This is a genomic window from Methylobacterium sp. J-048, from assembly GCF_022829515.1.
GTDB lineage: Bacteria > Pseudomonadota > Alphaproteobacteria > Rhizobiales > Beijerinckiaceae > Methylobacterium.
In genome coordinates, this window is record NZ_JAKSYL010000050.1 from 1 (window position 1) to 55466 (window position 55466).

Sequence of the window (55466 nt, forward strand, 5' to 3'; positions counted from 1 at the left end):
CCGTGCCCGGATCTTCAGGATCCCGTCTTTGACGATGAACGGCGCGTTCTTCTCAGGATCGGCGAAGATGTCGATCGGGTCGATGAATTGTGCATCGCCGAAATCACCGTTCCAGGGCGTGTGCGCTGACCACCGCGCCCGCTCGTTGTTGGACTTCGAAACGCTCAAGTCGTTGAAGTCGTCGGCGAAGACCTTCTTGAACCGACAGAGCTGCAGCGGCTCGCCCTGCGCCTTCAGCTCCCGACATCCCGCGACCGTGGCGAGGCCGACCAAGGCTGCAACGGTTGGGAATACCCATTTATTCCGCATCAAGCGCGCACCCATTCGGTTCACCGGCGTTTTCAGCGAGTTTTATGACTCAAGTTTTGCCTTATTAAAGGATTTATATAGTTTTGGTCCAGAGGGAAGGGCGGAGAACTGCCGAGGCCCAGACACGGCGCGGCGCGGTTTCGCGAGCCGTCGCGGACGCGCAGGCCTTGTGCGCCGCAGCACACAGGGGCCCGGGCCGCACTGCGTCGCTTGCTCCGGGCGTCACGGATTTTGGTGGAACACGACGCGCGCGTGTGGCGGCGGTCACACCAGCCGACGCGCCGACATCGCGAGTGCAGCGAACCCGACACCGACCGTGAGGCGGCCGGCTCGGATGATGTCGTCGACGGGCAGGACCCGTCCCGGAAGCTTAGAACGCGAAACCGACTTCGGCCGCGAAGGCATCGAGGAGCGGGAGCGAGGCGTCGAACAGCGGGCGCGCGCCAAAAGCGTCGCCGGCGCGCACGAATAGGGTCGCCTTGGCGTTGCGGTGCGGGCCGAACACGCAGGCGAGGCGGCCGTCGTCCTTGAGTTGGTCCAACAGGGCCTGCGGCCGGACCTCGACCCGGCCGTTAATCAGGATCACGTCGAAGGGCGCCTGCTTGGGGGCGCCCGCCTGCAGCGGCCCCTCGATCACCCGCGCCGAAGTGCCGAGCTTGGCGCGGGCCGTCTCGGCGAGGTCGGGAACCGATTCCAGGGCTGTCACGTCCGCGCCCAGATCCGCCATCACGGCGGCGGCGTAGCCGGTGCCGGTGCCGACATCTAGGGCTTTGGCGCTGGGCCGGATCTTCAGAGCCTGAATCAGCCGGGCGAGCACCATCGGGGCCGGCAGGCAGCGGCTCTCGCCGCCCGCGCCGTCGAGCCGCAGGGTCTGATCGATATAGGCGAACGGCTCGCGGCCCTTGGGCACGAAGGCCTCGCGGGGCACCGTGTCGAACGCGTCGAGCACCGCGTTGTCGTTCACGTCGAAGGTCCGCAACTGGCAGTCGACCATCATCCGCCGCGCCTGCGCGTAATCGATCATCGAACCGTGTCCTCGAACCGGATCGGAACGCCGCCCCCGCCGGGCCGCGGCGCGTGCCACGATCCCCGGCCAAGCTCAAGTGTTCCGGACGCGCGCGTTTTCGGAGATCACTCGCCAAAACGCAAGGTTTTCGCGGGGGAACCGGCCCTGCAGGGCAACGCTCGGCCCGGCCACCTCAACATTCGGGCCGTTCGGCGACGATGGCGCGCACAAGGTGGGTTACGGCCGCATCCCGCTGTCGCGCCTGGGTTGTCCAAGGGGTCGCGTTGCGCGGCCTGACGTTGAATAAAGAGTGCAGACCGGACCGGGCGATCCAAGACGCCGGCCATCTCGGGAGACATCATGACGCCAGTCAACAAGCCGATCCTCACCCGCGGGCTCGCCGCCGCGCTCGCCTGCCTGGGCTTCGGGACCGGAGCCCCGGACGCGGTGCGCGCGCAGGAGACGCAGGCCAGCTCAGCGCCTCCGGCGAGCGTGCAGATCGACCGCGGCTCGGCGCTCTTCGGACGTCCCGAGGGCGGCAACGCGGCCAAGCTCGCCCCGGTGGCTGGCCCGCCCCTGGCGACCGCCGCGGCCAAGCTGCCGCTCGACAAGCTCAAGGTGCCCGACGGCTTCAAGGTCGAAGTCTATGCCAGCGGTCTGGCGAACGCGCGCTCGATGACCCAGGCGCCCGACGGGACCCTGTTCGTCGGCACCCGCACGGTCGGCAAGGTTTACGCCGTGCTGCCGCAGGCGGGCCCGGACGGCAAGCGCGAGGTCAAGACCATCGCGTCGGGGTTGCACCGGCCGAACGGCGTCGCGTTCCACGACGGCGCGCTCTACGTGGCCGAGCTGTCGAAGATCTGGCGCTACGACGACATCGCCAAGCACCTCGACGACTCCGAGAAGCCGAGCCTCGTCTACGACGACCTGCCGAAGGACGAGGCCCATGGCTGGAAGTTCATCGCCATCGGGCCGGACAACAAGCTCTACGTGCCGGTCGGCGCGCCCGGCAACATCGTGATGCCCCCGGACACGCACGCGCAAATCCGGCGAATCGATCTCGACGGCAAGAACGCCGAGGTGATCGCCCGCGGCGTGCGCAACACGGTCGGCTTCGACTGGAACCCGAAGACCAAGCAGCTCTGGTTCACCGATAACGGTCGCGACTGGGTCTCGGAGGATATCCCGAACGACGAGCTGAACGTGCTGACCGAGCCTGGCAAGCAGCATTTCGGCTACCCGTTCTGCCATCAGGGCACGTTCACCGATCCGGAATACGGCTGGGGCCATTCCTGCGCGGAATTCACCGCCCCGGTGGGCCTGCTCGGGCCGCACACGGCCTCGCTCGGCATGCGGTTCTACACGGGCGCGCAGTTCCCGGAAGCCTACAAGGACGCGGTCTTCATCGCCCGGCACGGGTCCTGGAACCGCACGACCAAGCTCGGCGGCGACGTGGTGGTGGCAAGGCCCGGCCCGGACGGCAAGGTCGCGTCCGTGGAGCCGTTCCTGACCGGCTTCTTGCAGGACAACAAGTACGCCGGGCGCCCGGTGGACGTGCTGGTCGCCAAGGACGGGTCGCTGCTCGTCTCGGATGATTACAACGGCGCGATCTACCGCGTCAGCTACGGCCAGTGATGCGCGGCCTTGCGAGGATCGGGGTGATCCGGGGGCTCGCCCCGGCCCTCGGCGCCCTGCTGGCGGGTGCGGCTCTGGCCGCGCCCCAGTCCGCCGCGCCCCAGTCGGCCGTGCCGGAGCGCTTGGCGCCGTGCGTGGCCTGCCACGGGAGCGGCACCTCCGAGGCCGAGGGCGTGCCCTCGCTCGGCGGACAGCAGGCGGATTACGTCGTGACGCAGCTGTTCCAGTTCCGGGAGAAGCAGCGCGAGGCCTCGCCGATGAACGACATCGCCGCCGGCTTCTCCGACGACGACCTGCGCGCCTATGCCGATGCGGTCGCGACCCTGCCGCCGCCCGCGTGGTCGGGGCCTGCGGCGGACCCGGCCCTGGTCGCACGCGCCCAGGCGCTGGTCGCCAAGCACCAGTGCAATTCCTGTCACGGCGCCGACTTGGCCGGCCGGGACGCGATTCCCCGGATCCGGGCGCAGCGGGAGGAGTACCTCGCCCAGGCTCTCGCAGCCTACAAGTCGAACGCCCGGCCCGGCTACGACCCGGCGATGAACGAGGTCGCGCAGGATTTGAGCGACGCCGATATCAAGGATCTGGCAGCCTACGTGTCGCGGCTCTGAGGGCCGCGCCTACCCCACCACGCGCAGCGTATCGCCCACCGCGAGCGCCCCGCCTTCGATCACCTCGGCGTAGACCCCGAGGTCGCGGTGCCCGAGGCGCGCGTCGAGGGTCCAGGGGATGTCGTGGTCGCGCACGCCGCTCACCGGATCGACGTTGGTCGCGGCGCAGCGCACCGTACGCTTGGTGATCTTGAGCCGCAGCCCGCTCGGCGCCTCGATCACCTGGCCGACCATATCCAGTTCGGCGAACGGCGCCAGCCCCTCGACCAGCAGGTTGCCGCGGAAGCGCAGCGGATCGACCGGCGCACCGAGATAGTCTTCCACCGCGGCCACGCTCGCCCGGTTGATCAGCGAGACGTAGCCGGTGGGCGAATCGGTGAACCGGTATTGCGGCGGCGCCGCCAGCACCTTTGGCTCGCCCCGCAGGCTTTCCGGCAGGGTGCGCCGCATCAGGTCGGCGAGCCCATCCCGGCCGGCTTCGGTGTCGAGCCGGAAGGCCAGCGATTCCCCGGCATGCTCCACCGTGAGGGTGGCGGAGGCATCGTCGTAGCGGGTGCGCAGGCGGGCCAGGGCCTCGTCGCGCATCAGCATAAGGTACTTGGTCTTGGGCTGGTGCCGCGGCGCGACCGGGTTGAAGCCCGAAGGCCCGTTCTCGATGGCGTAGAGCCGGTCCCCCGGGAAGAACCCGCTGGTCTCCAGCTCCGCCCGGTCCAGCGGCTCGGGGCTCAGGCCCTTCACGGGGTAGCGATAGAGGCCGAGGAGGCCGATTTCGAGGGCGGCTTGCATGCGCGGAGGGTGGCTCGGAAAAGCTGTGCCACGCAAGGCCCGAGCCCCTTGTGGTGCGCAAATACAACACCACATCGGGTCTACCGGTGGCTTTCGGCGCCGGGGCCCCTCGCGGCAGAGTGCCGGGGGGCGACGTTTCGGCAGGGCCGCGCCATCTCGGGCGGCGGATGCCGGCACGGGAGGGTGAGACACGCATGAATTTCGAACTCTACACCGAGCGCGCCCGCGGCTTCGTCCAGGCGGCTCAGAACCTCGCGATGCGCGAGGGCCATCCGCAGCTTCAGCCGGGGCACCTGCTCAAGGTGCTGCTCGACGATCCCGAGGGCCTGTGCGCCGGTCTGATCGACCGCGCCGGCGGCCAGTCGCGGGTCGCTTTAGCGCAGACCGAGCAGTGGCTGGCCAAACAGCCGAAGGTGTCCGGCAACGCGTCCGCCCCGCAGGCGACGCGCGAGCTGATGCGCCTGTTCGACACCGCCGAGCAGGCGGCGAAGAAGGCCGGCGATTCCTACGTCACGGTGGAGCGCCTGCTCCTCGCCCTGGCGGTCGAGAAGGAGTCCGAGGCCGGCCGCGCCCTGCAGGCGGCGGGCGTGACGCCCGCGTCGCTGAACGGAGCGATCAACGCGCTCCGCAAGGGCCGCACCGCCGACAACGCCTCGGCCGAGAACGCCTACGACGCGCTGAAGAAATACGCCCGCGACCTCACCGAGGCCGCCCGGGACGGCAAGCTCGACCCGGTGATCGGCCGCGACGAGGAGATCCGGCGGACCATCCAGGTCCTGTCCCGGCGCACCAAGAACAACCCCGTCCTCATCGGCGAGCCCGGCGTCGGCAAGACCGCGATCGTCGAGGGTCTGGCGCTGCGCATCGTCAACGGCGACGTGCCGGAATCGCTCAAGGACAAGAGCTTGCTCGCCCTCGACATGGGCGCGCTGATCGCCGGCGCGAAGTATCGCGGCGAGTTCGAGGAGCGGCTCAAGGGCGTGCTCTCCGAGGTGACCGCGGCCGAGGGCGGCATCATCCTGTTCATCGACGAGATGCACACGCTGGTCGGCGCCGGGAAGGCGGACGGGGCGATGGACGCCTCGAACCTCCTGAAGCCCGCGCTCGCCCGTGGCGAGCTGCACTGCGTCGGCGCCACCACGCTGGACGAGTACCGCAAGCACGTCGAGAAAGACGCCGCGCTCGCCCGCCGGTTCCAGCCGGTCTTCGTGTCGGAGCCGACCGTGGAGGACACTGTCTCGATCCTGCGCGGCCTCAAGGAGAAGTACGAGCAGCATCACGGCGTGCGCATCCAGGATTCGGCCCTGGTGGCGGCGGCGACGCTGTCGAACCGCTACATCACCGACCGGTTCCTGCCCGACAAGGCGATCGACCTCATGGACGAGGCCGGCTCGCGCCTGCGCATGCAGGTCGATTCGAAGCCGGAGGAGCTCGATTCGGTCGATCGCGAGATCGTGCGGCTGAAGATCGAGGCCGAGGCGCTCAAGAAGGAGACCGATTCCGCCTCCCGCGACCGGCTGGTCCGGCTTGAGAAGGAACTGGCCGACCTGGAGGAGCGCTCCGCGTCGATCACCGCCCGGTGGAAGGCCGAGAAGGACAAGCTCGGCACGGCAGCCGGCCTCAAGAAGAAGCTCGACGAGGCGCGCAACGAGTTGGCCGCGGCGCAGCGCCAGGGCCAGTACCAGCGCGCGGGCGAACTCGCCTACGGGGTGATCCCGGGCCTGGAGAAGCAGCTCGCCGAGATTGAGGCCAAGTCGGACGGCAACGCGGAGAACGGCCGCGACGGGATGATGGAGGAGGCAGTCACGCCCGCCCATATCGCCGGCGTGGTCTCCCGCTGGACCGGCGTGCCGGTGGACAAGATGCTGGAGGGCGAGCGCGAGAAGCTGCTCGCCATGGAGGATGCGCTCGCCAAGCGCGTCGTAGGCCAGCGCGAGGCGGTGGAGGCGGTCTCGACCGCGGTCCGGCGCGCCCGGGCCGGGCTGCAGGACCCGAACCGGCCGATCGGCTCGTTCATGTTCCTCGGGCCCACGGGCGTCGGCAAGACCGAGCTGACCAAGGCGCTCGCCGGCTTTCTGTTCGACGACGACACGGCGCTCGTGCGCATCGACATGTCCGAGTACATGGAGAAGCACGCGGTCGCCCGGCTGATCGGCGCGCCTCCGGGCTATGTCGGCTACGAGGAGGGCGGCGCGCTCACGGAAGCCGTGCGGCGCCGGCCCTACCAGGTCGTGCTGTTCGACGAGGTCGAGAAGGCGCATCCGGACGTGTTCAACGTCCTGCTGCAGGTGCTCGATGACGGCCGGCTCACGGACGGGCAGGGGCGGACGGTCGATTTCCGCAACACGCTGCTGATCATGACCTCGAACCTCGGTGCCGAGTATCTGGTGAACCAGCCCGCGGGCGAGGACACCGATGCGGTCCGCGACGAGGTGATGAGCGTGGTGCGGAGCCACTTCCGGCCTGAATTCCTGAACCGGGTCGACGAGATCATCCTGTTCCACCGCCTGGCGCGGTCGGAGATGGGGGCGATCGTCGAGATCCAGCTCGGCCGCCTGGCGAAGCTCCTGGAGGATCGCAAGATCACCCTCGACCTCGACGAGGAGGCCAAGATCTGGCTCGCCGACAAGGGCTACGACCCGGCCTACGGGGCGCGGCCGCTCAAGCGGGTGATCCAGAAGAACGTGCAGGATCCCCTGGCCGAGCTGGTGCTCTCGGGCAAGATCCACGACGGCGAGACGGTGCCGGTTCGGCTGGGCCCGATGGGCCTGATGATCGGCGACGTCACGGTCGGCGCCGAGCGCCGGCCGGCCCATGTGGCCCTGAACTGAGCGTCTCGGTTTCGAGTGGGGCGGCGCGCCGGACGAGGGCGCGCCGCCCTTTTTGTATCTGCTGTGTGCCTCGGACCATCAGCTCGCTGCAACACGCCGAACCCGTGCCAGGATCGCCAGCTGCAGCGCGAGGCCCGCAGCCGTCACGGCGGCGGCGGTCATCGGCAGGGCGGAGACGCCCGCCAGCGTGACCACGCCGCCGCCGAGCGCTGCGCCGGCCGCGCCACCGAGATAGTTCGCCGAGCTGTTCAGCGCGACGGCGACGCTGCCGTGTTCGGGCCGGTGGTGGAGTAGGGCATGCTGCTGCGGCGCCTGTGACGCCCAGCCCATCGCGCCCCAGATCAGCATCGGCAGGTAGCCGAGAACCGAGGCGCCGAGCAGGCCGGGCAGCAATGCGAGCGCCAGCGTCAGCGCGGCCAGGATCACGGCCATCACCCGGCGCGGATCGCGCGTCCGGTCGATCAGCGGGCCGACGGAAAAACTGCCCACCATCCCGCCGATGCCCCAGGCCCAGAAATACGAGGCCGCCGCGTTGCCCAGCCCGGCCCGGTCGAGGAGCGGCGCAAGGTAGGTGTAGAGTCCGAGGCTGGCGATGGCGGTGAGGAAGGTGACCGCCACGGTCGCGCCCACCGACGCGTCGGTCAGCAGGGCGGCCCGGGCCCGCCAGGAGGGCGGCTCCGCGGCCTCGATGTCGGGCAGGCGTGCCAGGATCGCGACCGTGGCGACGGCGCCCAGGAGTGTCACCATCCACAGGGCGCCCTGCCAGCCGAACCGTTCGGCGATCCACAACCCGGCCGGCACGCCGATCACCGTCCCGGTGCTCATGCCGCCGAGCGTCAGCGCCAGGGCGCGTCCCTTCCGGCTCGGCTCTACCAAGGTCGCGGCCGACGCGATCGCCACCGGCGCGTACAGGCCGGCCGCGAGCCCGGCCAGCGCCCGGGCCAGGAGCAGCTCCCCCAACCCGGTCGCGAGCGCGCTCAGCGCGTTTGCCAGGGTGAAGACCGCCAGCGCCAGACCGAGGACCCGCCGCACCGGTTTTCCGGCCAGCAGGGTGGCGCAGACCGGGGCGGCCAGCGCGTAAGCTAGGGTGAAGACCGTGACCGCCTGGCCGGCCTCGCCGGGCTCGACCTGGAACGCGGCGCCGATCCCCGGCAGCAGCCCCGCGACCACATACGCATCCAAGCCCAGGGCGAACATCCCGAGCGCCAGAACCGCGATTCGTTTCATGTCTCGCCGCCTCTTTACGATGTACGACGAAAATCGTACATAAACGGCACCATGAGCCCCCGCAAGTTCTTCCACCCGGACGTCGCCGACCTGACGCTGCACCGCATCCTGTTCGCGCTTAGCGATCCGACCCGCCTCACCGTGGTGTCGGAGCTGATGAGGACCGGTGAATGCGCATCGGGCGATCTCCTGGCCGAGAGCGTGCCGCGCTCGACCATGACGCACCATCTCAAAATCCTGCGGGAGGCCGGCGTGACCCGCACCCGGCCCGAGGGGATGCGCTGCCTGATCTCACTGCGCCGGGAGGATATCGACGCGCGCTTCCCCGGCCTTCTCGACGCGATCCTGACCCATGGCGGTGCCGAGTCGTCAGCACCGTAAGGATTGGGTTTCCGAAGGGCATGCCCTTCGGCGGGTTATCGGGGCAGCGCCCTGATGTTGCAGGGCTCTGCCCTGCACCCGCAAAAGGTCGAAGACCTTTTGAAACCTAGAGTTTTAAGCGTGGATCAGGCCGCTAGGCCTTGCGGATCGCTGAAGCCAGATCGGCCGCCTGCTCCCGGTCCCGACAGACCAGCCAGAGGTCGTCGTGGGCGGACAACTCGGCGTCGAACAGGTCGATGAAGGCCGCCGGCGGGGAGGCGAGGTCCGGCCAGTGGTAGAGGCGAAAGCCCAGGGCCTCGAACAGGGGCAGGATCGGCGCCAGGTCCCAGAGCTTGTTGTTGCTCAGCGTCGCGTCGAGCCGGCCCGTGGCCAGGAGCGCGGCGTCCGAGATCGTGCCGCCCTCGCTCCAGGGGAACCAGCCGCGCCCGAAATCCACGGTGTAGCGCTGCGCGGTGACCGCCAGCCAGCCGACATGGCCGGTGCGGCTTGTGGACGGTTTCAACGCGCGCAACGCCTCCGTCCGGCGTCCGCCCCGGGTCGGCGCCCAGAAGGCCCGGCCCTCATGGGCTGCAAACAGGATGCCGCGGGCCGCCTCCGGCGCTTCGATGCGGGCGGGCCCGGACCGGTCCTCGTTCCAGGCCGGCAGGTTCATCACGCCGGCGCGGGGCCAGCCGGCGCGACAGGCCGCCACCATCACGCCCCAGCCCGACAGGCCGCCCGCGAAGGGCCGCGTGCCGTCGATCGGGTCGCCCACGAAGGTCCACGCATCCCGGGCCAGCAGGGTCTTGGCGGTTGCGTGCCCCAGGTCGTCGGCCGTCTCCTCCTCGATCAGGTCGGGGCCGAAGCGGGCGTGCAGCAGACGACTGACGGCGAGGTCGGCCTCGGTGAGCGCCTGGCCGAGGTCGGGGCCCTTGTTGGTCATGGCGAGCCCAGCCGCCCGCATCGCGAGCGCCAGCGGCGCCGCGTCCTCGGCGAAAGCGAGCATCTCGGCCAGGACGGCGTCGATCGGGGCGTCGGGCTGGATCATGCGGCGAACAGCTCCGGACGGCGCAGCATCAGCGCTTGGACGAGAACCAGGGTCTTCAGGTCGGCCAGGCGGCCCGAGCGCACCTGCTCCGCCAGGGCGGCCAGGGGCAGTTCCAGCACCTCGACCTGTTCGCCCTCGCCGGGCAGGCCGCCGCCGGGGCCGACCCGGTCGGTTGCCGTATAGGGGGCGAGGTAGAGCCACAACCGTTCGGAGGAGACGCTCGGCATGCTGTAGGCGTGGGTCACGGGCTCGAGCCGATCAAGCTGCAGGCCCGCCTCCTCCATCGCCTCGCGGATCGCGGTCTCTTCCGGCTCGCCGCCGTCGAGGCCGCCCGCGGGCGCCTCGTCGAGGGAAGCGGGCTCGCCCCAGAAGGCGGGGCCAACCCGGTTCTGCCGGACCAGCAGGGCGACCCGCCGCTCCGGATCGTAGGGCAGCACGCAGGCCGCCTCGCCGTGGTCTTCCAGGGCCCGCGGCACCGTGCTGCCGTCGGGCTGGGTCAGCGTGGCGATGCCGAAGGTGTTCCAGCCCCTGTGGATCACCCGCAGGGGGAGGGCGGTCTGCGTGCCGGTCATGGATGGATCAGCGCTGGGTGGTCGCGGCGGTCTGGCCGAACATGACCTTCTTGGCGTCCTCGCTCATGGTCTTGCCGTGGTCGGGATTGACCTCGGGCGCGCGGGCATAGGCCGCCTTGGTGGCCGGCCGCTCCGCGATGGCCGTGAACCAGCGCTTGAGGTTGGGGTGCTCGTCGAGGTTCTGGCCCTGCTTCTCCCACGGCACGATCCACGGGTAGCTGGCCATGTCGGCGATCGAGTAGTCCGGGCCCGCGACGAACGCGCGGTCGGCGAGGCGCCGGTCGAGCACGCCGTAGAGCCGGTTGGTCTCGTTGACGTAGCGCTTGATCGCGTAATCGATCTTCTCGGGCGCATATTGGGAGAAATGATGGTTCTGCCCGAGCATCGGCCCGAGTCCACCCATCTGCCAGAACAGCCATTGCAGAACCTCGGCCCGGCCGCGCAGATCACCTGCGATGAAGCGCCCGGTCTTCTCGGCGAGATACAACAGGATCGCGCCCGATTCGAACAGAGACACCGGCGCGCCGCCATCGGCCGGCTCGTCGTCAACGATCGCCGGCATGCGATTGTTCGGGGCGATCTTTAGGAAGTCCGGGTTGAATTGTTCGCCTTTACCGATGTTGATCGGCTTGATCCGATACGGAACGCCGGCCTCTTCGAGGAACATCGTGATCTTGTGGCCGTTCGGCGTCGGCCAATAATATAGATCGATCATCGTATTGTGTCCCGCTGGCGCATCATCCCGGACGGTGGTGCCGGCATTCGAAAAGATGATGCCAAAACAAAGCTCGCGCGCCGCCTCGTGGATGCACGATCCCGAGGAGGCCCCGAGCCCCGGCGTTGGGGAGGTGGGCCTGCGAGGCGCTCCGGTCAAGCATGGCCCGGGCCGGCTGCGCCATCGCGGCCTCACCCGCCGGCACAGCCCTGGATGTCCACGTAGAGGGCGTACAGCGACTGGCTCGCGGCCATGAACAGGCGGTTGCGATGGCGGCCGCCGAAGCAGAGATTGGCGCAGCGCTCGGGCAGCCGGATCCGGCCGATCAGGCGGCCGTCCGGGTTGAACAACATCACGCCGTCCAGCCCGTCGTCGCCCATGCCCCAGCCGCACCAGAGGTTGCCGTCGGTATCGCAGCGGATCCCGTCCGGCGTGCCCGGCCCGGCATCGATCAGGATCCGGCGGTCCCGCAGGGTCCGCCCGGCGACCACGTCGAAGGCGACGATGCGCCGGGTCGGCTCGCCGCGGGATTCCACCAGGTAGAGCTTCGATTCATCCGGCGAGAAGCACAGGCCGTTCGGCCCGGCGATGTCGTGCGCCACCACTTCCAGGGCACCGGTCTCGGCGTCCAGCCGGTAGACGTTCTGCGGCAACTCGGATTCGGCCCGCTCGCCCTCGTAGTACCCGGCGATGCCGAAGATCGGATCCGTGAACCAGACCGAGCCGTCGCTCGCCGTGACGACATCGTTGGGCGAATTGAGCCGCTTCCCGTCGAACGACTCCGCCAGCACCGTGATCGCCCCATCATACGCGGTCCGCACGACCCGGCGGCCGCCATGCTCGCAGGTGACAAGCCGCCCCTGCCGGTCGCGGGTGTTGCCGTTGGCGAAACCCGACGGCTTGCGGAACGCGCCGACCGCGCCGGTCTCCTCGTCCCAGCGCAAAATCTGGTTGTTGGGGATGTCGCTCCACAGCAGGTAGCGCCCGTCCCCGAACCAGACCGGCCCCTCGCACCAGCGGAAGCCCGTGGCAAGGCGCTCGACCGCCGCGCCGAACACCCGGTAACGCGCGAACGAGGCATCGAGGATCTCGATGGCCGGATCGGGATAGCGCGCGCTCGGCATCCACACGGGTCTGATCTCCTCACGCGGGCTCGCGGATCCGAGCGCGACGCGCCTGCGATACAAGATCGCCAAAGAGACGCCATAGGGTCAGGAAACCAGCCGAGTCCGCAAAGGGAAGAAGCCGACGCCCGGGCGTCGGGCTTTCAGTGACCGACATCCGATGATCGAGACTCCAGCGGACCCGAAATCGGGGCCGAGGCTCAAAGGCGGAACAACCCCAACCCCTCCATCACCTCATGCTTGGTCGCCTCCGTCAGCGCGCGCCCGTTGGCCGTGCCTGTGCGCAGCACATCGCGCACGAAGTCCGGATCCCGCGCCAGCTCCGCGCGGCGCTCACGGATCGGCGCGAGCAGCGCCTGTAGGATGCCCGTCAGCCGGTGCTTAAGGGCGACGTCGCCGAGTCCGCCCTGCCGGTACTGTGCTTTCAAGTCGGCGACGGCCTGCAGGTCCGGATCGAACGCATCGAGGTAGGTGAACACGACGTTCCCCTCGACCCGACCGGGGTCTGAGGCCCGCAGATGATCGGGGTCGGTGTACATCCGCTGCACGGCCGCCGCGATCTCTACGTCGTCTGCTGAAAGCGGCACAGCGTTGCCCTGCGACTTGCTCATCTTCGCCTTGCCGTCCACGCTCGGCAAACGCCCGATCGCCGGGATCAGCGCCTCGGCCACCGGCAGGAGGTCCCGCCCCGTCTGCCGGTTCAGCCGGCGCACCAGCTCATTGGTCTGCTCGATGATCGGCGCCTGATCCTCGCCGACGGGAATGATCGTGGCCTTGAACGCGGTGATGTCGGCGGCCTGCGCGGCCGGATAGCATAGGAAGCCCGCCGGGATGTCGCGCCCGAAGCCGCGCGCCTGGATCTCGTCCTTGATGGTCGGGTTGCGCTCCAGGCGCGCGACTGTGACGAAGTTGAGGTAGAGCAGCGTCAGTTCAGCCAGGGCCGGCAGCGCCGACTGGACGCAGATCGTCGAAAGCGACGGGTCGATCCCCACCGCCAGGTAATCGAGCGCGACTTCCAAGACGTTCCGACGAATGCGATCGGGGTCGGCGGCATTGTCGGTCAGGGCCTGCGCGTCCGCGATCAGCACGTATTGCGAATGGGTCGCCTGCAATGTGACTCGGTTGCGCAACGAGCCGACATAATGGCCGAGGTGCAACGGCCCGGTGGGCCGGTCACCGGTCAGGATGACGGGACGGTTGGACGATTCATTGGCAGGCATGTGGAAACTCCGGGTCGGAGCCACTGCCTCTGATCGGACGGTAAGGGTGTCGTGACCGAGCCGCCGGAAGCAGCGGCATGGGTCATGAGGGTATGACGGGCCGCGCTCAGGGAGCGCGCCACCAGCACTGGGTCGGGATAGCGTGGCGGTTCGTCATGGCCGAACTGTAACCGTCCCGATCGTTAAACCTGTAGACAAGGCAGTCGGCCAGACGCGGCCTGGAACCGTCATAAAACAGCAGCATCACGCATTGCGGGAGCGACGAGGACCAAGATCCCCCACCGCCGGTTGCCGAGCTGCGCCTCCACCGCCCCCCAATGGACGTGCAGTCGGTTCGTCGGTGCGAGAATCAGCCCTCGCCGTCCTGATAAAAGCTTAATCGCCGACCAATTGTCTGACAAGTGATCGAGAGCGCTTTTTCGACTGGATTCTGGTTGCGTGCAATTAATCTCGACTTTCGTGCATGGCCGCGGCCGGCTGCCCCGTTGCGTCGGACCCCCCGAAACGCTAGGGCTTGCGTGCCGTAACGGGCAGTCGGGGTGTGGCGCAGTCTGGTAGCGCACCTGGTTTGGGACCAGGGGGTCGTAGGTTCGAATCCTATCGCCCCGACCATTCGATCAGGAGCTTGTCGAGTTCAGATGCCGAGTGCTCGCATCTTCCGTCCGTCCCGGGACGCCACGCAGTCGGGCCTGGCCCGCACCAAGCAGTGGATCCTGGAATTCGACCAGACCGGCCCGCGCGAGATCGATCCGCTGATGGGCTGGAACGGCTCGGCCGACATGATGCAGCAGGTGCGTCTGGAATTCGACACGGAGGAGGAGGCGGTGGCCTACGCCAAGCGCGAGGGCATCGCCTACCGGGTCGAGCAGCCGGCCAAGCCGGTGTTCCGCAAGGGCCTGTCCTACTCGGACAACTTCAAATTCAACCGCACGGCGCCCTGGACGCATTGAGGCGTCGGACCGCCGCCTTGCGGGACGGTCAGGACCCGCGGCGCGCCCGCCAAGCCGCATAGGGCGCCTCGCCTGCCGGCCGGATCTGGCTGAGACGCATCGGCTGCTCGTCCAGGGGGCGGCACAGCTCCGCATAGATCGTCGCGCTGCCGGCTCCATGCTCCTCCGCCTCCTCGGCCGAGAACGCGAAGTAGCCTTCGCGAAAGCCCGCGAGCCGCATCGCAGCGTGGCACATCGGGCAGGGGCGGCCGCTCGCATACATCACGCAATCGGACAGGTCGCGGCGCGCCAGCACTTGGCTGGCTTCGCGCAGCGCCACCATCTCGGCATGGGCGCTCGGGTCGTTGGTGGCATGCACCGTGTTGGCCGCCCGGACCAGCACGGCGCCGTCGCGCACGATCACCGCGCCGTAGGGGGAGCCGCCGGCCCGCACGTTCGCCGCGGCCAGCGCGACCGCCTCGCGGAGATAGGCCTCGTGGTCCGACATCGCTGCGCCGCTCCCGGAATGCCCGCGCCAACGCGCCGTCGGGTCGAGGGTTCAGAACGCGTAGCGCACGGTGCAATAGGGCATGGTCTCGGCCAGCAGGGCTTTGAACCGGGCGAGCCACTGCCCCTTCCAGCCGGTGCGGTAGCGCAGGTTGGTGCCGCCGCCTTGCGAGACCTTCGCTTCCTGGATGTCCGGCCGCCACAGCAGCTCTTCCGCCTTCGGGTGCCAGCCGAGATTCACCTCGTGCAGGCCCGCATTGTGAGTCAGCATGATGATCTCGCACTTGAGCTGGGCCTTGGCGGCGTCCGAGAGCGTGCCGTCGATCTCGGCAAACAGCGCGCGCCAATCGTCCTCCCAGCCCTCGTAGAGAATCACGGGCGAGAAATTGGCGTGGACCTCGTAGCCGGCGGCTACGAAGTCGTCGATCGCGGCGATCCGTTCCGGGATCGGCGTCGTGCGGACATCGACGATCCTGGCGATCCGGGCCGGCATCAGCGAGAACCGGATCCGCGTCTTGCGTTGCGGGTCGTAGGCCAGGAGATCGCGGTTGACCGCCTTGGTGGCGAAGGACGCCTTGGCGTTCGGAAGGGTGCGGAACTGCTCGATGAAGGTGCGGACGCCGCTGCTGACGGCCGCATCCACCGAGAGGTCGCCGTTCTCGCCGATATCGTAGATCCAGTAGTCCGGGTCGATCGTGTCGGGCTCTGGCAGGGGGCCCTGGCGCTCCGCGTGCCGGGCGATCGCCGCGCAGGCCTGGTCGACGTTCACGAACAGCGAGATCGGGTTCGAGAAGCCCTTGCGGCGCGGCACGTAACAGTAGGCGCAGGCCATGGCGCAGCCGTTCGAGGTCGAAGGCGCGATGAAATGGGCGCTGCGGCCGTTCGGACGCATGGTCAGGCCCTTCTTCACGCCGAGCACGAGGGTCGAGCGCTTGATCCGCACCCAATCCTCCACCGAACCCGCGTTCCCGTGGAGCGCCGGGATGTTCCAGTGCGACGGCACGGGGATGCGCGCCGCGTCGGGGAAGCGCGCCAGGATGTCTCGACCGATCGGAAACGCGTCGACCGTGGGCTCGTGGTAGATCGTCCGGATGTCGAGGAGGTCGCTGGTCAGGGCCATGGGGGATCCGGGGCCCGGCGGCGGCCCGGGATCGGATATGGCGCGGGACGGCGGGACCGGAATGGCTTGCGACCTGCGGTCTCAATCGGCGGGATCGATCAGTAGAAACTACGGATCTGTACGTTCAACACTCTCTTACGACTTTTGGTCGAATATCGCGCGTCTCTGATTGGACGGACGATGACGCTTCACGACCTGGAGGGAACGCTCCCCGGGCTGGCGGGCCCCGATGGGGCGCCCGACGCCTCGGGTCGGCGGCCGGCGGGGCTGGTCCGCCGGGATCAGCTCGAGGCGGTGCGCCGCAGCGTCCTCACGGCGATTCCCGTCAACATGATGCTCGGGCTCGCCAGCGTGCTGGTGGCGTTCCAGGCCGGCAACGGCCGCGCCGGGATGATCTGGTACGCGGCCTCGACCGGCGCCAACCTGCTGCGCATCGGGCTGTGCCGGGCGGCCTGCCCGGGCCTCGCACTCACGGCCGCGATGCCGCCGGACATGGCCGCGGAGGCCTCGCGCTCGGTGGAGGGGCATCTGCGCGCCAGCACCCTGGCGGCCTTGCTGTCGGGGCTGGTCTGGGCGTTCCAGCCACTGCTCTGCGCCGGCTACACCTCCCCGCAGACCCTGTTCTACCTCACCATCACCTGCGGCATCACCGCCGGCGCGGTGACCCACGGCACCGCCTATGCCCGGATCCCGTGCAGCTTCATCCTCCTGCCGCTGCTGTCGGTGGCCCTCTGCATGTTCATCGCCGGCGGGTTCGACCGCGTCTGCCTGGCGGCCTGCGTGCTGCTGTATCTGGCTGCCCTGTCGCGCACCGCGTTCCAGAGCGAGGCGGGCTTCCGCGAGGCGAGCCGGCTGAAGAACGACGCCACCGCGTTGGCGCGCTCCCGGGCCGAGGCCCAGGCCAGCGCCAACGCGCTGGTCGAGGAGATGCGCTGGCGCGCGACCCATGACGACCTCACGGGCCTTCTCAACCGCGCCGGCTTCATTCAGCAGGCCGAGGCGCGCCTGAGCGCCGGAACCGCCTGTCTGCTGCTCCTCGACTTGGACGGCTTCAAGTCGGTCAACGACGTCTACGGTCACCAGACCGGTGACCGCGTGCTGGTCGAGGTCGCACGCCGGCTGCGCGTTGCCCTGCCGCCCGGCGGCCTTGCCGCCCGGCTCGGCGGTGACGAGTTCGCGGTGTTGTACGATCCTGCCGGCGCCGGCGTGCCGTATGCCGACTTGGCCGCCGGCCTGATCGCGGCGGTCGCCCAGCCCTTCGACGGCTTCGACGAGGCGCGGCTTGGGGTCAGCATCGGTGTCCATGCGGAACCCGAGCCCAACCTGATGGAGATGCTGAGCTGTGCCGACGAAGCGCTCTACGCCTCGAAGGCCGCCGGCCGGAACCGCTACCGCCTGTTCGACGCGGGCTTGCGCGATTGCCTGGAGATGCGCCGGGACCTCGAGCGCGACCTCTCGCACGCTCTGGTCGAGAGCGCCCTCGAAGTGTGGTTCCAGCCGATCTACGCGCTGGATGCCCGCACCCTGGTCGGGCTGGAGGCTCTGGTGCGCTGGCACCACCCGCGCCTCGGCTGGATCGCGCCCCCCGACCTGATCGCCGCGGCCGCGATGGCGGGGCTGACCGAGTCGCTGCTGCGCTTCATCCTCGAGCGGGTCTGCCGGATGATGCAGATCCTGCGCACCCAGGGGCTCGGCACCGTCCGGGTGGCGATGAACGTGTCGCCCCGGGAGATGGCGCAGATCCCGGTGGACGAGATCGTGATCGAGCGTCTCGGGGCGCTGGGCCTGCCGCCCGCGATGCTGGAGATCGAGATCACCGAGGAGACCGCCCTCGATCTCGGGGCCGTGCAGGGCAAGCTCCAGGCGCTCTCGCGCGCCGGCATCCGGGTCGCGCTCGACGATTTCGGCATCGGCTACTCGTCGCTGTCGTCCCTGCGCCAGCTCCGGGCCGATCGGATCAAGATCGACCGGAGCTTCGTCACCGGGCTCAGCACCTGCGACGACAAGCGCGGGCTGGTCCTGGCGGTGCTCGGCCTCGGGACCCTGCTCGGGCTGGAGGTGGTGGCCGAGGGCGTGGAGACGCAGGAAGATCTGCAGATGCTGCAAGCGATGGGCTGCCCGTTCCTGCAGGGCTACCATCTCGGGCGGCCGATGCCGGTGCAGAAACTGGAAGCGACTTTGTTCGCCGCCAGGCAGGCTCAAGCGGCCTGATAGGCCTGCCGCCTCACCCCAGCCGGTAATCCGCCATCCGCGCCCGCCGGGCGCTGCGGCGGTAGGCCATCACCGAGTCGGGCCACAGGGTCGTGTTGCGCCCCTGGGCATCGAGGTACCAGCTGCGGCAGCCGCCGGCCTGCCAGATGCTGTCGGCGAGCCGGGTCCGGATCCGGTCGAGGAACCGAGCCTGCGCCTCAGGCCGGACCTCGATCGCCCGGGCGCCCTTGCGCAGCGCCTCCAGGCAATCGAGCACGTGCCGCACCTGGACCTCGATCATCGCGATGATCGAGTTGTGCCCCAGGCCGGTATTGGGCCCGAGCAGCATGAAGTAGTTCGGGAATCCGGCGACCGTAATGCCCTGATAGGCGCCCATCCCGCCGCCGGCCCAGGCGTCGGCCAGGCGCAGGCCGTCGCGCCCGACGAGCTTCATTCGGGCGAAGCTGCCTGTCACGTCGAAGCCGGTGGCGTAGACGATCGCGTCGAGGTCGTGTGCCTGCCCGTCCGCCGTCGTCACCCCGGCCGCGGTGATCCGGGCGATGTCGCCGGTTTCGAGCGTCACGTTCGGGCGCTGGAGGGCCGGATAATACGTGTCGGAGATGAGCACGCGCTTGCAGCCGAGGCGGTAGTTCGGCGTCAGCTTCGCCCGCAGGTCCTTGTCCTTCACGGCCTTGGCGAGGTGGTGGCGGGCCAGGCCCTCGGCCTGCTTGGTCAGCTTGGAGACCTTGGTGAAGCCGAACAGCGCGCGCAGCTCGTGCAGCCAGAACAGCCGCGCCCGCTCGATCCGCCGGAGCAGCGGCAGGCGCCGGTAGCGCGCCTTGGTGGTCTCCGCGATGGCGTGGTCGTGCTTGGGCATGATCCAGGGCGGGGTGCGCTGGAACAGGGTCAGGTGGGCGGCGCGTTTGGCGAGTTCCGGCACGACCTGGATCGCGCTCGCCCCGGTGCCGATCACCCCGACGCGCTTGCCCGTCAGGTCGACGGAATGGTCCCAGGCTGCGGTGTGGAAGGCCGGACCCGCGAAGGCGTCCCGGCCGGGTAGCTCAGGATAGGCCGGATGGTGCAGGCCGCCCATGGCGGAGACGATCGAGCGGGCGGTCAGCGGCCCACGATCGGTCTCCACATGCCAGAGGGCGCGAGCCTCGTCCCAGGTCGCCCCGGAGAACGCGGTGCCGAGCTGGATCAGCGGCGTCAGCCCATGGCGCTCGGCGGTCTCGCGCAGATAGGCCTGGATCTCCGGCTGCGGGGCGTACATCCGCGTCCAGTCGGCCTTGGGGGCGAAGGACAGGGAGTAGAGATGCGAGGGCACGTCGCAGGCTGCGCCCGGATAGGTGTTCTCCCGCCAGGTTCCGCCGATGTCGTCACCCTTCTCGATCACCCGCATGGGACCGATCCCGGCCTGCCGGCAACGGATCGCCATGGCGAGGCCGGAGAAGCCGGCACCGACGATCAGGACTTCCAGGATCTCGGGGGCGGTTGCTTGCACTGTCATCGCGAAGACCTCCCCGGCGCATCGTTTTGAGGGGCATGGGCTTTCAGAAAGTTGGCGGCCTCGTCGAGGGAGGTCCGCGCCTCCGGCAGCATATGGGCGGCGAACTGCCAGGCATGCGAAACCACCGGGAAGACTTTCAGCTCGGTCACGACCCCGGCCGCCCGGGCCTTCTCGGCCATGCGGATGGAATCGTCGCGCAAAACCTCGCGCTCGCCGACATGGAACAGCAGGGGCGGGTAGCCGGTCGGGTCGGCGTTGATCGGCGAGATCCGCGGATCGGCCGGGTCGGCCTTGCCGAGATACATCGTGCGGATCACCGCGAGCGCCCCGGGGTCGAACATGGCGTCGCGCCAGGCATTGGTGCGCCGGGAGCCGTCCTCGGAGACGAAGTCGGTGGCCGGCGAGAACAGGGCGGCGGCCCAGGGCATCGGCAGGCCGCGCGCCCGCGCCTCGCCAATCAGAACCAGGGCCATGTTGGCGCCCGCCGATTCGCCGGCGACACAGGCCGGTCCCTCGGCGCTGAACGCCTGCCAGACCGCCAACACGTCCTCGACGGCCGCCGGGAACGGGTGCTCGGGGGCGAGGCGATAGTCGGGGACGAACAGCGTGAAGCCGCGGTTGGCCAGCGCGCCGGTGACGGGCCGGTGGGTGCGCGGCGAGCAGGCGATGAAGCCGCCGCCATGGATGTAGAGCATCCGCAGCCCCGGGCCGGATTTCGGCCGGACCCATTCCCCCCGCACGCCGCCGAGCGTGCCGGGCTCGTAGGTGACGCCCTTGGGGTCGGGGAAGGCCGGCGCCTCGAAGATCCGGCGGAACGCAGCCGCGTCCCGGGCTTTCGCCAGGGGGCCGCGGACTTTGTTTCGGACCATCCAGGTGCCGAGATACGCACGCAGGCTCGCCATCTCAGACCTTCCCGCCGGACAGGCGCATGATCGTCTTCCAGTAGCCGGCCGGCATCAGACGCTGGATCAGGGCCGCGCTCTTCGCGTCTTTGCCGATCAGGATACGGGGCAGGCGGCGCTCGAGTCCCTGGACGATCGCGGCTGCGGCGTCCTCGGGCGAGAGCGTCAGCAGCTTGCCGAACGCCTCGCGGGCCTTCTCGTCCTCGACCCGGGCGCGCTCGGCGGCCTCCGGGTCGGTGGGTGGACGTGTGCCCCGGGCGCTGCGGGCGATGGCGGTGGCGACGCCGCCCGGATGGACCACCGTCACCCCGAGCCCGGTGCCGGCATATTCGTGCCGCAGGGCCTCGGTGAAGCCGCGCACCGCGAACTTGCTGGTGGCGTAGGCGACTTGGCCGGGCGGCGCGATCAGCCCGAACAAGCTCGACAGGTTGACGATCTGGGCGGCCGGCCGGGCGCGCAGCATCGGCAGGAAGGCGTGGCACATCCGCACGACGGCGCGCAGGTTGATGTCCATCAGCCACTCGAAGTCTTCGAGATGCGTCTCGTCGAACCGGCCGCCGAGCGCCACGCCGGCATTGTTGATAAGCACGTCGAGGTGGCCGAACCGGCCCTCAACCCAATCTGGGAGCGTCTGGATCGCCTCCGCGTCGGCGAGGTCGATAGCCTGGGTCTCCACCGCGGCGCCGGCCGCGCGGGCCTTGCCGGCGACGGCCTCGAGGCCCGCCGCGTCGCGGTCCACCAGCAGGAGGCGGCAGCCCCTGGCCGCCAATCCCAGCGCCAGGGCGGCGCCGATGCCGCTCGCCGCGCCGGTGATGAGCACCACAGCGCCCGCGAGTTGGAGTTTCTGGGCCAAGCCATGCCTCCCGTTCCGCCGGGCATGCCCGACGACCCCGTGGGGATAGCCCTGGCGGCGCGGATTGTCTAGGGTGAATACCCTAGATCGGATCTGGATATCATGCAGGAAGGCGACAGCCGCAGGGGGCCGGGGGCCGCCGCGCCGGCGCGGGCGACGGGGACGCGCGAAAAAATCCTCGCGCAAAGCCTCGCGCTGTTCAATGCCCGCGGCCTCGGCCGGGTGACCACGGCGGAGATCGCCGCGGCATCCGGGATCCGCGAAGGCAATCTCCAGTACCATTTCCCGCGCAAGAGCGGCTTGGTGGAGGCGCTGTTTGCCGCCTTCGAGGTCGAGGCGGAGGCGGTGGCCGGGCGCATGCCGGCGGATCCCGCCGCCCCGGAGGCGCTGCTCGACTATCAGCGGGGCTGGTTCGACCTGATCTGGCGCTATCGCTGCATCTACCGCGACGGCATCGCCATGGTGGAGATCGCCTCGGCTTTGCGCCCGCGGGTCCATGCCCTGCGGGTGCGGACGCAGGCGCTGGCCCGCGGCGTGTTCGAGGCGGCGGTGCGGGCCGGGCGGCTGCGGATCGAGCCCGACGCCCTGGGGCGGCTCATCGACAACGCCTGGATCGTGTCGAGCCACTGGATGAGCCACCGGCTCCAGGGCAACACCGAGCTGACCCAGGCCGATCTCGACTGGGGTTTTGCGCAGGTGCGCGACCTGTTCGCCCCCTACCTCGTGGTGGATGGCACGCGCTGACAAGCGGTTGGCCCGAACCTTCCATCCGCTGACCCCAAACCCGAAGCCCAAGGACACGATGCTCGACCGACTGACCCATGCCGGCCTTTCGATCCTGCTGCTGCTGGCGATCGCCGCCCTGTTCTCCACCAACCGCCGGGCGATCCGCCCCCGGGTCGTGCTCACCGCCCTGGCGCTGCAGATCGGGCTCGGCGCCCTGGTCCTGTTCCTGCCGGCCGGCCAGACGGCACTGAAGGTCGCCGCCGACGTCGTGGTGACGGGGCTCTCCTACGGCGACCGCGGCACGGCGTTCCTGTTCGGCGGCCTGGTCGAGCCGAAGATGTTCGAGCTGTTCGGCGGCTCCGGCTTCATCCTGGCCCTGCGGGTTCTGCCGCAGATCCTGTACGTCTCGGCGCTGATCGGGGTGCTGTACCATTTCGGCGTGATGCAGGCGCTCGCCCGGGGCCTCGGCGCGGTGCTGCGGCGGATCCTCGGCACCTCGCCGATCGAATCGTTCTCGGCGGTGATCACCATCGCCATCGGCCAGAGCGAGATCGCGGTGGCGTTGCGCCCGTTCCTGCCGCTGCTCACCGGGGCCGAGCTGTTCGCCGTGATGGCCAGCGGCGCCTCCTCGACCGCTGGGTCGATCCTGGCGGGCTATGCGGCGCTCGGCGTGCCGATGACCTACTTGCTCGCGGCCTCCGTGATGGCGATCCCCGGGGGGCTGCTCTACGCCAAGATCCTGATGCCCTCCACCGAGCCGACCCGGATCGCCACCACGCGCGTGGAGTTCGGCGAGACCCGGGCGGCCAACATCATCGAGGCGGCGGCCGACGGCACCCAGAAGGGCCTCGCCGTCGCTGTCTCGGTCGGCGCCATGCTGATCGCCTTCGTCGGATTGATCGCCCTGGCGAACGGCATCGTCGGCTATCTCGGGGGGCTCGCCGGCTATCCGGCCGCCTCGATCGAGGGCGTGCTCGGCTGGGCGCTGGCCCCCCTGGCCTGGCTGCTGGGGGTGCCTTGGGAGAGCGCCACCCTGGTCGGCGGCGCGATCGGCCAGAAGATCGCGTTCAACGAGTTCCTCGCCTACGCCAACCTGTCGCCGATCCTGAAGGGCGGCGCCCTCGACCCACGCTCCCAGGCGATCGTCTGCTTCGCCCTGTGCGGCTTCGCCAACTTCGCCTCGATCGCGATCCAGCTCGCCAGCTTCTCCAGCCTGGTCCCCGAGCGCCGCGCCGAGGTCGCCCGCTACGGGCTCCGGGCGATCCTGGCCGGGACGCTGGCGAACCTCACCAGCGCGGCGATTGCCGGGATGTTCGTGGGGTAAGGCCAGGGGGCCTCAGGGACCGAAGACCGGCCCGCCGTATCCGGTCTCCTTCGGCGACACGTAAGTCGGGTCGTGCGCGAAGGGCAGGGGGCGCCCGTCCCGCAGGGCGTCCAGGATGTCGGCGAAGCCGGTCCGGCAGCGGAAGCCGAGCGCTGTCTCGGCGCGGCGCGAATCGTAGACCCGGCCGATGCTGGCGGGCAGCGTCCAGCCGCGTCGGGCATAGAGGTCGGCGGCATCGGGGAAGTGGCGCGCGATGACCGCCGCCGCGTCCCGCTTCAGATCCCGGGCCTCGGCACGGTCGAAGGGCGGCGGCGCGGACAGGATGAACAGGCCGAAGCCGATCTCGGGCGCCCGCATCAGCGCCGCGACGTGCCCCTCCGCCGCGTCCTCGACGGTCAGGCGCCGGTTCAGGAACTCGTTGGCCTTGAGGTTCTCGCCGGACGGCACCCGGTGCGTGTCGTCCTCCTCAGGAAAAAACCGGGCGGTGCGCAGGACCACGCAGGCCAGCCCGCGCTCGGCGGCGGCGAGCCGGCACAGGCCCTCGGCGGCGAGCTTGGTCACCCCGTAGATGTTGCGTGGCGCCAGAGGGCCGCTGGTCTCGTCCAGCCAGATCGCCGCGTCGCCGGCCTCGTCGCGGATCGCCTGGCTGATCATCAGCGAGGTCGTGGAGGTGAACACGAACCGGTCGTTGCCGGCCGCGACCGCGGCCTCGAGGAGATTCAGCGTCCCCGTGACGTTGCAGTCGATGAAGGCCTGCGCCGGGTAGCGCGCGATGTCGGGCTTGTGCAGGGCGCCGGCATGGATCACCGCCTCGATGCCCCGGTCGAACGCCCGGCTGACGATGCCGTGATCAGCCACCGAGCCGACCAGGTCGGTCTCGGGCCCGGGGGCCAGGTCGAGGCCGGTCACGCGATGGCCGAGGGCCCGCAGGCGGGGAGCGAGGAACCGGCCGAGCCAGCCGGAGGTGCCGGTGAGCAGGACGTGCATGGCCCGACCCTTGGGGACCGGCATTCCCGCTTCGGGGATCGCCGAGACGTGAGGATGGACCCGACGCGGCCTCCGCCGTCAGCGATCGTCCGGGATCGGATCGGAGCGAGGAAATCCGATCCTGAACCGGTGATCAAGGTCGTCCGCCCGGACGACGCGCACAAAAAAAGCGCCGCTTCGTGTGAAGCGGCGCCCGAAACCATCCGGTGGATGGACGTCTCAGTTGAACGTGTCGATCTCAGCCGACTCGTAGCTCGTGACTTCCATGCCGACGCAGATCTCGGAAACGACGGGAGCGGACCAGGCCATGTTTTCCTCCAAAAGATAAATATTGGGACGATGACGACTTAGATCCCCGGCTCGATGCACGAGCCGGGGTGGGGTCGACTTAGTTGAAGGTGTCGATCTCGGCCGACTCGTAGCTGGTGACTTCCATGCCGACGCAGATCTCGGACACGATCGGGGCAGACCAAGCCATGGCGTTTCTCCTCGTTGTTGCTGAGGACCATATAGGCAATATCTTGGGCGCAATACAAGCGAGCACAACACTTATATTTCTCATAGGGACGCAGTCGGGCCCGCGCGCTGCGTCCCGGCCACGGCGCGCCGCGGTCGCGAGACAGCCCAGGATAGGTGCAGGTTTCGGCTTGACGGATTTTTCCCGCAGGGGCACGAGGCAGCCGCGCGGGTCGCCATCCGGGGGACGCCGCGCTCCCTTTCAGCATCGACCAGCGAAGCGACGTGCCAGACCGATCGTGCCTGCCGTGCCCGGCGACGCGCCGTCATCCCGCCTGAGCCGCTGAGAGGCCCGGCCGCGGGGTGCGCGGCGTGGTTCACCGGTCGCGGCCCTGAGAGCCAGCAAGACCGGCGGCGCGCCGTCTCGTAACCCGAGAGGCGAGGCCATGAACGAGATCGCCCCCATCGACGCGCGCGTCGACCCGTCCGTGCTGGCCGCGCGCCTGTCGGACGAGCGCGCCCCCGACATCGTCGAGGCCCTGAACGAGGAGGCCCCCGAGGTCGCTGCGGCGATCATCCTCGGCCTGCCGATGGAGCGGGCGGTCGAGGTGCTCGATCAGCCGGAACTCGACTGCGCCGCCGACATCATCGAGATGCTGCCACGGGACCGGGTGGCCGGCTACCTGTCCGGCATGTCGGCCGACCGGGTCACCGACGTGTTCCGCGAGATCGAGGAGCCCGGCCGCTCCGACCTGCGCGCCCGCCTCGATGCCGAGACCCGCGGCGCCGTCGACCGGCTCTCGGCCTACGGCGAGGAGACGGTCGGCTCGCTGATGACCACCGAGTTCGTCACCGTGCCGGGCACCTGGACGGTGGGACAGACCCTGGAGCACATCCGCCACGTCGAGAAGACCCGCGAGACCATCTACGCGATCTTCGTGCTCGATCCGCGGACCCGGGCGCTCACCAAGGCCGTGCCCCTGCGCCGGCTGATCTCGGGCGACCCGAACGACAACGTCCTCAGCGTCGCCCCGGGGCGGCGGCCGCTGGCGGTCTCGCCCACGGCGAGCCGCGAGGAGGCCGCCCGGCTGATCTCGAAATACGACCTGCTGGCGCTGCCGGTGGTCGACGCTGTCGGCCACGTCATCGGCATCGTGACGGTGGACGACATGATCGACGCCATGGTCGAGAAGCAGACCCAGGACGTGCAGCGCTTCGGCGGCATGGAGGCGCTGCCTGAGCCCTACATGGATATCGGCTTCTTCACGATGATCCGGAAGCGCGCCGGCTGGCTGTGCGCACTGTTCCTCTCGGAGATGCTCACCGCCTCGGCCATGCAGGGCTTCGAGGGCGAGTTGGAGAAGGCGATCGTCCTGACCCTGTTCATCCCGCTGATCATGAGCTCGGGCGGCAATTCGGGATCGCAGGCGACCTCGCTGCTGATCCGGGCGCTCGCCCTGCACCAGATCCGGCTCGGGGATTGGTGGCGGGTGGCGCTGCGCGAATTGCCGACCGGCCTCGTGCTGGGCAGCATCCTCGGCGTGATCGCGGTGATCCGGATCGTGGCCTGGCAGAAGCTCGGCCTCTACGATTACGGCGAGCACTGGCCGCTGGTGGCCGCCACGGTGGGCGCGGCGCTCGTCGGCATCGTGATGTTCGGCTCCCTGACCGGCTCGATGCTGCCGTTCATCCTCCAGCGCATCGGCTTCGACCCCGCCACCGCCTCGGCCCCGTTCGTGGCGACCCTGGTCGATGTCACCGGGCTGGTGATTTATTTCTCGGTGGCCTTGCTGATCCTGCGGGGGACGCTGCTGTAGAGGGGCGGCTCAGGACGAGCCTTTTCCGGAACCGCACCCTCACCGCCGCTTCGGCTGCGCCTCCGCTTCTCGCACGGATGACGAGGTCCGTGCGGGCCCCTCCCCGCAAGCGGGGCGAGGGGAACCCGCGCCTCATTCTGAGATGTGCGAAGGCCATAGCCTCTGCGGCGACGGGACGATGCCGCCCCATCCAAAAACTTCACCCCACCGCCTCGACCAACCGCTTGCGCTGCACCTTGCCGTTGGCGGTCCGGGGCAGGGCGTCGAGAAAGCGGATCTCCCGCGGGCGCTTGTAGGCGGCGAGGCGGCTCTCGCACCAAGTGAGCAGGTCCGCCGCGTCGGGCTCGGCGCCGGGCTGGAGCACCACGAAGCCGCAGATGACCGAGACGTCGGCCCGCACCGGCAGTTCGGCGACCCCGACCTCCGCCACGGACGGGTGGGCGGAGAGCACGACCTCGACCTCGTTCGGAGAGACCCGGTAGCCCATCGCCTTCATCAGGTCGTTGTTGCGGCCCTCGAACCAGACGTAGCCGTCGGCATCGAGCCGGGCGAGGTCGCCACCGACGAACCAGTCGCCGCGCATCACCTCGGCTTCTTCGTCGGGGCGGTTCCAGTAGCCGAGCATCAGCGCCGGCTCGGAGCGGTGGACGGCGAGCAGCCCAGTCTCGCCGGCGGGCAGTGGCTCGGGCGGCCCCTCGACCGGCAGGATCGCCACACGCCGCCCGGGCTGGGGGCGGCCCGGGGAGCCTGGGCGGACCGGGATGGTCGGGCCGCTGGAGATGTAGGTGGAGATCTCGCTCATGCCGAGTGCCTCATAGAGCGGCTTGCCCGTGGCCCGGGTCCAGGCCTCGAGCAGCTCCACCGACAGGGGCTCGCCCGCGGTGCAGCCGTGGCGCAGGCTCGACAGGTCGTGGCTTTCGAGGGCGCCGTATTTGAGGATCTGGCGATAGAGGGTCGGGACCGCGGCGAACAGGGTGGCACCGTATTCGGCGATCAGGCGCGGCCAGACCGTCGGGTCGCGGGGACCGTTGTAGAGCACCGCGGTGGCGCCCACCGACCAGGGGTCGCTCAGGCCGACGCCCAGCGTGTAGGTCCAGTTCATGGTGCCGGCATGCAGCATCACGTCGGATTCGCTGAGCCCGATCCAGTGTTCCACCATCGGCCAGCGGCCGTAAGCGGCCCGGTGGGCGTGCAGCACGCCCTTGGGCCGGCTGGTGGTGCCGGAGGTGTAGATCAGCATCGCCGGGTCGTCGGCGGCGGTGTCGGCGTAGTCGGGGAGTGGCGGGCCGGCCTTCAGGGCGGCGACAGCGGCGGCATCGAGCAGGAGCCGGTCGCCGAGGGCCTCGGGCGGGACCGTGCAGCCGCCGCCGACCACGATGGCCGCCGCGCCGGAATTCTCCATCAGGAACGCCGCCTCGCCCTCGGTCAGCTGCGGCGACGACGGCAGGGCCACGAGGCCCGCCGCCAGGGCGCCGAAATAGACCAGGACGTAATCGGCCTCGTTGCCCATCCGGATCATCACCCGGTCGCCGGGCTTGAGGCCGAGCCCGAGCAGGCCCGCCGCGATGCTGCGCACCGCCCGGTCGGCCTCGGCGAAGCTGAGCCGGCTCGCGGTGCCGTCGCCGACCAGCACCAGGGCGGCCTTGTCGGGGCGCAATCGCGCGTTCTCGGCCAGGCAGTATCGGGCTGCGTTGAAGCGGGCCGGCGGATGGCGATGTTCGGGCTGCGTGGCGTCGGGCAAAGGGCATCCCCCCGGATCAGGGTTTTGCCCGGGTGTCCCGCATCGGCACGCCGCCCGTCAACCGTGGGTGGGAACGAGCGCCGATGCGGCCAACAATATCAGGTCCGGCGCTGGGCCTGGCCCTCCTGCTCCTCGAAACCCTTGAGCACCTTGTCGAGGGTCATTGGGTACTCCCGGATCCGGATGCCGGTGGCGTTGTGGATCGCGTTGGCGAGAGACGCCCCTGCGCCACAGATGCCGAGCTCGCCGAGGCCCTTGCTTTTCAACGGGTTCGACTTGTCGTCGAGTTCGGGCAGGAACACCGCCTCTATCACCGGAATGTCGGCATGAACCGGCACATGGTACTCGGCCATGTCGTGATTGACGAAGAAGCTGTAGCGCGAATCGACCACCGCATCCTCCATCAGCGCGGCGCCGACGCCGAAGGTCATGCCGCCGATCGCCTGGCTCCGCGCCGTCTTCGCGTTGAGGATCCGGCCGCCGGTGAAGACGCCCAGCATTCTCCGAAGCCTGATCTCGCCGGTGTCGGCGTCGACGCCGACCTCGGCGAAATGGGCGCCGTAAGAGTACTGCGAGAACTTCTGCTTCATCTCGCCGGGCTTGATCTCGCCGGAGGCTTCCAGGCCCGTCCCGGCCAAGTCCTTGAGCGATTCCGTGCGGTTGCCCGACGTCACCGCGCCATCCCGGAAGGTCGCGCCCTCCGGGTTGAGGTCACCGGCCTTCAGCAGCGCCTGCCGAAGGTTGTCGCAGGCCACGTAGAGTGCCGAGCCCGACGACCCGGCGCCGAACGAACCGCCGGAGCCCGCCGCAAACGGGAAGTCGGTGTCGCCCATCTCGACCCGCACCCGCTCGGGCGGCAGGCCCAGCATCTCGCCGGCGATCTGGGTGAGGATCGTGTAGGTGCCGGTGCCGGGATCGGTCATGGCCATACGGACCACTAGGACCCCGTCCGGCCCGAGCCGCACCTTGGCGGAGGACGGCATCAGCGGGTTGAGCCGGGCGGCGGCCGACATGCCCATGCCGACGAGCCAGTTGCCCTCGCGCCGGCTGCCGGCAGCCTGGCGCTTGTCCCAGCCGAACAGGCGGGCGCCTTCGCGCATGCAGGGCACCAGCTGGCGGGTGGAGAACGGCACCTTCTTCTCGGGATCCTCGGCGGGCTCATTGCGCACCCGCAGCTCGATCGGATCGATTTTCAGGTGCTCGGCCAGTTCGTCCATGGCGCACTCAAAAGCGAGCTGGCCCACGGCCTCGCCCGGCGCGCGCATCGACGACGCGATCGGCATGTTCAGGTTGACGAGCCGGTGGCGCGTGACCCGATTCTGCGCCGCGTAGAGCGAGCGGGTGACGTTGGCCGAGGTCTCGAAGAAGCCGTCTCCCTCGGCGGTGTCCGACCAGGATTCGTGGCTGATCGCCGCGAGTTTCCCGTCCTTGTCGGCCCCGAGCCGGATTCGCTGGATCGTGTCAGTGCGGTGGGTCGCGACGTGGAATTCCTGCTGGCGGGTTAGCGCGACCTTCACGGGCCGGCCGATCACCTTGGAGGCGAGGATTGCCAGGGTCGCCTCGGGCTGGACCTGCAGCTTCGCCCCGAAGCCGCCGCCGATATAGGGGCTGACGATCCGCACCTTCTCGGGCGCAAGCTTGAGCACGGAGCCCAACGCCTTCTGGCCGCGATTCGGCATCTGGTTGGCGGTGTACAGGACCACTCCGTCGCCCTCCCAGGAGGCGATCGTGGCGTGCGGCTCCATCTGGGCGTGGATCTGCGGCGGCGTCGTGTACTCGACCTCTAGCTTCACCGGAGCCGCCGAGAAGGCCGCGTCGAAGTCGCCGAGCTTGGAATCCGGAGGCGAATTGATCGGCTTCGGTTCGTAAGCCGCGTCCATGTTGTCCTTGAGAAGGGCCTCGGGCTTGGCTGCGTCGTAGCGGACCTTGACTAGCATCGCGGCGGCCCGGGCCTGCTCGAAGGTCTCGGCGACCACGAAGGCCACCGGCTGCCCGTAGAACTTGACCTCCTGGCCCTGAAGCTGCGGCCAGACCTGCTCCTTCTTCTCGCCCTGCTCGGGCACGTTCTCGTGGGTGAGCACAAGGATCGTCCCCGGCGCCCGGCGGGCGGCCTCGGCGTCGATCGCCTGGATCGTGCCGGCCGCGATGGAGGCCGGCACGATGAACCCGTAGGCCGGGTTCTTCAAAGCCTTGGTCTCGTAGGCGTAGGGGGCGTGCCCGGTGACCTTGAGCGGTCCATCGACCCGGTCCAGCGGCTTGCCGACGAGACCGTCGGGACGGTCGTCGAGGGGCGTCCGGCCGATCGGCTGGTTCATCTCCATGGGATTGGTCCTTGCTGGATCTTACGCGCGGGTCGCCTGCGCCATGACGGCGCGCAGGGTCCGCCGCGTCAGCAGGATCTTGAAGTCGTTGGCGCCGTAGCCGCGGGCGCCCTTGAGCACCACGTCTGCGGCGGCATCGGCCGAGCCGGTCCGCATCAGCGCTTCCTCGGCCTCGGCCACGCGCCAGGGCTTGTGCGCCAGGCCGCCGAAGGCGAGCCGTGCCGTGGTCGGCTTGCCGCCCTCGGCGCCGGCGATCACCGCGGCCACCGACACCGTCGCGAAGGCGTAGGACGCCCGATCGCGGACCTTGCGGTAGATGTGCTGGCCGGCCACCGGCTTCGGCAGCGTCACCGCGGTAATGATCTCGCCCTTGCGCAGGTCGGTCTCGATCTGCGGCGTGTCGCCGGGCAGCCGGTGGAAGTCGGCGATCGGGATGCTGCGCGCCTGCCCGGCCGGATCCATGGTCTCGACGGTGGCGTCGAGCGCCCGCATCGCGACGTTCATGTCGGACGGGTTGGTGGCGATGCAGGCCTCGCTCGTCCCGAGCACCGCCATGATCCGGTTGAACCCGCCGATCGCCGAGCAGCCCGAGCCGGGCTCGCGCTTGTTGCAGGGCATCGCGGTGTCATAGAAATAGTAGCAGCGCGTCCGCTGGAGCAGGTTGCCGGCGGTGGTCGCCTTGTTGCGCAGCTGGCCCGAGGCGCCGGCGAGCAGCGCCTTCGCCAAAACCGCGTAATCCTTGCGCACCCGCGGGTCGGCGGCGAGATCGGAATTGCGCACCAGCGCGCCAATGCGCAGGCCGCCGTCCTGCGTGGCCTCGACCTTGTCGAGGGGCAGCCGGTTGACGTCGATCAGCGTCGCCGGGGTCTCGATTTGGAGCTTCATCAGGTCGAGCAGGTTGGTGCCGCCGGCGATGAACTTCGCGTTCGACCGCTCGGCCGCGAGCTTGGCTGCATCCTGCACCGTGGCCGGACGCTCGTAGGTGAAAGCCTTCATGTCCGCCCCCTCAGATGTTGCTGGCGGCGGTATCGCGGATCGCCGCGACAATGTTCGGGTAGGCGCTGCAGCGACAGATGTTGCCGCTCATCCGCTCGCGGATCTCGGCGTCGCTGAGGCTCGGGGTCGATGCGATGTCCTCGGTGACGTGGCTCGGCCATCCGGCCTTGGCCTCGCTCAGCATGCCCACCGACGAGCAGATCTGGCCGGGCGTGCAGTAGCCGCACTGGAAGCCGTCATGCGCGATGAAGGCTGCCTGCATCGGGTGGAGCTGGTCCCCGGAGGCCAGCCCCTCGATCGTCGTGATGGCGTCGCCCTCGTGCATCGCCGCCAGCGTCAGGCAGGAATTGATGCGCCTGCCATCGACCAGCACCGTGCAGGCGCCGCACTGCCCATGATCGCAGCCCTTCTTGGTACCGGTGAGCGCAAGATTCTCGCGCAGGGCGTCGAGCAGGGTCGTGCGGGTATCGATAACGAGGTCGCGCGGCTGGCCGTTGATCGTGAGACGCACCGGCATGGTCTGCGGAGCGGGATCGCCGGGCGCCGCGGCTGCGGGGGCCGGCCGGAAGCCGAGGGTGCCCAACGCACCCGCCGCAGCACAGCCTTCGACCACGGCGCGGCGCGTCAGGGCGAACGGCTTGGCGTAAGGCTTGATCGGAGTCTCGTCTGTCATGCTGCTATCCCGCCCATGCGCGACGCTCACGGCGCGGCGCAGCCTGGAATTCAATGTCCCAACTCCACCATCTGCCGATTAGATCCGGTCCAGACTGCGCCCGTTCATCGCGGCTGCACCCCGGCTCCGCGCCAGCCGACCCTGGTCGATCGGCCGGCCCGATCCAGGTGAAGCGGTCGGAACACGCCCTCCGGAGTTCTCAGTATGGCCGTCCCCGTCCCGACCCTGCCCCTCAATGACGGGCGCCGCATTCCGCAGATCGGGTTCGGCTGCTGGCAGCTCTCGGATGCGCAGGCGCCGGACCTCGTGGGCCACGCGCTCAAGGCCGGTTACCGCCTGATCGACACCGCCGCCGCCTATGGCAACGAGGCGGGCGTCGGACGCGGCATCCGAGACGCGCAGGTGCCGCGCGAGGACGTGTTCCTCACCACCAAGCTCTGGAACGACCGGCAGGGTCGCGACGCAACGCGGCAGGCCTTCGACGAGAGTCTGAAGCGCCTCGGCCAGGATTACGTGGACCTCTACCTGATCCATTGGCCGTGCCCGCAGCGGCACCTGTTCGTGGAGAGCTGGCGGACGATGATCGAGCTCCGCAACGAGGGCCGCGCGAAGTCGATCGGCGTCTCGAATTTTACGCCGGAGCACATCGCCACGCTGATCGGCGAGACAGGCGTCACCCCCGCCGTGAACCAGATCGAGCTGCACCCGCATTTCCAGCGGACGGGGCCGCGAGCCGACGATGCCCGTCACGGCATCGTGACCGAATCCTGGAGCCCGCTGGGTCAGGGCAAGGAGCTGAACGATCCGGTGATCGTCGCCATTGCCCAGGCGCACGGAAAGAGCCCGGCCCAGGTGGTGCTGCACTGGCAGGTGCAGATCGGCTGCGTAGCGATCCCCAAAACCGCCCGGCCGGAGCGCATCGTCGAGAATGTTTCCGTTTTCGACTTTACGCTCAACGACGCCGAGATCGCGCAGATCGCCGCCCTGGATCGACCGGACGGGCGGATCGGGCCGGATCCCGCGACCTTCTGCTGAGCGGACGGCCTTCGGCGGCGCAGCATAACACCGCGTCGCAAAAGATTTATGCTCAAGGCTAGCATATCTAGACAGACAGGTCCGGCGCCCATAAGTTAGACGGCACAATGCTCAAACTGAGCATAATGGAGGACGCCATGACGGCGACCGTATCACCCGTCTCTCGCACGTCGGTTCCGGGCTTGCCGCTGCCGGATCTCTACGCCCGTGTCAGCCGCCACGTTCCCGCGATCGAGTGGCCGGCGCTCGCCCCCGACATCGAGGCGATCCTGCGGCTGAAGCGCGAGCGCAACGCCGTGATCCTGGCGCACAACTACCAGGCGCCGGAGATTTTCCACACGGTGGCCGACATCGTCGGCGACAGCCTGGCGCTGGCGCGCGAGGCGGTGACCGTCGACGCCGACGTGATCGTGCTGGCCGGCGTCCACTTCATGGCCGAGACCGCCAAGCTCCTGAACCCGGGGAAGACCGTGCTGATCCCCGATATGGGTGCGGGCTGCTCGCTGGCCGATTCGATCACGGCGGCCGACGTGCGCGGCCTGCGGGCGAAGTATCCGGGCGTGCCGATCGTGACCTACGTGAACACGTCGGCCGCCGTGAAGGCCGAGTCGGACCTGTGCTGCACGAGCGGCAACGCCGTCGCGGTGGTGAAGTCGCTGAACGCCCCGAGGGTCCTGATGATCCCGGACGAGTTCCTGGCGCAGAACGTCCAGGCCGAGATCCCCGAGATCGAGATCTTGACCTGGGCGGGCCATTGCGAGGTGCACGAGCGCTTCACGCCGGGCGACATCCGCGACGTGCGCGACAGCTACCCCGGCGTCACCGTGATCGCGCACCCGGAATGCCCGCCGGACGTGGTCGCCGAATCGGACTTCTCCGGCTCGACCGCGATGATGATGGATTTCGTGCTCCAGAAGCGCCCGAGCCAGGTCGTGCTGGTGACCGAGTGCTCCATGGCCGACAACATCGCGGCGGCGAACCCGGACATCGAGTTCATCAAGCCCTGCAACATGTGCCCGCACATGAAGCGAATGAGCCTGAAGAACATCCGCCGCGCCCTGGAGACGATGACCCACGAGGTCACGGTCGATCCGGCGCTCGCCGACCGCGCCCGGGCGGCGGTCGAACGCATGCTGCTGGTGCGCTAGCCATGAACGCCGTCTCTCCCAACATGGCCGACCGCGTCGTCGTGGTCGGCGGTGGCGTCGCCGGCCTCAGCGTCGCGCTGCGGCTCGCGCCCCGCCCGGTGACGCTGATCACCGCCTCGGCCCTCGGGCTCGGCACCGCCACCGGCTGGGCCCAGGGCGGCATCGCCGCCTCCGTGGGCGCCGACGACGCGGCGTCGCTCCACGCCGCCGACACCGAGGCCGCCGGCGCCGGGCTGACCGAGCCCGACGTGGCGCTTCGGGTCGCTCAGGCGGGTCCGGGGCTGATCGACTGGCTAGTGCGGATCGGCGTCCCGTTCGACCGCGCCGAGGACGGCGCCCTGGCGCTCGGCCTGGAGGCGGCCCACGGTCGCCGCCGCATCGTCCGCTCCGGCGGCGACGCCACCGGCGCCCGGGTCCTCGAAGGGCTGGTGCGGGCAGTCCTGTCCGCGCCCTCGGTGGAAGTCGTCGAGGCCCGCGCCTGCGACCTGCTGCGGGACACAAACGGCGCGGTGGCCGGCATCGTCGCCGAGCGCGACGGCGCCCGTTTCCGCATTCCGGCCCGAGCGGTGGTTCTGGCCACTGGCGGCGTCGGCGCCCTCTATGCGGCAACCACCAACCCACCCGGCGCCATCGGCGGCGGCCTGGCGCTCGCCGCCCGGGCCGGGGCCGTGATGCGCGACATGGAGTTCGTGCAGTTCCACCCGACCGCCATCGCGGCCGGCGCCGACCCGATGCCGCTGGCCACCGAAGCGCTCCGCGGGGAGGGCGCCCGGCTGATCGACGAGACCGGCGCGGCGGTCATGGCAGGGATTACCGGAGGCGACCTCGCGCCCCGCGACGTGGTCGCCCGGGGCATCTTCCAGGCGCTCCAGCGCGGCCGCATCGTCTATCTCGACACCCGCGGCGCCCTCGGGGCCGCGATGCCGAAGCGCTTCCCCACGGTGGCGGGCCTGTGCGCCGCCGCCGGCATCGACCCGGCCGTGCAGCCGATCCCGGTCCGCCCGGCGGCGCACTACCACATGGGCGGCGTGAAGGTGGACGCCCACGGCGCCACCTCGGTGCCGGGCCTCTATGCCTGCGGCGAGGTCTCCTCCACCGGCCTGCACGGCGCCAACCGGCTCGCCAGCAATTCCCTGCTGGAGGGGCTGGCCTATGCCGGCTTCATCGCCGACGCCCTCGACGCGCCGCTCCCGGGCGCGATCGTCCCCGAGACGGCGGCGCCCCGGTCGGTCGCGGAGTTGCCGTCGATCCGCCGGCTGATGGAGGCCAAGGTCGGCGTCGTGCGCGACGCCGCCGGCCTCGCCGAGGCGGTTTCGGTCCTCGAGCCCCGCGCGGAACACTGCGACGCCGCCCTGGTGGCGCTGATGATCGCCCGGGGGGCGCTGTCCCGCCAGGAGAGCCGTGGTGCCCATTGGCGCAGCGATTGTCCGCATATGGCCCCGGCGGCGCACACCGAGACGACGCTCGCCGCGCTGAAGGCCGAGCGCCGCGAGATCATCACTGCAGGGACGGAGCTGACGCCATGACGCCATCGGTCCTGTCGGACGATATCCTGCCCCTGCCGCGGCTCTTGGTCGAGCCGATCGTGCGCGCCGCCCTGGTCGAGGATCTCGGCCGGGCCGGCGACATCACCACCGATGCCATCGTGCCCCCGGGTGAGCGGATGCGCGGCGTGATCGCCTCCCGGCAGGCCGGGGTGATCTCCGGCACCGATGCGGCCGCGATCGCCTTCGCGCTCATCGACCCGGCCGTGACTGTGACGGTCGAGCGCGGCGACGGCGCCCGCGTGGTGCCCGGCGACGTGGTCCTGCACCTCGAAGGGCCGGCGCGGGCGATCCTCACCGCCGAGCGCGTCGCCCTGAACCTACTCTGCCGGATGTCGGGCGTCGCCACGGCGACGAACGGCCTGGTCGAGGCGGCGCGCCCGCACGGCAAGGCCTCGATCGTCTGCACCCGCAAGACGACTCCGGGCCTGCGCGCCCTAGAGAAGCACGCGGTCCGGGCCGGCGGCGGCTCGAACCACCGCTTCGGCCTCGACGACGCGGTGCTGATCAAGGACAACCACGTGGCGGTCGCCGGCGGAATCGTGCCGGCGATCGAGCGCGCCCGCGCCCGGGCCGGCCACTTGGTCAAGATCGAGTGCGAGGTCGACAGCCTGGAGCAACTGGAGGAAGCCCTCTCGATCGGGGTCGACGCCGTCCTCCTCGACAATATGGGCCCCGACCTGCTGACCCGCGCCGTGGCGATGATCGACGGCCGCGCCCTCTCGGAAGCCTCCGGCCGGATCACCCGCGAGACCGTGGGCGCGGTGGCGGCCTCGGGCGTCGACCTGATCTCCTGCGGCTGGATTACCCACTCGGCGGCGATCATCGACCTGGGGCTGGACGCGGCCTGATCCACAAGATTCCCTCTCCGCGCGCGGAGAGGGAACGACAGTCTTCATTCCATTGTCATCACGTTCGGGTGACAAGTCTTCGCCGTGCTCGCGGCGAAGAGGGTTTAAGTCTTCCGCATCGCATCCGGCTTGCTAAGGTCGCGCACGACAGCGACGCCATCGACTGGATACGCCCGTGCGCCAAGCCTTCAGTCCCGCGGCTGCCCCGCCGGTCGCTCTGCCCGCCGCGCCGGTGGCGCGAAAACCCGGCGCCGTCCGGCACGGGCCTGGGCCGGCGCTGATGCTGGGGGCGCTCGGCGTCGTCTACGGCGATATCGGCACCAGCCCGCTCTACGCCTTCAAGGAAGCCGTGAAGGCGGCCGCCTCCGGGGGCGCCGCAGTGCCGGCGGCGGCGCTCGGGGCGGTGTCGCTGATCCTGTGGTCGCTGATCCTGATCGTGTCGCTGAAATACGCGGTGCTGATCCTGCGCGCCGACAACCGGGGGGAGGGCGGCATCGTCGCCATGCTGGCGCTGCTCGGCGCCCGGCAGGCGCAGCCGGGGACCTGGAAGGCCGTGCTGCTGGTGGTCGGCCTGGTCGGCGCGGCCCTGCTCTACGGTGACGGCGCGATCACCCCGGCGATCTCGGTGCTCTCGGCCATCGAGGGGCTGAAGGTCGACGCGCCGGTGCTGACGCCGTTCGTGGTGCCGCTCACCCTGGCGATCCTGGTCGCGCTGTTTGCCATTCAGCACAAGGGCGTGGCGGTGATCGGCCGGGTGTTTGGCCCGGTGATGCTGGTCTGGTTCCTGGTCCTCGTCCTGCTGGCGATCCCGAGCATCCTGCGCGCGCCCGAAATCCTGGGGGCGGCCAATCCGTGGCGGGCGGTGGAGTTTCTGGCCCATGCCGGCTGGCACGTGAGCTTCATGATGCTGGGCGCGGCCTTCCTGGCGGTGACCGGCGGCGAGGCGATGTATGCCGATCTCGGCCATTTCGGCGCCCCGGCCATCCGCGCGGCCTGGTTCGGCCTCGTGCTGCCGGCGCTGCTGATCCATTATTGCGGTCAGGGTGCCCTGCTGATCGCCGATCCGAGCGCGATCGAGAACCCGTTCTACCTGCTGGCCCCCGAATGGGCGCATTATCCGCTGGTGGCGCTCGCCACGATGGCCACCGTCATCGCCTCGCAGGCGGTGATCTCGGGGGTGTATTCCCTGACCCAGCAATCGATCCAGCTCGGCTTCATGCCGTTGATGCGTGTGGTCCATACCGATCAGGACGAGCGCGGCCAGATCTACGTGCCGGCGGTGAATTGGCTGCTCGCCGCGGGGACCCTCACCGCCGTGGTGGTGTTCGGCTCGTCCGACGCGCTGGCCGGCGCCTACGGGATCGCGGTCTCGGCGCTGATGGGCATCACCACCCTGCTCGCCGCGCTGATCGCGCTCCGCTGGGGCTACAACCCGATCCTGGTCGTAGCGGTCAACGGTTTCTTCCTCGCCATCGACGCCCTGTTCTTCGCGGCCAACAGCGTGAAGTTGTTCGAGGGCGGCTGGTTTCCCCTGGTGCTCGCCGCCGCGGTCGCGTTCCTGATGCTGACCTGGATGAAGGGCAACCACGTCCTCGAAGCGGTGCGCGAGACCATGCGCCAGCCCGAGGCGACCTTCCTGGCCCGCCTGGCGTCGCATCCGCCCGTAACCCTGCCCGGCACCGCAGCCTTCCTCACCGCCGCCACCGAGGGCATCCCGATGGCCTTGGGCCGGCTGGTGGAGCGCAGCCGCTGCCTGCACGAGCGCATCCTGCTGATCACCGTGCTCTACGAGGAAGCGCCGGTGATCCCCGCCGCGGAGCGCGCGCAGGTCACCCTGGTCGCCCAGGGCATCCGCAAGGCGATCTCGAAATACACCCCCGGGATGGAGCGCGTTGTCCTGCGCTACGGCTTCATGCAGACCGCCTCGATTCCCGAGGGCCTGCAATGCGCGGTGAAGAGCGGCCTGCTGCCGCCGGAATACCTGGAGGACCTGACCTTCTTCGTCGGCCACGAGGTGGTCATCCCGTCGAAGAAGCCCGGCATGGCCCTGTGGCGCCAGGGCCTGTTCGCCTTCATGAAGCGCAACGCCGAGCGCACCGGCGCCCATTTCTGCCTGCCGACCCGGCAGATCGTGGAAGTGGGGACCGAGATCGAGATCTAGCCGCGAAGCGCGGCCTCACGTTGATTAAGTGCATGACATGCACTATTTTCAACTGATTGGTTGAGCTTCGGGCCCAACGTGCCGACCTTCCACCGCTTCGATGGCTTCCGGATCGAGGTGCGGTCGCGGGATCATAGCCCGCCGCACTTCCACATGATCGGTCCTGACTTTCACGCCGTCGTCGACATCCGCACGCTGCAGGTGATCGAGGGGACGTACAGCCGCAAGGCCTTGGCCTTGGTGGTGGAGTGGGCGTCGGTTCGCGCCGAGGCGCTGATGGTCGAATGGAGGCGACTGAATGAGCGCGGATGACATCGTCACCGTTGGGCGGGCGTTGCCGAAGCTGTCCAGCGTCGCACCGGCGGGCGGTGCCTTTGATGTGGCGGTCACCTGGGCCGCCGGCGACCGGATCGGCCGGACGGACAGGGTCGATCTCGCGCCGGTGATCTTTACCTACAAAGTGTTCCGGCCGTTGCGGGATGGAGCGATCCCGTTCGGAGCCGTACGACTCGGCCCCTGGGGTGGCTCGATCGTGTGGGACGGCGATGAAGACCTCGATATCGGGGCCGAGACGATCGAGGATCTCGCCGCGGCTTCGATGACCAACGCGGAGTTCGCGGATTTTCTCCGGCGCAACCGCCTGACCCTCGACGCGGCGGCGGCCCAACTCGGCATCGCCCGCCGCCGGGTGGCCTACTTCGCCAAGGATCGCGAGATCCCACGCTACATCGCCCTCGCATGCCGTCAGCTGGACCGCATGCTCGGGCCGCCGATGCCCGGTGACGTCGCCGGACACGCCTCAGTCAGTGCCGCCTGAGGGCGAGCACGCTTCCGCTCCGCAGCCTCATTGAAAACCGCCGGCCAAGCCGACATATCGGCCCCGCATTTTCCCCTACGCGGAGGCATTCCCTGTGAGCGAGACGATTGAGCGGCACGAGTTCGGGGCGGAGGTGGGTCGGCTCCTCGATCTCGTCGTGCACGCGCTCTATTCCGACCGCGAGATCTTCCTGCGCGAACTCGTCGCCAACGCCGCCGACGCCATGGACCGGCGCCGGTTCGAGGCGCTGACCTCGGCGGCGAGCGCCCTGCCGCCGGACGCCAAGGTCCGGATCGTGCCAGACAAGGAGGCGCGCACCCTGACCGTCTCGGATGCCGGCATCGGCATGACCAAGGAGGATCTGGCGTCCAATCTCGGCACGATCGCCCGGTCCGGCACGCGGGCCTTCTCGCAGACGCTGGATTCGGCCAAGGCCGAGGATCGCCCGAGCCTGATCGGCCAGTTCGGCGTCGGGTTCTATTCGGCCTTCATGGTCGCCGACCGGGTCACGGTCACGTCGCGCCGGGCCGGCAGCGACGAGGCCTGGACCTGGGCCTCGGAAGGCCAGGGCAGCTACACCCTGGAGCCTGCCACCCGGGCCGAGCCCGGCACCGACATCGTGCTGCACCTCAAGGCGGATGCGGACGAGTATCTCGAGCCCTACCGGCTCGATCACCTCGTGCGGAAATGGGCCGACTTCATCACCGTGCCGATCGCCATCGCGCGGGACGGCAAGGACGAATCGGCCAACCAGGGCACCGCGCTCTGGCGCAAGCCCAAATCCGAGGTGACCGAGGAGAAGTACGAGGCGTTCTACCACGCCATCGGCATGAACTTCGACAAGCCCTGGGCGACGCTGCACTGGCGCGCCGAAGGCCAGCTCGAATTCTCCGCGCTGCTGTTCGTGCCCGGCGCGAAGCCGTTCCAGGCGCTCGAGAACGACCGGCAGAGCAAGGTCCGCCTGCATGTCCGCCGGATGTTCATCACCGACGAGGCCGAGCTGCTGCCGCCGTGGCTGCGCTTCGTCCAGGGCGTCGTTGACACCGAGGATCTGCCCCTCAACGTCTCCCGCGAAATGCTGCAATCGACGCCGGCGCTCGCCAGGATCCGCCGCGCGGTGACTGGCCGCGTCGTCTCCGAGCTGACCACGCGGGCGAAGGATGCCGAGAGCTACCAGACCTTCTGGGACAATTTCGGCGCGGTGCTCAAGGAAGGCATCTACGAGGATTTCGAGCGCCGCGGCGAGATCGCACCGCTGCTGCGCTTCCGCTCCTCGGCCGTGGAGGGCTGGACCTCGCTGCCGGACTACGTGTCCCGCATGAAGGACGGCCAGGACGCGATCTACTACCTCGTCGCCGACGATGCCGAGGCGCTGAAATCCTCGCCGCAGCTCGAAGGCTTCAAGGCACGGGGCCTGGAGGTGCTGCTGCTCTCCGACCACGTCGACGCCTTCTGGCCCGACCAGCTCGGCAGCTTCGAGGAGAAGCCGCTCAAGTCGATCACCAAGGGCGGCCTCGACCTCTCCAAGTTCGCCCCCGAGGGTGAGCAGCCGGAGGCGCCGGAGGGCATCGACGCCTTCGTGGCCGCCGTGAAGGCGGCGCTCGGCGCCGAGGTCTCCGACGTGCGCACCACCGACCGGCTGGTCGATTCGGCCGTGGTGCTCTCGGCCGGCACCGCCGGCCCCGACCTGCAGATGCAGCGACTGATGCGCCGCGCCGGCCGCGGCGGTGCCGCGCAGCCGGTCCTGGAGATCAACCCGCGTCACCCGTTGATCCAGGCGCTCGCCGCTGCGCCCGAATCGGAGATCCCGAAGGAGGCCGGCACTCTGCTCGACCTCGCCCGCATCCAGGACGGCGACAGCCCGCGCGACCCGGCGGCCTTCGCCCGCACGATCGCCGCGGCCCTGGCGGCGGCACGCGGCGCCTGACGCGAGCGCTTCGCCCTCGAGGATCGAAGCCGGGCCCGATTCGCGCGGGCTCGGCTTCGCTCGGAAAGGCGGGCGCGATCCGCACAGCCCGGCTCTTCGCGTCGACGTTGCTGACACAGCCGGGTGTGTGCTCACGCATATCCGCGTCGAAAGTTTCCAAGTTCGGTTGATCATTCGGAAACGGGCGAGCCATAACTTCGCCACCGGTCGGGGGCATCCCCCGGTCGGAGGCGCGGGCGCGGTGGGGGCCGCAGGCGTCTAGACCGATTCCTCTCGCGCGCGGGTTACGCGCCTCACGGACGCTGCATGAACCCGGTCGAGGCTCAAGCCGGCAACGGACAGGCGGTCGCGGCGGCGCGCACGCGGGCTCACGCCCGGGCGTACCGCCACAGCGGCCGCGTGCGGGCGATGCGCCGGTTCATCCCGGTGGCAGCGGGCGGCTCCGTGGCCCTGCTGCTCGCCTATCTGTTCAATCCCTTCGCGGCGAGCCTGCCCGGCGTCTCGGTCGGCCCGGTGACCCTGGCCGGCACCAAGGTGCGCATGGAGAGCCCCCGTCTGGCGGGCTTCCGCCAGGGCAACCGCGGCTACGAGGTGACGGCCGACGCCGCCCTGCAGGACGTGCGCAAGCCGAGCCTGATCGAGCTGGAGCGGATGCGCGGACATCTCGCCACCGACGACCAGGGCGGCATCGCCCGGCTCTCGGCCGCGTCCGGCCTGTTCGACACCGCCCGCGAGGCGCTCGACCTGAAGGACGACATCCGGATCTGGACCGACAAGGGCGAGGAGGCGCGCCTGCGCTCGGCCGCCGTGGTGTTCAAGACCGGTTCGGTGAGCTCCCAGGAGCCGGTCACCGTCTCGACCCCGCGGGCCACCGTCAACGCCAACGCCCTCGACGTGGTCGAGAACGGCAAGCGGATCTCGTTCATCGGCAACGTCCACGTCGTGATCGTGAACGACGACCAGTCCGACAAGGCCCCCCCGCGCATCCTGACCTCGAACGCCGAGCCTGCGGAAGGCCGCCGATGAGCGCCGCCAGGATGGTCTGCGCCGCGTTCGTGGCGTGCCTCGCGCTGGCCGGCCCGGCTCTGGCCGAGAAGCCGGCCAAGAAAGATTCGCCGTTCGGCAATATCGGCGGCGGCGGAAAGGAGCCGATCAAGATCGACGCCGACCGGCTCGACGTGTTCGACCGGGAGAACCGGGCGGTGTTCGTCGGCAATGTCGTGGCCGTGCAGGGCGAGAGCACGATCCGCTGCTCGACCATGACCGTCTACTACAAGCGCGGCAAGGACGGCGCCGGCAAGGACTCCGCCAATAAGGACTATGCCAGCAAGGATGCCCCGGCCGACGCAAAGGCGGCGGATGCGGGTTCCGAAGCCCCGGCCCCGAAAAATCCGGCCGAGAACGGCATCCAGAAGGTCGATTGCGCGGGCCCGGTCACGGTGGTCCAGAAGGACCAGGTCGCCACCGGCGACCATGCGGTGTTCGACCAGGATGCCAAGCGCATCGTGCTCACCGGCAACGTCGTGCTCAGCCAGTGCCAGAACGTCACCCGCGGCCAGCGGCTGGTCTACGACATGGGCACCGGCCGGGCGAACATGGACCCTGTGGCGGGCGGGCGCGTCTCGGCTCTGTTCGTGCCCGGCGACAAGGGCGATGCCAAGGATGGCAAGCCGAAGGGCTGCACGCAGCCCCCGGTCAAGCCGCGGGCGCAGGTCAATTGAGCGGCGCGGTCGCGTTCCGGGCGGAGCCGCAGGACGCGGCGGGCCGCCCGACGCTCCTCGGCCGCCTGTTCGGCCGGCGCGCGAGCCCGCCTGTCGCCGATGCGGATGAGATCGCGGCGGCGGAAGACGGCGGTCCCGGCATCCTCAGCGTGCGCGGCCTGCGCAAGAGCTACGGCGCCCGCACCGTCGTGCACGAGGCCGGGCTGACGGTCCGCACCGGCGAGGCGGTGGGGCTGCTCGGGCCCAACGGCGCCGGCAAGACCACGATCTTCTACATGATCACCGGGCTGGTGGTGGCCGACCGCGGCCACATCACCCTGGACGGCCTGCCGATCACCCACCTGCCCATGTACCAGCGGGCGCGGCTCGGGATCGGCTACCTGCCGCAGGAAGCCTCGATTTTTCGGGGGCTCACCGTCGAGGACAACATCCGCGCGGTGCTGGAGGTGGCCGAGCCCGACCGCAAGGAGCGGGCGCGCAAGCTCGATTCGCTGCTGGAGGAGTTCGACATCGCGCGCCTTCGCAAATCCCCATCGATTGCGCTGTCCGGCGGCGAGCGGCGGCGCTGCGAGATCGCCCGGGCGCTGGCCTCCTCGCCGACCTTCATGCTGCTCGACGAGCCCTTCGCGGGCATCGACCCGATCGCGGTGGGCGACATCCAGGATCTGGTGAAGCACCTCAAGCAGCGCGGCATCGGCGTGCTGATCACCGACCACAACGTGCGCGAGACCCTGGGCCTGATCGACCGCGCCTACATCGCCCATTCCGGCCGCATCCTCACCGAGGGCACCCCGGAGGAGATCGTGGCGAACCCGGATGCCCGGCGCCTGTATCTGGGCGAGGATTTCAGGCTCTGAGTGTCATTGCCTGCGCGCGCGGACGGCGGCGCGCCAGCACCAGAAGCGCGACCGTGGCCGCCGCCATGCATCCGGCTGAGAGCACGAGCACCGCATCGCCGCCGAACCGGGTCAGCACCGCCGCGAGGGCCGGCGGCGACACGGCCGAGGCCAGGTTGAGCGGTAGCGCGATCCGGGATGCCGCCCGGGCGTAGGTCGCCCGGTCGAAGAAGACGAGCGGGATCGTCGCCCGCGCCACCGCCAAGGCGCCGCTGCCGAGGCCGTAGAGCAGGATGAACGCCCCCGCCGCGACGGGGCCGCCGTCGCCCGCGGCGAGCAGCAGCAGCGCCGTGAGCACGGCGAACGCCGCAATCAGGCCGGTCGTCAATCCGTCCAGCCGCCCACCGCCGAAAAAATTGATCGCTCGGGCGCTGATCTGGATCACTCCGAGGGCGGAGCCGTAGCCGATCGCCTCCGCCCGGCTCAAGCCCTCGACGATCAGCAGTTCGACCATGATGGCGCTGAGGCCGAAGGCGACGAAGGCGCTGAACGCGCTGCCAACGACGATCAGCGCGAAGGTGCCGGTTTCCGGGGGCGGCTCGGCCGGGACCGCGTCTTTCGCGGGTTGGGCGGCGGGCTCCGTCGCCCAAAGCGGCACGCCGTAGAGGTAGAGCGGTACGCAGACGATCCACATCGCCCCGGCATAGACGCCGCATGTGCCCCGCCATCCAAAGACATCGCTCAGGAACGCCGTCGTCGGCCAGAACAGGCTGCTGGACAGGCCGGTCATGAGCATCATCGCTCCGATTGCCCGGCCGGCTGCCCGTCCGACCATCTCGGTCAGCAGGATGTTGGCAGCCGTCGTCAGCGTTGCGCTCCCGGCCGCGCCGAGGATCACCCAGCCGGCGAGATAAGTGCCGTAGCCCTGCGCGACCGCCAGGACGGCGAAGCCCGGACCCGCCACGAGGCTTCCGGCGACCATCACCCGCCGGGCGCCGTATCGATCGAACGCCCGGGCCAGGAACGGAGCGCACAGGCCCATCACGCCGTAATGAACCGAATTGCCGGCAAACACCGCAGCGATGTCCACCCCGAGGTCGGCCGCGATCCGCGTGCCGACGATGGAGGTCAGGCTGACGCTGCCCCAGCCGACGATCTGGGCGAGGGCGACGACGATCAGGACGCGGATGGGCACGCGATCCGGGCGCATGGGTGTCGAATTGTCTCCCGCGGCCGGGTGGGGCCAAGCCTGAAAGAGGACACTGGACTCGGCGACAAGGGAATGTCGCTCGTTTGGGCAATGGTGGCCCGGCGGCTGCGGTAAGGATCACCTTGCGATGCCGTACCGACGCGACAAAATGTCGATGTGAGCACTGTCCGAATCAGGTGGAGCGATCATGTTCTTGGGCGCATGCGGCTGCGCGAGATCGAACCGGCTTGGGTCGAGCGGACGATTCGGAAGCCTGAGGCAATGGAGACCGATCCTCTTCGACCCGGCCGCGTTCGGGTCTTCGCTGCCGTACCGGAGCGCGACGACCGGGTGATGCGCGTGGTATATGAGCCATTGGAGGGCGACGAGATCGTTGTCGTTACGGCTCTCCTTGATCGGGGCCATACCCGCAAGAGGAGACAGACCCGATGAAATCCGAATACGATCCGACCGTCGATGCCCTCTACATCCGTCTCGCCGATGCGCGGGTCATCGAGAGCGAGGAGCTTCGCCCGGGCTTCATCGTCGACCTGGACGCCGAAGGGCGCATTGTTGGCGTCGAGATCCTGGACGCCAGCAAGCATGTCGCTCCCGGCGGCGAACTGGATCGCCTCCGGGCGGCATGATTCAGAGACGTTCCGACCGCGCTCCCAGCAGCCGTTGAGGGCGCCTCACCCCTTCCAGTTCTTCAGCGCCGCGAACGGGCTGTCCGCCTCCGGGGGCTTGTCCGGGTTCAGCACCGGCTCGACCTGAGCGATCGCGTCCGCCATCGAGAAGGCCGAGCCGTTCTGGAGCCGGCCGCCGGCGGCGTCCCTGTGGCCGCCGCCGCGGAACAGGCGGGCGCCGTCGAGCGCCGTGCCGTCGTTGGAGCGGAACGACAGCGTGCCCATCCGCTGCACGTTGACGACCCGCTTGGCCCGGCCCGCATCCATGATCAGGTCGGAGACCCGCTGGAACGTGCCCGAATCGAGGGCGAAGGACAGGAGCGTGCCGTCCTTGAGCGGGCGGAACAGGGCGTCGGAGCGGGCGAGCGCCCGGGCGAGCCGCATGCGCGTGGTCAGCGCCCGGTCGTCGTCGGGCGCGTCGCGCAACAGGGTCTCGGTCACTTCGGAGCGGAACGCCAGGGCGCGCCGCTCGAGATCGGCCGGGCTCGCACCCTCCCGCAGGGCCGCGGCGGCAGCCAGCAGCAGGCCGGCCATGAAGGTCTCGTGCCAGGGATGGCCGACCGGCACGAAGCTCGACACGCTCTCCCAGAACAGCTCGTCCAGCGCCAGGCCGCCCGGGAAGGCCGGGCTGTCCTTGCGCCAGAGGTCCACGGCGTCGATCGCCGCCAGCAGGGCGGTCAGGTCGGTCGCGGGCTCGTGCGTGGCGAACAGCGCCCGGTGATCGAAGGTCATCCGGGTGGCGCAGACGTTTTCGTCGATCAGCAATGTGCAGTCCGGATCGCCGAGGTCGATCCGGCTCAGGCCGGGCCGCTCCGCGTCGGCCACCGGCTCCAGCCCCTGGCGGCGCAGCTGGTCCAGCGAGGAGGCGTGGTGGTCGAGGACCACGAGGCGGTGCTTCCGGCCGTCCTCGCGGCGGCGGTTCATGGCCGCGAACTTCTTCAGGCCCGCGATGGTCTGCTCCTCAAGGCCGAGATCGGTCATGAGCAGGATCTCGCTCTCGCCCGCCCGGGCCAGGCGTTTGGTCTCGTCCTCGAAGACCGGACCGACATCGCTGTAGCGCGGCACATGGACGACGCGCTCGACCGCCGCGCAGGCGGCGGCGACCGTGGCGGCGCCGTAGCCGTCGAGGTCGTGGTGGGTGATCTGGGTCAGGCGCACGCGGGGCGGTCTCGGTCGGTGGCGGGTCCGGCTGGTCTACGACGCCCGGACCCGCGACGCGAGGGGGCGATCTGTTAGCCGGCAGCTTCCCCTCGGGGGCATTCGGTGCAGAATACCGGTGGGATACCGTGAGTCGCAGACGAACGGTCGGACCCGGACGCACCGTGAAGAGTGCGCGTCAGTCCAAGTACGGGGGGATTCCATGGCTCCGGCCGTAACGCCGCGCGTGAAGCGCATCCAGACGATCTCGCTCGTCCTCCTGGTGACGGCCGGGGTGGTGAATTACGTCGACCGCGCCACCCTGGCGGTGGCCAACCCGCTGATCCGGCAGGATCTCGGCCTGTCGATCCCCGATATGGGCCTGCTGCTCTCCGCGTTCCTGTGGGCCTACGCCTTCGCGCAGCTGCCGGCCGGGGCGCTGGCCGACCGGCTCGGCCCGCGCCTGACGCTGACCATCGGGCTGAGCTGCTGGTCGCTCGGCCAGATGCTCGGCGGCGCCGTGACCTCGTTCTGGCAGTTCGTGGGCGCGCGCATCGTGCTCGGCCTCGGCGAGGCGCCGCATTTTCCGACCTGCGCCCGGGTCTCGCGCGACTGGTTCAACATCCGCGAGCGCGGCACCGCCACCGGGATCTGGAACTGCGCCTCCTCGCTCGGCACCTTCCTGGCCCTGCCGCTGCTCACCTTCCTGATGGTGAGCTTCGGCTGGCGGGCGATGTTCATCATCATGGGCGGGGTCGGGCTGGTGCTCGCCGGGATCGTCTACCTGGTGTTCCGCAACCCGCCCGAGGTGAATCTCACCCCCGGCGAACGCGCCTTCCTGGAGGAGGGCGATGCGCCCAATGCCGACCGGCGCGTCACCTGGAACTCGTGGAAGCGGCTGTTCCGCTACCGGACCAGCTGGGGCATGATCATGGGGTATTTCGGCTGCATCTACATGACCTGGCTCTACACCGCCTGGCTGCCGAGCTACCTCGAGATCGAGCGCCACTTCACCCTGCAGAAGACCGGGATCATCGGGGCGATCCCCTTCGCATTCGGGGTGCTGGGCGGGGTGCTGGGCGGCCGGATCGTCGACATCCTGGTCCGACGCGGGGTCGACCCGATCCGCAGCCGCAAGATCCCGATGGTGCTGGGCCTGCTCGCCACCGCGGCCTGCACGGTGGTCGCCGCGCTGACGCCGAGCGATACGCTCGCCATGGCGTGCATCTCGGCGTCGCTGTTCCTGGTCTATGTCAGCTCGTCGGCCGCCTGGGCGATGGCCTCCGTGGCCGCGCCGGCCAACGCCACCGCCTCGCTCGGCGCGATGCAGAATTTCGGCGGCTATATCGGCGGCGCCCTGGCCCCGACGGTCACCGGCTTCATCGTCGGCGGGACCGGCCATTTCTCCATGGCGTTCATCACCGGTGCTGTGATCGCCGTGGTGGCGGCACTCGGATACTGGGTGCTGATCCAGGACCCGATCGCCGCGGAGGCGCCCGCGGAGCCCTTTGCCGCCGGCCTGACCCCCGCCGAGTAGGCGCAGCTCAGCCCCGCAAGTGCGGGACCGGCGCATGGAGATCGCGCGCCGGAATCCGGGCCGGGAAATTCCGGCGCATCAGGTCGACGAAGGTGGCGGCCGGGCCGTCCCAGTCGTGCCGGGCGGCGTGCGCCCGGGCCGCGCCCGCGTCGAAGGGCAGGCGGCCGTCGATCGCCGCCCGCATCAGCTCCGCCAGTCGCTCGACCCGGTCGGGGGCGTCGGGGTCGAAGTAGCTCGCCGCGCTGCCCCCGGCCTCGGGAATCGCCGTGAGGCTCGAAGCGATCACCGGCGTGCCGCGCGCGAGACTGTCGAGCACCGGGATGCCCCAGCCCTCGCCGCGGCTCGGGAAGACCAGGGCGGCGGCGCGTCCGTAAAGGTCGGACAGGCCGTTGTCGTCGATGCCGGCGATGTGCACCGCGTCCGGGGTCCGGGTCAGGCGATCGAGGGTCTCGGGCCGCTCGCCGTCGCCCTTGCCGACCACGATCAGCCGGGCCGCGCCCGCGGGCAGGCGCGCGAAGGCGTCGAGCACCAGGCCGAGATTCTTGCGCGGCTCCAGGCGGCCGACCATCAGCAGGTAGGGGCGGCCGTCCGCCAGCGGGCTGCGCTCCGCGGAGGCCCGGGGCGGGGTCGAGCCGCAGCGCACCTCGGCGATCCGGTCGCGGTCGATGCCGTAGACCTTGGCGATGGAGTCGCGGCTGTAGTCGGAGATGGTCAGGACCAGCTTGGCGCGCCGGGCCGAGAGCCGGGTGAGCAGGCGGTTCCGCCAGCGCATCCGCCACGAGAAGAATTCCGGGTGGGTCTCGAACAGGATGTCGTGGACCACCACCACCTGCCGGTCGCCCGGCACCAGCGGCGGGGCGATGTAGGTGGTGAGCAGGGTATCGAGCCGGTCGCGGAACACCAGCCAGGGCCAGATCGCCAGCAGGCGCACGCTCGCCGGCACCCGCGGTAGCCGTTGGTGCTCGATATTGGGGCCCGAGACGAGCCGGGCACAGGCCTCCGGGTCGCCGGAATAGACCACGTACGTCGCGTCCGGATGGCGGGCGGCGGCCCGCCCGATGATGTTCACGAGCCAGGTCCGGCTGCCCTGGGGCTTGCCGGTGAGCACGTGCGCGTCGATGCCGATGCGAAGCATATTACGGGCTCCTGTACGCGCCGAAGGTCGGGGCCTCGCCGGGCGCGTAGGCGCGGCCGGCGAGGTCGCGGGTCGCGCCGAGCGGGATGCCGGCGCGGGCGGGGGGCTTGGTCAGCGCGAGGCCGTCCGCGAACGGGGCCGCGCGGTCGCGGAAGGCGGGTGTGCCGGCGAGGTCGGGGCCCTGGCCGTGCAGCGGCAGGCTCGCCCCGTCGCTGGTGGCCGTGGCGGCCCAGCGATAGAGCGGGGCGCCGACGCTGCTGCCGATGACGTTCGGCCCGATCGCGTTGCCGTTGTCGGCGGTGGTCGCCTCGACCGCGATGGCGGCGATGCCGGGCCTTGTGGCGAAGGCGATGTTGTTGAGCACCCGGTTGCCCGCGGTGCGGTCGACGCTCTTGGTGTAGTCGGAGGCCAGCACGATCTCGCCGCGGTAGACGTGGCGACCACCCGAATCGCGCATGTTGCCGGTGACGGTGTTGTTCACCACCGTATTGGAGCCGGCGTCGAACAGGTTGATGCCGGCGCCGTCGTTGTCGGTGGCGACGTTGAACGCGACGGTGTTGCCGTCGCACCATTGGTCGATCTGGATGCCGTTGCCGTCCTGGCCGGTGGTTTCCTTCTGGCCGGTGACGATGTTGTACCGGATCGTGTTGCGGTCGCCGGCGTCCTGGGCGGCGTCCTTGGCGTAGACGTGGATGCCGGAGGTGCCCGACATCCCGACGCCGTTGCCCGAGACCCGATTGCCCTCGACCACGTAGCCGGAGCCGTTGATCTCCATCCCGTGGATGCCGTTGCCAGTCACGGTGTTGGACAGGATGTAGCTCGGGTCCTCCGGCGGCACGTTGATCACGTCGACGGCGACGCCGTGGGTCTTGTTGTCGGCGAGCATGTTGCCGGTGATGCGGTGGCCGGCCCCGGCGCCGTCCCCGATCCAGATGCCGAGGCCGGACTTCGACACCGTCGAGCCCGAGACCGTGACGTGGTGCGAGCCCCGGCGGATGATGAAGCCGGAATTGACCGCGCCCTGCACGGTCAGGCCGGTGACGGTCACGTAGGCGGCGTTCTCGAACACCACCGAGTTCGACAGGACGGGCTTGGTCCCGGCCACCGCGGCCACCGTGACCGGTGCCTCGGCGCTGCCGCGGGACCCGATCAGGGCGACGCTGTCGTAGCTGCCGCCGCGGACCAGCACGCTGGAGCCGGGGCCGAGGCTCGCGAACGGGACGTCGGCGAGCCGCGCCACCGTGCGGTAGTTTTCCATCGCGCCGCCGGCGGGATCGACCAGGATGTTCTGCTGCGATTGCGCATCGGCCGCGCCGCAGGCGGCGAGCGCCGGCAGGAGCAGGGCTACAAGGATGTGCCGAGCGAACCGCATCACGCCGCCAGCGCCCGGGCGATGGCGAGACGCTTCTGGCGCTGGAACAGCCGCCGCCAGATCGTGCGGCCGGCTTCCGGGCTGATCCGGGTCAGGGCCCGCGCCGCCATCTGCCAGCCGGGCAGCAGGGCTTTCGGCATCGCCAGGTCGGCGACGCGGTGGCGCGGGGAGGCGGCGAGCGGCGGCGGGCCGACGAGCCCGAGCCGGGTGAGGTCGGGCGCGAGATCCGGGCGCTTGCGGTACCACAGCACCAGGGCCGCGCCCTCGCGCTCGGCGATGCGCAGATAGGCTGCCTCGTCGAGCAGGTGGTGGTGATAGGCCAAAGCCTCCGGGGCGTAGAACAGGTGCATGCCGCGGCGGGCCAGCCGCTCGCCGAGCTCGATATCCTCGTGCCAGGTCAGCCGCGGGTCGAAGCCGCCGGCCTCCTCCAGCAGGCGCCGGTCGACGCTGACGTTGCAGGTCAGGAAGGCGTCCCAGCCGACCTCCACGCGGCCTTCGAGCGCGTCGTAGGAGGCGTCGTGGTGCAGGGCCGAGAACGGCGAGAACGGCAGCGCCGGATCGATGGTCATGCGCCCGAGGATCGCGGTCTCGCGTCCGCCCCGCATCGCATGGGCGGCGAGATGCGCCGCGACGAGGCCGGGGGCCGGGATGGTGTCGTCGTTGACGATCAGTAGCCGCTCGCCCCTTGCCGCCCCGATGGCGTGGTTGCGGGCGGCGTTGGCCCCGGAATTTTCCTGGCGCAGATGCACCACCGGGACGCGACCCGTGGTGACCGCGCGGCTGATCACCGTCCCGGTGGAATCGGAGGAGCCGTCGTCGCAGACGACGATCTCGAACGGTACGTCGGTCGCCTGCCGCTCGAAGGCCCGCAAGCACAGGCGCAGCGTGTCGGCGCGATTGTAGGTCGGGATGATGACCGAGAGCACGGGGACGTCGCTCATGACGAAGCTTCCGGGAGCGAGAGGGGCAGGGGATCGGCTGGATCGGCGGGGGTGCGGCGGCGCAGGCACAGCCACGCCGCCGCCGCGGCGGCGAGGCCGGCGGCGGCGGGCACCGCGACCGGCGCGAGCGCCGCCGGGCCGGCAGCCCAGACGAGGGCGGTGACGAGGCCGGGGCCGAGCATCGTCGGCAGGTCCGCGAGCGCCAGGGGAGACCCCGCCTCCCGCCAGAAGGCGTGGGCGACCACCGCGAGCATCGCCACCTCGGCCAGGAGGGCGGCCCAGGCGGCGCCGAGCAGTGGATTCCACGGGATCAGCACGGCGCAGGCTGCCAGGTTCACGGCGCAGGCGGCGGCGCTGCCGCGCACCGCGAAGCCGGTCCGGCCGAGCGGCACGAGGCCGGCGAACAGCACCGTGGCGGCGATCAGCAGGGCGCTCATCGCGGCGGCGATGCGCAGCACCGGTGCGGCGGCGGAAAAGTCCGGGCCGAAGACCAGCCGCACCAGGGGCTCGGCGACCGCGCAGGCCGCCACCGTCCCGGCCCCCGACGCCGCCAGGATCAGGGTCAGCGCCGGGCGCACGCTCGCGCGGAGGCGATCGGTGCCGGCGCGCGGGCGGGCAGGATCGAGGGGCCCGATCGCTCGGCCGAACACCGGCACCAGCGGCGCGCACAGGGTGATCGCCACCGCGGCGCCGAGCTCGAAGAACCGGAAGCCGGCGGTGAACTGGCCGAGCTCGGCCGCCCCGGCCAGGGCCGCCAGCATGATCAGGCTGATGCGGCCGTTGAGTGAGCCCAGCGCGTTCGAGATCCCGACCCCGGCGGCGGCCCGCACGGTCGCCCAACCGTGCGACAGGGAGGCCGGGCGCAGCGGCACGAGCCGGGCGGCCAGGACCAAGCCGACCGCGCCGTAGACGATGCCGGATGCAACCGCGATCAGGCTGAGGGACGCCTCGGGCAACTGCAACCAGAGCGCGAGCGCGGTGCCGCCGACCAGGGTCGCGGCATTGGACAGGGACGGCCAGACCGACCAGCCGGGCCGGCCGCAGACCTGGAACAGGGAATCGAGGAAGCGCGCGGCGGCGAGCGGCATCAGCACAGCCGCCAGCGCCAGCGCGGGCCGGATCTCGCCGGGCAGCAGCGGCAGGGCGCAGAGCAGGGCCGCTCCGGTGACAAGGCCCAGCAGCAGCCGGGCCGAGACCATCCGGCCGAACTCGACGGCGCGCATCTCCGGCGCACCGGCGCCGAGGCGCGCCCCGAAGGTCAGGGTCGTGCCGAAATCGGCGGCGATGAGCGCCACCGCCAGCACCGCCAGGGCGAGCCCGTAGTGGCCGAGCGCCGCCGGGCCGGCGTAATGACCGACCATCACGAAGGCGGCGAAGCCCGCGGCCAAGTAGACGCCGCGCCCGGCCGCCTGCCCGAGCAGGTTGGCGCCGTATCGCAGGCCGCCGGGGCGGCCGCGTCCACGCAATCGGTTTACCAAGCGAACCATCTCTCGGTGAAGCCTTACTGAAAACCGCGACCTACGATTGCATCGTGGCAGGGTGCGTATGGCTTGCAACCGTATCTTCAATTTATGGTTGCAGAGATGAAGCGTCTGAGGAAACCGGAGGACTGCGTATGTCCGAGCGCGCCGAGACTGACGCCGCCCGAGGGATCCCCCTCGTAACCGCTTCGGAATCCGCAGCGGGGCGCCGACCGCGCTGGCCGCAGGTGCGCGCTGCGCTGGCCGCCGACCGGGCGCATTGGGAACGCCGCGGCCAGGGGCCGGCAGCCCTGCGCCGGGGCTATCACGCCGTCTGGCTGTATCGGCTCTCGCGCTACAGCCACGAGCGCGGCTGGCGGATGGCGGCCTGGCTGTTGTGGCTGGTCAACGGCTGGTGGACCGGCGCCGACATCCCGCCCTCGAGCCGGATCGCCGGGGGGCTGTTCCTGCCGTATCCCCACGGCGCCGTGATCGCGGGAGCCGTCGGGCACGACGCGGCCTTCGGCGTCCAGGCCTCGATCGGCGGCCTGCTGAAGGAGCCCGATCAGGATATCGGCGGCGGCCCCGGCCTGCCGGTTCTGGGCGACGGCGTGGTGCTGGAGGCCGGCGCGATCGTCCTCGGCGCCGTGCATATCGGGGACCGGGCCCGGCTCGGTCCGCGCACGATCATCCTCAAGGACGTGCAGGCGGGCGAGGCGGTGATGCCCCAGCCCTGGCGCGCTCTACCCGGTCGCGGAGGCGCGGCATGACCGGCCTCGCCGCAACCCCCGCGCCGAACGGCTTGGCGGAGCTGCGCCGGCTGCTGTCGGCGGACTTCGCCCGGGTCCTGCGCCAGACGACCGGCGGCAAGCCCACCTCCCGGCTGCGCCGGCTGATGCACCTGACCCTGCCGGCGATGCAAGTCGCGATCTTCCATCGGACCGCGCATTGGCTCCACGGCCGGGGCTGGCGCCGTTGTGCCGCCCTGATGTCGGACCTGTCGCTGCGGCTGACCGGCGCGAGCCTGCATCCGGGCTCGCCGATCGGGCCGGGCCTGTTCGTGCCCCACCCGGCCCGCGTGGTGTTCTGCGGCAGCGCTGGTGTCGATCTGATCCTGTTGCCCGGGACCCTGGTGGGACCGCGGGACTGGGTGTTTCCCGGGCAGCCGTTTCCGAAAGACGCGCCGCGCCTCGGCGACGGCGCGGTGGTGGGCGCCCACGCCGCGGTCCAGGGCGCCGTCACGGTCGGAGCAGGAGCGACGATCGGGATCGGCGTCTGCACCCTGCGGGACGTGCCGGCGGGCACCGTGACGATGTTGGCCCAGCGGCAGATTCGAACGCTTGAGGCTGGCATCTTCGATGCACGGATATCGGCGCCGGATGAGCGCGGCGGCGGGATACACGCACCTCTCCCTCCCCCCTCTGCGGGGGAGGGAGGGCGCATGTCATTTCTGGAGCGGGCGTTCTGTCGGGTCGC

General features: G+C 70.0%; 51 protein-coding genes, 1 tRNA gene and 1 pseudogene (1 of these 53 running past the window's edge). 26 read left to right on the forward strand and 27 right to left on the reverse strand.

The genetic code is table 11. The features are described from left to right. Positions 1–324, reverse strand: a pseudogene (locus MKL09_RS02105) (glycoside hydrolase family 16 protein); the annotation flags it as partial. A gap of 355 nt (positions 325–679) precedes the next feature. Next, complete coding sequence (locus MKL09_RS02110) at positions 680–1333, reverse strand: protein-L-isoaspartate O-methyltransferase family protein (protein WP_244017508.1); 654 nt, start codon at positions 1331–1333, stop codon at positions 680–682. Positions 1334–1675: 342 nt separating this feature from the next. Here MKL09_RS02110 and MKL09_RS02115 point away from each other — a divergent pair, with 342 nt between their 5' ends. Then, positions 1676–2950, forward strand: coding sequence for a PQQ-dependent sugar dehydrogenase (locus tag MKL09_RS02115; protein ID WP_244017510.1), 1275 nt, complete (start codon positions 1676–1678; stop codon positions 2948–2950). Continuing rightward, positions 2950–3558, forward strand: a complete 609-nt coding sequence (locus MKL09_RS02120; RefSeq protein WP_244017512.1) for a c-type cytochrome — start codon at positions 2950–2952, stop codon at positions 3556–3558. Before MKL09_RS02115 ends, MKL09_RS02120 begins: the two co-directional genes overlap by 1 nt. Before the next feature lie 9 nt (positions 3559–3567). Here the strand turns inward: MKL09_RS02120 and MKL09_RS02125 are convergent, their stop codons facing one another. Beyond that, entirely contained in the window at positions 3568–4344 is a 777-nt protein-coding gene (locus MKL09_RS02125) for an MOSC domain-containing protein (protein WP_244017514.1), read from the reverse strand. Positions 4345–4538: 194 nt separating this feature from the next. Here MKL09_RS02125 and clpB point away from each other — a divergent pair, with 194 nt between their 5' ends. Further along, positions 4539–7175 carry an ATP-dependent chaperone ClpB gene (gene clpB, locus MKL09_RS02130; RefSeq protein ID WP_244017516.1) on the forward strand — a complete coding sequence of 879 codons (2637 nt, stop codon included), beginning with the start codon at positions 4539–4541 and terminating at the stop codon, positions 7173–7175. Positions 7176–7253: 78 nt separating this feature from the next. Here the strand turns inward: clpB and MKL09_RS02135 are convergent, their stop codons facing one another. Continuing rightward, positions 7254–8402, reverse strand: coding sequence for an MFS transporter (locus MKL09_RS02135; RefSeq protein WP_244017517.1), 1149 nt, complete (start codon positions 8400–8402; stop codon positions 7254–7256). A 51-nt stretch (positions 8403–8453) separates the two neighbouring features. Here MKL09_RS02135 and MKL09_RS02140 point away from each other — a divergent pair, with 51 nt between their 5' ends. Next, entirely contained in the window at positions 8454–8783 is a 330-nt protein-coding gene (locus MKL09_RS02140) for an ArsR/SmtB family transcription factor (RefSeq protein ID WP_244017519.1), read from the forward strand. A 133-nt stretch (positions 8784–8916) separates the two neighbouring features. Here MKL09_RS02140 and MKL09_RS02145 read toward each other — a convergent pair whose 3' ends face one another. From MKL09_RS02145 to trpS, 5 genes are all read right to left on the reverse strand, one after another. Then, a complete protein-coding gene (locus MKL09_RS02145) occupies positions 8917–9810 on the reverse strand; it encodes an inositol monophosphatase family protein (RefSeq protein WP_244017521.1) in 894 nt (297 codons plus the stop codon). Continuing rightward, positions 9807–10382 (reverse strand): NUDIX domain-containing protein, encoded by a 576-nt coding sequence (locus tag MKL09_RS02150; RefSeq protein ID WP_244017523.1) that lies wholly within the window; start codon positions 10380–10382, stop codon positions 9807–9809. Before MKL09_RS02150 ends, MKL09_RS02145 begins: the two co-directional genes overlap by 4 nt. A gap of 7 nt (positions 10383–10389) precedes the next feature. Next, positions 10390–11097 carry a glutathione S-transferase N-terminal domain-containing protein gene (locus MKL09_RS02155; protein ID WP_244017525.1) on the reverse strand — a complete coding sequence of 236 codons (708 nt, stop codon included), beginning with the start codon at positions 11095–11097 and terminating at the stop codon, positions 10390–10392. 191 nt (positions 11098–11288) lie between these two features. Then, the gene (locus MKL09_RS02160) at positions 11289–12221 is read right to left on the reverse strand and encodes an SMP-30/gluconolactonase/LRE family protein (protein WP_244017598.1); all 933 of its coding nucleotides are present in this window, start codon (positions 12219–12221) and stop codon (positions 11289–11291) included. Positions 12222–12421: 200 nt separating this feature from the next. Next, a complete protein-coding gene (trpS, locus tag MKL09_RS02165) occupies positions 12422–13441 on the reverse strand; it encodes a tryptophan--tRNA ligase (protein ID WP_244017528.1) in 1020 nt (339 codons plus the stop codon). Between the two features lie 535 nt (positions 13442–13976). On the opposite strand from trpS, the gene MKL09_RS02170 reads away from it, so the two are divergent. Next, positions 13977–14053: transfer RNA gene (locus MKL09_RS02170), tRNA-Pro, on the forward strand. A gap of 26 nt (positions 14054–14079) precedes the next feature. Further along, positions 14080–14391 carry an ETC complex I subunit gene (locus MKL09_RS02175; protein WP_244017530.1) on the forward strand — a complete coding sequence of 104 codons (312 nt, stop codon included), beginning with the start codon at positions 14080–14082 and terminating at the stop codon, positions 14389–14391. A 28-nt stretch (positions 14392–14419) separates the two neighbouring features. Here MKL09_RS02175 and MKL09_RS02180 read toward each other — a convergent pair whose 3' ends face one another. Both MKL09_RS02180 and MKL09_RS02185 read right to left on the reverse strand, forming a co-directional pair. After that, positions 14420–14878 (reverse strand): nucleoside deaminase, encoded by a 459-nt coding sequence (locus tag MKL09_RS02180; protein ID WP_244017532.1) that lies wholly within the window; start codon positions 14876–14878, stop codon positions 14420–14422. A 51-nt stretch (positions 14879–14929) separates the two neighbouring features. Beyond that, positions 14930–15997, reverse strand: a complete 1068-nt coding sequence (locus tag MKL09_RS02185; RefSeq protein WP_244017534.1) for a spore photoproduct lyase family protein — start codon at positions 15995–15997, stop codon at positions 14930–14932. A gap of 180 nt (positions 15998–16177) precedes the next feature. Between MKL09_RS02185 and MKL09_RS02190 the strand changes: the two genes are divergently transcribed. Continuing rightward, positions 16178–18208, forward strand: coding sequence for a putative bifunctional diguanylate cyclase/phosphodiesterase (locus MKL09_RS02190; protein WP_244017536.1), 2031 nt, complete (start codon positions 16178–16180; stop codon positions 18206–18208). A gap of 13 nt (positions 18209–18221) precedes the next feature. Here MKL09_RS02190 and MKL09_RS02195 read toward each other — a convergent pair whose 3' ends face one another. From MKL09_RS02195 to MKL09_RS02205, 3 genes are read right to left on the reverse strand one after another with little or no spacing between them, the layout of a single operon-like run. Next, a complete protein-coding gene (locus tag MKL09_RS02195; protein ID WP_244017538.1) occupies positions 18222–19697 on the reverse strand; it encodes a flavin-containing monooxygenase in 1476 nt (491 codons plus the stop codon). Then, positions 19694–20599 (reverse strand): alpha/beta hydrolase, encoded by a 906-nt coding sequence (locus tag MKL09_RS02200; protein ID WP_244017540.1) that lies wholly within the window; start codon positions 20597–20599, stop codon positions 19694–19696. The genes MKL09_RS02195 and MKL09_RS02200 overlap by 4 nt, the downstream gene beginning before the upstream one ends. A gap of 1 nt (position 20600) precedes the next feature. Next, complete coding sequence (locus tag MKL09_RS02205; RefSeq protein WP_244017542.1) at positions 20601–21452, reverse strand: SDR family NAD(P)-dependent oxidoreductase; 852 nt, start codon at positions 21450–21452, stop codon at positions 20601–20603. A gap of 102 nt (positions 21453–21554) precedes the next feature. On the opposite strand from MKL09_RS02205, the gene MKL09_RS02210 reads away from it, so the two are divergent. Next, positions 21555–22196 (forward strand): TetR/AcrR family transcriptional regulator, encoded by a 642-nt coding sequence (locus tag MKL09_RS02210; protein ID WP_244017544.1) that lies wholly within the window; start codon positions 21555–21557, stop codon positions 22194–22196. A 58-nt stretch (positions 22197–22254) separates the two neighbouring features. Further along, a complete protein-coding gene (locus MKL09_RS02215; RefSeq protein ID WP_244017600.1) occupies positions 22255–23502 on the forward strand; it encodes a NupC/NupG family nucleoside CNT transporter in 1248 nt (415 codons plus the stop codon). A gap of 12 nt (positions 23503–23514) precedes the next feature. Here the strand turns inward: MKL09_RS02215 and MKL09_RS02220 are convergent, their stop codons facing one another. The 3 genes from MKL09_RS02220 to pqqA (MKL09_RS02230) form a co-directional block, all read right to left on the reverse strand. Then, positions 23515–24513 (reverse strand): NAD(P)-dependent oxidoreductase, encoded by a 999-nt coding sequence (locus MKL09_RS02220; protein WP_313901163.1) that lies wholly within the window; start codon positions 24511–24513, stop codon positions 23515–23517. Positions 24514–24708: 195 nt separating this feature from the next. Beyond that, on the reverse strand, positions 24709–24798 hold the full coding sequence (gene pqqA, locus MKL09_RS02225) for a pyrroloquinoline quinone precursor peptide PqqA (protein ID WP_007559225.1): 90 nt from the start codon (positions 24796–24798) through the stop codon (positions 24709–24711). A gap of 79 nt (positions 24799–24877) precedes the next feature. After that, a complete protein-coding gene (gene pqqA, locus MKL09_RS02230; RefSeq protein WP_007559223.1) occupies positions 24878–24967 on the reverse strand; it encodes a pyrroloquinoline quinone precursor peptide PqqA in 90 nt (29 codons plus the stop codon). A 424-nt stretch (positions 24968–25391) separates the two neighbouring features. On the opposite strand from pqqA (MKL09_RS02230), the gene mgtE reads away from it, so the two are divergent. Next, entirely contained in the window at positions 25392–26762 is a 1371-nt protein-coding gene (gene mgtE, locus MKL09_RS02235) for a magnesium transporter (protein WP_244017546.1), read from the forward strand. A gap of 199 nt (positions 26763–26961) precedes the next feature. Here mgtE and MKL09_RS02240 read toward each other — a convergent pair whose 3' ends face one another. From MKL09_RS02240 to paoA, 4 genes are all read right to left on the reverse strand, one after another. Further along, positions 26962–28503, reverse strand: coding sequence for a class I adenylate-forming enzyme family protein (locus tag MKL09_RS02240; RefSeq protein WP_244017548.1), 1542 nt, complete (start codon positions 28501–28503; stop codon positions 26962–26964). Between the two features lie 98 nt (positions 28504–28601). Beyond that, a complete protein-coding gene (locus MKL09_RS02245; RefSeq protein ID WP_244017550.1) occupies positions 28602–30824 on the reverse strand; it encodes a xanthine dehydrogenase family protein molybdopterin-binding subunit in 2223 nt (740 codons plus the stop codon). Between the two features lie 21 nt (positions 30825–30845). Next, the gene (locus tag MKL09_RS02250; RefSeq protein WP_244017552.1) at positions 30846–31820 is read right to left on the reverse strand and encodes an FAD binding domain-containing protein; all 975 of its coding nucleotides are present in this window, start codon (positions 31818–31820) and stop codon (positions 30846–30848) included. A gap of 10 nt (positions 31821–31830) precedes the next feature. Then, a complete protein-coding gene (gene paoA / locus MKL09_RS02255) occupies positions 31831–32493 on the reverse strand; it encodes an aldehyde dehydrogenase iron-sulfur subunit PaoA (protein ID WP_244017554.1) in 663 nt (220 codons plus the stop codon). 204 nt (positions 32494–32697) lie between these two features. Between paoA and MKL09_RS02260 the strand changes: the two genes are divergently transcribed. From MKL09_RS02260 to lptB, 11 genes are all read left to right on the forward strand, one after another. Further along, the gene (locus MKL09_RS02260; RefSeq protein ID WP_244017556.1) at positions 32698–33528 is read left to right on the forward strand and encodes an aldo/keto reductase; all 831 of its coding nucleotides are present in this window, start codon (positions 32698–32700) and stop codon (positions 33526–33528) included. A gap of 137 nt (positions 33529–33665) precedes the next feature. Further along, positions 33666–34676 carry a quinolinate synthase NadA gene (gene nadA / locus MKL09_RS02265; RefSeq protein WP_244017558.1) on the forward strand — a complete coding sequence of 337 codons (1011 nt, stop codon included), beginning with the start codon at positions 33666–33668 and terminating at the stop codon, positions 34674–34676. 2 nt (positions 34677–34678) lie between these two features. Continuing rightward, positions 34679–36202 (forward strand): L-aspartate oxidase, encoded by a 1524-nt coding sequence (locus MKL09_RS02270; protein ID WP_244017560.1) that lies wholly within the window; start codon positions 34679–34681, stop codon positions 36200–36202. Further along, entirely contained in the window at positions 36199–37071 is an 873-nt protein-coding gene (gene nadC, locus MKL09_RS02275; RefSeq protein WP_244017562.1) for a carboxylating nicotinate-nucleotide diphosphorylase, read from the forward strand. Before MKL09_RS02270 ends, nadC begins: the two co-directional genes overlap by 4 nt. A gap of 280 nt (positions 37072–37351) precedes the next feature. Further along, positions 37352–39232 carry a potassium transporter Kup gene (locus MKL09_RS02280; protein WP_244017604.1) on the forward strand — a complete coding sequence of 627 codons (1881 nt, stop codon included), beginning with the start codon at positions 37352–37354 and terminating at the stop codon, positions 39230–39232. 78 nt (positions 39233–39310) lie between these two features. Further along, entirely contained in the window at positions 39311–39544 is a 234-nt protein-coding gene (locus tag MKL09_RS02285; RefSeq protein WP_244017564.1) for a DUF4160 domain-containing protein, read from the forward strand. Next, positions 39531–40049, forward strand: coding sequence for a DUF2442 domain-containing protein (locus MKL09_RS02290; RefSeq protein WP_244017566.1), 519 nt, complete (start codon positions 39531–39533; stop codon positions 40047–40049). Before MKL09_RS02285 ends, MKL09_RS02290 begins: the two co-directional genes overlap by 14 nt. Positions 40050–40143: 94 nt before the next feature. After that, entirely contained in the window at positions 40144–41976 is a 1833-nt protein-coding gene (gene htpG / locus MKL09_RS02295; protein ID WP_244017568.1) for a molecular chaperone HtpG, read from the forward strand. 306 nt (positions 41977–42282) lie between these two features. Next, complete coding sequence (gene lptC / locus MKL09_RS02300; protein WP_244017570.1) at positions 42283–43002, forward strand: LPS export ABC transporter periplasmic protein LptC; 720 nt, start codon at positions 42283–42285, stop codon at positions 43000–43002. Then, a complete protein-coding gene (locus tag MKL09_RS02305; RefSeq protein ID WP_244017572.1) occupies positions 42999–43697 on the forward strand; it encodes an LptA/OstA family protein in 699 nt (232 codons plus the stop codon). Before lptC ends, MKL09_RS02305 begins: the two co-directional genes overlap by 4 nt. After that, positions 43694–44554 carry an LPS export ABC transporter ATP-binding protein gene (gene lptB / locus MKL09_RS02310; RefSeq protein WP_244017575.1) on the forward strand — a complete coding sequence of 287 codons (861 nt, stop codon included), beginning with the start codon at positions 43694–43696 and terminating at the stop codon, positions 44552–44554. Before MKL09_RS02305 ends, lptB begins: the two co-directional genes overlap by 4 nt. Here the strand turns inward: lptB and MKL09_RS02315 are convergent. Then, positions 44544–45728, reverse strand: coding sequence for an MFS transporter (locus tag MKL09_RS02315; RefSeq protein ID WP_313901164.1), 1185 nt, complete (start codon positions 45726–45728; stop codon positions 44544–44546). The genes lptB and MKL09_RS02315 overlap by 11 nt on opposite strands. Before the next feature lie 171 nt (positions 45729–45899). On the opposite strand from MKL09_RS02315, the gene MKL09_RS02320 reads away from it, so the two are divergent. Both MKL09_RS02320 and MKL09_RS02325 read left to right on the forward strand, forming a co-directional pair. Then, positions 45900–46175 carry a DUF4258 domain-containing protein gene (locus tag MKL09_RS02320; RefSeq protein WP_313901165.1) on the forward strand — a complete coding sequence of 92 codons (276 nt, stop codon included), beginning with the start codon at positions 45900–45902 and terminating at the stop codon, positions 46173–46175. After that, positions 46172–46369, forward strand: coding sequence for a DUF2283 domain-containing protein (locus tag MKL09_RS02325; protein WP_244017582.1), 198 nt, complete (start codon positions 46172–46174; stop codon positions 46367–46369). The genes MKL09_RS02320 and MKL09_RS02325 overlap by 4 nt, the downstream gene beginning before the upstream one ends. 45 nt (positions 46370–46414) lie before the next feature. Here MKL09_RS02325 and MKL09_RS02330 read toward each other — a convergent pair whose 3' ends face one another. After that, positions 46415–47566: a dimethylmenaquinone methyltransferase gene (locus tag MKL09_RS02330; protein ID WP_244017584.1), complete on the reverse strand. Its 1152-nt coding sequence runs from the start codon at positions 47564–47566 to the stop codon at positions 46415–46417. A 202-nt stretch (positions 47567–47768) separates the two neighbouring features. Here MKL09_RS02330 and MKL09_RS02335 point away from each other — a divergent pair, with 202 nt between their 5' ends. Next, positions 47769–49082 carry an MFS transporter gene (locus MKL09_RS02335; RefSeq protein ID WP_244017586.1) on the forward strand — a complete coding sequence of 438 codons (1314 nt, stop codon included), beginning with the start codon at positions 47769–47771 and terminating at the stop codon, positions 49080–49082. 7 nt (positions 49083–49089) lie between these two features. On the opposite strand, the gene MKL09_RS02340 is transcribed toward MKL09_RS02335, so the two are convergent. The 4 genes from MKL09_RS02340 to MKL09_RS02355 are packed head-to-tail and all read right to left on the reverse strand — an operon-like array spanning position 49090 to position 54017. Next, entirely contained in the window at positions 49090–50217 is a 1128-nt protein-coding gene (locus tag MKL09_RS02340) for a glycosyltransferase family 4 protein (protein WP_244017588.1), read from the reverse strand. A gap of 1 nt (position 50218) precedes the next feature. Further along, a complete protein-coding gene (locus MKL09_RS02345) occupies positions 50219–51589 on the reverse strand; it encodes a right-handed parallel beta-helix repeat-containing protein (protein ID WP_244017607.1) in 1371 nt (456 codons plus the stop codon). Beyond that, positions 51589–52530, reverse strand: coding sequence for a glycosyltransferase family 2 protein (locus tag MKL09_RS02350; RefSeq protein WP_244017590.1), 942 nt, complete (start codon positions 52528–52530; stop codon positions 51589–51591). The genes MKL09_RS02345 and MKL09_RS02350 overlap by 1 nt, the downstream gene beginning before the upstream one ends. Then, positions 52527–54017, reverse strand: coding sequence for a lipopolysaccharide biosynthesis protein (locus MKL09_RS02355; protein ID WP_244017592.1), 1491 nt, complete (start codon positions 54015–54017; stop codon positions 52527–52529). The genes MKL09_RS02350 and MKL09_RS02355 overlap by 4 nt, the downstream gene beginning before the upstream one ends. Positions 54018–54145: 128 nt before the next feature. Here MKL09_RS02355 and MKL09_RS02360 point away from each other — a divergent pair, with 128 nt between their 5' ends. Further along, entirely contained in the window at positions 54146–54760 is a 615-nt protein-coding gene (locus MKL09_RS02360; protein ID WP_244017594.1) for a serine acetyltransferase, read from the forward strand. Beyond that, a protein-coding gene (locus MKL09_RS02365; RefSeq protein WP_244017596.1) for a serine O-acetyltransferase crosses the window boundary here: on the forward strand, positions 54757–55466 show its 5' portion. 13 nt of this gene lie beyond the right edge of the window; only the first 710 of its 723 coding nucleotides appear in the window; it begins with the start codon at positions 54757–54759; its stop codon lies off the right edge, out of view. Before MKL09_RS02360 ends, MKL09_RS02365 begins: the two co-directional genes overlap by 4 nt.

Excerpts from the sequence above, each read along its gene's own strand:
- MKL09_RS02110 (WP_244017508.1), bottom strand. The coding sequence starts at position 1,333 with ATGATCGATTACGCGCAGGCGCGGCGGATGATGGTCGACTGCCAGTTG.
- MKL09_RS02115 (WP_244017510.1), top strand. The coding sequence starts at position 1,676 with ATGACGCCAGTCAACAAGCCGATCCTCACCCGCGGGCTCGCCGCCGCG.
- MKL09_RS02120 (WP_244017512.1), top strand. The coding sequence starts at position 2,950 with ATGCGCGGCCTTGCGAGGATCGGGGTGATCCGGGGGCTCGCCCCGGCC.
- MKL09_RS02125 (WP_244017514.1), bottom strand. The coding sequence starts at position 4,344 with ATGCAAGCCGCCCTCGAAATCGGCCTCCTCGGCCTCTATCGCTACCCC.
- clpB (WP_244017516.1), top strand. The coding sequence starts at position 4,539 with ATGAATTTCGAACTCTACACCGAGCGCGCCCGCGGCTTCGTCCAGGCG.
- MKL09_RS02135 (WP_244017517.1), bottom strand. The coding sequence starts at position 8,402 with ATGAAACGAATCGCGGTTCTGGCGCTCGGGATGTTCGCCCTGGGCTTG.
- MKL09_RS02140 (WP_244017519.1), top strand. The coding sequence starts at position 8,454 with ATGAGCCCCCGCAAGTTCTTCCACCCGGACGTCGCCGACCTGACGCTG.
- MKL09_RS02145 (WP_244017521.1), bottom strand. The coding sequence starts at position 9,810 with ATGATCCAGCCCGACGCCCCGATCGACGCCGTCCTGGCCGAGATGCTC.
- MKL09_RS02150 (WP_244017523.1), bottom strand. The coding sequence starts at position 10,382 with ATGACCGGCACGCAGACCGCCCTCCCCCTGCGGGTGATCCACAGGGGC.
- MKL09_RS02155 (WP_244017525.1), bottom strand. The coding sequence starts at position 11,097 with ATGATCGATCTATATTATTGGCCGACGCCGAACGGCCACAAGATCACG.
- MKL09_RS02160 (WP_244017598.1), bottom strand. The coding sequence starts at position 12,221 with ATGCCGAGCGCGCGCTATCCCGATCCGGCCATCGAGATCCTCGATGCC.
- trpS (WP_244017528.1), bottom strand. The coding sequence starts at position 13,441 with ATGCCTGCCAATGAATCGTCCAACCGTCCCGTCATCCTGACCGGTGAC.
- MKL09_RS02175 (WP_244017530.1), top strand. The coding sequence starts at position 14,080 with ATGCCGAGTGCTCGCATCTTCCGTCCGTCCCGGGACGCCACGCAGTCG.
- MKL09_RS02180 (WP_244017532.1), bottom strand. The coding sequence starts at position 14,878 with ATGTCGGACCACGAGGCCTATCTCCGCGAGGCGGTCGCGCTGGCCGCG.
- MKL09_RS02185 (WP_244017534.1), bottom strand. The coding sequence starts at position 15,997 with ATGGCCCTGACCAGCGACCTCCTCGACATCCGGACGATCTACCACGAG.
- MKL09_RS02190 (WP_244017536.1), top strand. The coding sequence starts at position 16,178 with ATGACGCTTCACGACCTGGAGGGAACGCTCCCCGGGCTGGCGGGCCCC.
- MKL09_RS02195 (WP_244017538.1), bottom strand. The coding sequence starts at position 19,697 with ATGACAGTGCAAGCAACCGCCCCCGAGATCCTGGAAGTCCTGATCGTC.
- MKL09_RS02200 (WP_244017540.1), bottom strand. The coding sequence starts at position 20,599 with ATGGCGAGCCTGCGTGCGTATCTCGGCACCTGGATGGTCCGAAACAAA.
- MKL09_RS02210 (WP_244017544.1), top strand. The coding sequence starts at position 21,555 with ATGCAGGAAGGCGACAGCCGCAGGGGGCCGGGGGCCGCCGCGCCGGCG.
- MKL09_RS02215 (WP_244017600.1), top strand. The coding sequence starts at position 22,255 with ATGCTCGACCGACTGACCCATGCCGGCCTTTCGATCCTGCTGCTGCTG.
- MKL09_RS02220 (WP_313901163.1), bottom strand. The coding sequence starts at position 24,513 with ATGCCGGTCCCCAAGGGTCGGGCCATGCACGTCCTGCTCACCGGCACC.
- pqqA (WP_007559225.1), bottom strand. The coding sequence starts at position 24,798 with ATGGCCTGGTCCGCTCCCGTCGTTTCCGAGATCTGCGTCGGCATGGAA.
- pqqA (WP_007559223.1), bottom strand. The coding sequence starts at position 24,967 with ATGGCTTGGTCTGCCCCGATCGTGTCCGAGATCTGCGTCGGCATGGAA.
- mgtE (WP_244017546.1), top strand. The coding sequence starts at position 25,392 with ATGAACGAGATCGCCCCCATCGACGCGCGCGTCGACCCGTCCGTGCTG.
- MKL09_RS02245 (WP_244017550.1), bottom strand. The coding sequence starts at position 30,824 with ATGGAGATGAACCAGCCGATCGGCCGGACGCCCCTCGACGACCGTCCC.
- MKL09_RS02250 (WP_244017552.1), bottom strand. The coding sequence starts at position 31,820 with ATGAAGGCTTTCACCTACGAGCGTCCGGCCACGGTGCAGGATGCAGCC.
- paoA (WP_244017554.1), bottom strand. The coding sequence starts at position 32,493 with ATGACAGACGAGACTCCGATCAAGCCTTACGCCAAGCCGTTCGCCCTG.
- MKL09_RS02260 (WP_244017556.1), top strand. The coding sequence starts at position 32,698 with ATGGCCGTCCCCGTCCCGACCCTGCCCCTCAATGACGGGCGCCGCATT.
- nadA (WP_244017558.1), top strand. The coding sequence starts at position 33,666 with ATGACGGCGACCGTATCACCCGTCTCTCGCACGTCGGTTCCGGGCTTG.
- MKL09_RS02270 (WP_244017560.1), top strand. The coding sequence starts at position 34,679 with ATGAACGCCGTCTCTCCCAACATGGCCGACCGCGTCGTCGTGGTCGGC.
- nadC (WP_244017562.1), top strand. The coding sequence starts at position 36,199 with ATGACGCCATCGGTCCTGTCGGACGATATCCTGCCCCTGCCGCGGCTC.
- MKL09_RS02280 (WP_244017604.1), top strand. The coding sequence starts at position 37,352 with ATGCTGGGGGCGCTCGGCGTCGTCTACGGCGATATCGGCACCAGCCCG.
- MKL09_RS02290 (WP_244017566.1), top strand. The coding sequence starts at position 39,531 with ATGAGCGCGGATGACATCGTCACCGTTGGGCGGGCGTTGCCGAAGCTG.
- lptC (WP_244017570.1), top strand. The coding sequence starts at position 42,283 with ATGAACCCGGTCGAGGCTCAAGCCGGCAACGGACAGGCGGTCGCGGCG.
- MKL09_RS02305 (WP_244017572.1), top strand. The coding sequence starts at position 42,999 with ATGAGCGCCGCCAGGATGGTCTGCGCCGCGTTCGTGGCGTGCCTCGCG.
- MKL09_RS02325 (WP_244017582.1), top strand. The coding sequence starts at position 46,172 with ATGAAATCCGAATACGATCCGACCGTCGATGCCCTCTACATCCGTCTC.
- MKL09_RS02335 (WP_244017586.1), top strand. The coding sequence starts at position 47,769 with ATGGCTCCGGCCGTAACGCCGCGCGTGAAGCGCATCCAGACGATCTCG.
- MKL09_RS02340 (WP_244017588.1), bottom strand. The coding sequence starts at position 50,217 with ATGCTTCGCATCGGCATCGACGCGCACGTGCTCACCGGCAAGCCCCAG.
- MKL09_RS02345 (WP_244017607.1), bottom strand. The coding sequence starts at position 51,589 with ATGCGGTTCGCTCGGCACATCCTTGTAGCCCTGCTCCTGCCGGCGCTC.
- MKL09_RS02350 (WP_244017590.1), bottom strand. The coding sequence starts at position 52,530 with ATGAGCGACGTCCCCGTGCTCTCGGTCATCATCCCGACCTACAATCGC.
- MKL09_RS02355 (WP_244017592.1), bottom strand. The coding sequence starts at position 54,017 with ATGGTTCGCTTGGTAAACCGATTGCGTGGACGCGGCCGCCCCGGCGGC.
- MKL09_RS02360 (WP_244017594.1), top strand. The coding sequence starts at position 54,146 with ATGTCCGAGCGCGCCGAGACTGACGCCGCCCGAGGGATCCCCCTCGTA.